Source organism: Actinomycetota bacterium (assembly GCA_014360655.1).
Classification (GTDB): domain Bacteria; phylum Actinomycetota; class Geothermincolia; order Geothermincolales; family RBG-13-55-18; genus JACIXC01.
In genome coordinates this window covers 288,358-346,028 of the sequence record JACIXC010000001.1, presented here as the reverse complement: position 1 = coordinate 346,028, position 57,671 = coordinate 288,358, and the positions used below count along the sequence as shown (strand labels likewise).

Genomic DNA, 57,671 nt, shown 5'->3' with positions numbered 1-57,671 from the left:
CTCACCGCCCCCTACGACCGCTGGAAGCAGGTGATGACCGGCGAGCTCGACGCGGTCAAGGGCATGATGCAGGGAAGGATCAAGCTCAAGGGCGACCTGCCCACCATCGTGCGCTACGTCAAGGCGGCCACCCGCCTCACGGAGCTGGTGGGCATGGTGGACACCATCTTCCTCGACGAGATGACCCCGGAAGAGATCGAGTCCTTCAAGCCCTGGGTGCAGTTCCTCAAGGAGGAATATTCCCTGTAGTCGCCGCATGCATTCCTTGCGGAAGCGATCCGCGCAGCGGGATGGGGGTGATGGGCAGAAGGCGGGCCGGGCCGGCGGGGGGGCGGGATAATCCCGGGCAGGCGCGCATCTAGCCGTGGTCGAGGGCGGGTGCACGCCGTCGCCCCCGTGCGCCCGCGGGAATGCGTTCACTCCAGGTGAACATTCGCGGCCCGGACGTCTTTACCTTAAAGCGCTGTCGGTCGAGAAAAACCTTGGTGGCATGGTATGCTGCGGAGCCTCGGGGCTCTGGGAGCAAATACCTGGCTTGTATCTGGTTACGGATGACGAGAAAGGCAGGCAACGGCATGAACCAGGTCGATCTTTGCCCCGAGTGCGGGGTCCCCAGGCACATCACCTCCGAGCACACTTGGCTCGACAACGGCGTCATCGTGCAGAGCCGGGACCGTCGTAACCGCATGGTCTTCGTGGAGAGCGAGAACCTCGACCCCCTCTTCAGGGGCATCCAGGAGTTGATCGGTGTGCCCATCGAGCATGCCCTGATCACCGCCAAGCGCCGTGCGGTACGTTCTTACCTGGAGAGCCTCATCCCCGACGTCACCAAGGAGCTGCTGCGCAAGCGGGAGATCGACTGGCGGCCGGTGAACGACGGACTGCGGCTGACGGCGATGCTTGACGGCTACGGGAAATTCGAACTGGTCGACTACCGTTTCGAGAAGGACGTGAACGATTACGTCGTGGAGACCATCTCCGAACCCTACTCGGTGCCCCTGGCCTGCGGGGACATGGCCGCCGCCTTCGAGATCCTCTTCGGCTGCGAGCTGGGCGCGGAATACAAGCAGATCTCGGAGAACCTCTACGAGCTGACTTGTTTCGTGGCCAACCATCCCCAGGAACTCAAGGGCAGGTTGCGCTTCCGCCACTTCCCGCTCCGCGACGGGGATATCGAGCTGGAGAGATGCGCGAGCTGCGGGGGCCCGCTGGCCCTTTCGCATTACCGCTGGTACCCGGAGCGCGGCATCATCGCGGGCGTCACCACGGGCAGGCGCATGATCCTCACCGGGATGGAGGTGGATGCCGTTTTCGGCGAGCTGGAGAACGAGTTGGGGGAGATCTTCCCGGAGTCGGTCATCGAGGCCCAGCGCCGTTTCGTGCGGGCCGGGTTCTACAGCATCGAGGGCATGGGAAGGCTGGACATGCGCGACCAGCTGGCCATGCGCGGCCTGGGCAACCTGCGCGAGCTGAGGTCCAACCAGAGCGGCCTCTATTTCCGCATAGAGAACGCCTTCCTCCACCTCATGCTGGTCGGCCTGGTGCAGGGGCTGTACGAGCTTACCTATGACGTGGACACCCACCTGGAATGGAGCTTCTCGGAGGAGGGCGAGCTGGAGATATCCGTGACGCCGGTGGGCCAGGCAGGACGGGAAACGGCCAGCGCCTGAGCTTCTCCGGCGGCGCGACCCACCGGCAGGGCAAGCACGGCACTCGCGTACCCCATGGGTTTGCAGGCCTCTTCGTATCTCGCGGGCGTAGATGGGCGGGAAGGTTGGCGAATGCTTACACACATACCCTTCTATCCAAGCGGCATTTCTGGTTTAAGGGGGGCACGGTTGCCCGCTCCGCTGGATGGCGTTACCATATGCGCATGAACGGGGAAAAACTGCCCTACGGCACTGCCTTCGCCTACCTGTTCAAGTTCAACTGGGCGGTGGGGGAGAGGATACTGCGCGCCCTCCTCCTCAACCGGCGCGCCCCGGAGGTGGGGGCCATAGAGCGTGACCTCCCCTACGTGGAGGAGGGGAGTCGCCTCCAGAAGCTGGACGTCTTCATCCCGCCTTCCGAGCCCCCTTACCCCGTCCTGGTCTACGTCCACGGGGGAGGGAACCACGTGGGCGACAAGCGCACCTACGACCGCATCTGTCGCGTCTTCGCCTCATCGGGTTACCTGGTGTTCAACGCCAACTACCGCATGGCACCGCGTTTCGGCTACCGGGAGCAGCTGCAGGACACGGCGGCGGCGGTGAACTGGGCCTACGCGCACGCGCAAGACTACGGCGGCGACCCGGGGCGGGTCTTCCTGGCGGGGGACTCAGCCGGCGCCTATCACGCGGCCATGTACGCGGCGGAGGCGCTGCACCCTGACCTGCGGCGGGCCCTGTCCATCCCCACCTGCATTCCCGCGTCATGCATCCGGGGGTTACTGCTCTTCTACGGTGTGTACGACCTGGTCACCGTGGGCGACACCGGCTTCCCCTTCGGGCGCATGCTCATCACCGGGTTCCTGGGGCGCGACCCGGGGTTGTTCCGCGAGGGGGCCGAGCTGGCTTCGCCCGTCCGCTACGTCACCCCGCAGTTCCCGCCCTGTTACCTGGCCACCAGCGAGATAGACCAGCTGCACTCCCAGACCCTCGACTTCGTGCGCGCGCTGGCGGAGAACGGCGTGGAGCATGAGCTGTTGAATCTTACCAGGAGAGAGCACCCCCTCACCTACCACGGTTTTCTCAATTTCTGGTACACGCGCGGCGCCGCGCTGGCCATGGACGGCGCCCTCCGCTTCCTCGAAAGCCACGGGTAATAAGACCTCCCCGCGTCGACAGGCGGGATCAGGCAACGGGATGTTGCCATCTCGCCGGTAGGAACGGCAAAGGCGCGGAGGAGATCGCTTCGTCGCTCCGCTCCTCGCGATGACGTTCCATCGAGGCTCCCCGCAATGGCGTTTCGGGGCAAGAATTAGATGCACATCCAGCGAGACGAGTGTTCATGCCAGATCCGCTCCGTGTTTTCATGGCGGGATACTCATGCGGCGGGAGGGTGGGGCTCCTCCAGGCAACGGTGACCACGCACCCGGTACGAAGAATGAAGGCATCGACAGGCAACGGTGTCCGACCGTGCGTATCAGGCCTCGGCGCTTTCCCGCAGGCGCAGGGCGACGAGGAAGGCTGCGACGAAGGCGAGGGCAAGGAACACCATGGCCCAGAAGAAGGACTCGCCGGGTCCACCGGTGGCTCCCTTGATCCCTTCCATGATCATGGTGATGACCACCCCGCCGGCGTTCCCCAGCAGCAGGAGCATGCTGGTTGCCGTGCCCGTGAGGGCGGCGCCGGTGGTCTCCTCGGCGAGGGCCAGGAGCACGGGGAGGGCGCTCAGGAGGAAGAAGCCCAGTACGCCCCCGACGATGAAGATCAGGGCGGTGTTTTCCAGGGCGCCCACGAGGAAAAGGGTGGGCGCCGCCGCCAGGGCAGCGAGGACTATGAAGGGCTTGCGCCGCATGATCCTGTCGGATATGGAGGGCAGGACGATGCAGCCGACCACGCCCGCCAGCACGATGACCGCGCCGATGTTCCCCGCCGTCCCCGTCCCTATGCCCTTGGGCTTGAGGATCTTCTCGATGAGCTGCATGAGGCCCACGAAGCTGCCGTTGCCGATGAAGATGATCAGGCAGAGGAGGCGGAAGTCGTGCAGGGCGAAGAGGGAACGCAGGCCCTTCAGGTTGATGGCCGCCTCCTCGCCCAGCGCCTCCTTCTCCGTGCGCTTGGGAGGCCTGGGGGGACGAGCCCTTCCCAGGAGGGCGAAGAGCACCAGTCCGGCAAGGGAGATAAGGCTGTAGATAAGCACCACCCAGCGGAGCGAGCTTATTTCGTTTTCGCCCAGGGCCTTGAGCAGGGGGGGCGTGGCGGCCAGGGCGACGATCATCCCCAGGAAGAGGGAGAGGGAAGCCAGCCCGTTGGCCAGCGCGGATTCGTCGGTGGGGAACCAGGTGCTCACCATCTTGGTGATGCTGTTGAGCACGAAGGGCTGGCCCAGCGAGATGCCGATCATGCCCACGAGCACCAGGGCGTAGTTGTCCGCGAAGAGGCGCAGGAAGGAGAAGGCCGTGGTAAGCAGGGCCCCGATGAGCACGGCGAAGCGGAAGCCCTTGCGGTCGATGATGAAGCCGGCGGGGATGGAAACGGGTATGTATACGAGGGGGAACATGGTCGCCAGCAGGACCACCCTGAACTCGCTGACTCCCATGAGCTCCTGGGTCTGCGAGGTTATGGGGGCGTAGTTCAGCCACATCAACTGGGTGACGGCGGCCACGAGCATGAAGGAGGCCAGGACCACCCAGCGGAAACCGTAAACCGCGTGTTCTTCTTCCCGCTCCATCTCACCCTCCTCGAGGACGCACCACGGGCCTTCATGTTTCGACAGACTTTCCGGGGGCGGAGAAAGCCACCCTTCCCTCACCATAATCTTCCTACAATACTTCAAAGGACCGCGCCCCGTTTCCTTCCGGAACCCGTGTGGATGGAAAGCCCATACCTCCGGGGACAGGAGCGCACAAGAAAAGACACGAGAAAATGCATAAGAAAAGGCAGAAGAAAAGGCAGAAGAGAAGGCAGAAGAAAAGGCAGAAGAAAAGATGCATCCCCGGAAAGCCCGCGCTCCGGGGCGCCGCACCGCTCAGCCGCGTTTTCCTCTTTGCGGGAGAAAGACGGGAGGAAAGAAGAGGAGAAAGACGCGGAGAAAGATACAGAGAAAGACGCGGAGAAAGATACAGAGAAAGATGCGAAGAAGAGCCCCGTGGAAGATGCCGGGTATGATCACGGGGCGCCCCTTGATATCCATTTGGATATTATGACAGGAAACGCCTCCCGCAATATAATCATGGTGGTTCTTGGCCGAACGCAGCCGATTCGAGGGAGGGTCGAGATGACGGGGAAGAACTCACGATTCCGCCTTTCACGCTTTAAAAGAAGAATGGTGAGCGACAAGGTCCCTTATTATCCGCCTCCCGGGAAAAGGCTTAGGAAAACCAGGATGGCTTTGCTCGCCATCCTCTCCCTGCTCCTGGTTTCCATGGCCAGCTGCGGTGTCTATTCCTGGCGTTTCACCAGCGCCGTGCGGGAGCTGGTCCCGGGGGAGATCACGGTGGGTGATCTCGCGGATGGAGAATACGAGGGCGAATACCGCGTGTTCCACGTCTACGCCAGGGTGCGGGTGTGGGTGGCGGAAGGGAAGATCGTGGAGATAGAGCTGGTAAACGCGGAGAAGATGCAGCGGGCCGATGCGGCCCGGGTGCAGGAAACCATGGCACGCGTGGTGGAGGAGCAGTCCCTGCAGGTGGACCTGGTCAGCGGTGCTTCCGCCAGCCAGAAAGCGGCCCTCAAGGCGGTGGAGAAGGCCCTTTCCTCGACCCCGTGATACTCCATAACGGCGGACGGCCCGACGTCTCCCCGCTGGGGGCGGGCATAGGGGACCGCACGTTTCCCCGGGACTCGGGCCCTGGTCGGCCTGATACCATGGCAGTTATTTCCAGGTAGAAAGACGGCGCAGACCCGCGGAGTATGCCTGGTGTACGGCCGCCGCCCGTATTACAATCTTATCGACGGGAGGGATGCCGGCAAAGAGGAAGGAGTGATGGGGGATGCATAGGGGGGGTACCTCTTACGGCGGGAGGCTGCGCGGCTTTACGGCCCCCGCGGTTCGCGCGCTCACGGTTCTTTTCGTCGCCCTGGCTACCATGTACGGCTGTCTTTCCGGTCCCGGAACGGGAGCTACGGCGGAGGCGGCCTTCCACCCCGAGGGTTCCCTGCCCGAGGTGGCCAAGAGGATAAACCAGCTAATCTACCCCACCTTCGGCTGCCCGGCCATACTGCCCCGTGGAGAGGAACTGGTCATAGAGTGGGACTGGCGCAAGAGCGTGGCCGCGAACCCCCGGCCGGAGCTCGCGCAGGTCGACCGCCCGCAGGACTGGGAGGTATGGATCACCACCTCCGTGGCCGCCAACGTGCGGAATTACGACGGTTCCGTCCCCGGGGAGGCCGAGAACCCGCCCGAGGCGTGGTACCGCTATGGCGGCCCCTCCTACGGGACCTACGAGAGACCGGTGCACAGGACGGTAAACACCCGCCGCCTGCCGGTGAAGGGGGTGAGCCGCGGCCCCAGCCGGCGCTGGCCGGAGATCTTCGGCCAGGCCGCCTTCGAGGTGGACCACATCGAGGTCGCGTTGCCCGTGAACGTCCCCCTGGACCTCTACGACGTGCACGTGCGCTGCGTCTCGGACCGCGTGGGCCCCGGGTTCCTCGTGGAGGACGCGCAGCCCCACGCCCTGCAGGTAATCGAATCCTTCGGCGACGATTTGAAGATCGTGCACATCACGGACACCCACGTCTACGGGCCGGAGATCAAGAACGGCCTGAACCTCGACTACAACTCCTTCGAGCTGCGGGAGCCCCGTCCCGGCACCCCGCCGCGCATCGACCTCGGCTTCCTGGGATACCCCGGTTTCCCCATGGACCTGGACGGGGACGGCAAGCGCAACGAGGGCGCCATCTACCTGCAGGAGGAGCTGCAGGCCATCAACCTCATGGATCCCGACTTCGTGGTCTTCACCGGCGATTCCGTGTTCGCGCAGAAGAACTTCAACACCTACCCCAAGGATACCCTGCTGTGGGGCGACGTGAACGGAGACCCCGGCACGGAATACCGCTTCGAGTACACCTGGTGGTACGACGAGCTCCTGGCCTTGAACGTGCCCGTATTCTGCGTGCCCGGCAACCACGACAGCTACTGCTGGGACGGGCACGAGGCGGCCCACGACGACGGCCAGGAGATATGGCAGGACCTCTTCGGCCCCCTCTACTATTCCTGGGATTACGGGGACATGACCTTCCTTGCGGTGAACAGCATGGACTGGGATAAAATGGATGCGGACGGCCCCGAGCCATTCACCCCGCAGGACATGAACCCCCTGCTGTGGGCGGTGGCCGTGAACCTCTACCCGGAAATGGCCCAGGACTACGATGACCGCAACGGGTTCCTGGTGGACCTGCACAGGATACTCCTGCCCTTGAGGATCATCACCCCCCACAAGTGGCACGGTCAGGTGCGGGGCGGCGGCGACCCCTGGGACTGGCAGGCGTGGCCCTGGGGTCCCGACCCGGGGGAGGACGGGTTCGACGGGCAACTGGCCTGGATCGAAGGCGAGCTGGCGCGTGCCGAGGCGGAGGGAAAGCGCCTCAAGGGCGTTTTCCTGCACCACGACCCCCTGCGCCCGGCCGGTGCGCCGCCGGAAACCTGGGACAACACCAAGGAGTTCGGCCTCCTCGAATTGTCCGCGGGACAGGGGGAAGGTTCGCAGGCGCTCATGTACCTGCTGCGCAGGCACGAGGTCGCCTTCGTGGCTTCCGGCCACACCCACAGCGACGCCATCAACGCGGTGGACTGGGAGCCCTACGGGGACGGCCCCGGGCGGGTGGTGTCCATAAACACCACGGGCGCCGAGCCGCCCGTCGACGGCAAGTCCCTCCTCATGGACAAGACCTCCGAGAACTACGGCGGTTACCGCCTCATCACCATCCGGGACGGGGAGCTCCGGGAATGGGGTTTCGCGGGAGCCGGCGGCGATGCCGAACGCAGGTGGTCCATCCCCGGCTGGGAGGGCCTGCGGGTGGGGGCGGGGGCCGTGAACGGTTACGACGTCTACCGCACCAACCGCCCCGTGCTGCAGTGGATGGAGCAGGAGGACTCATCCAATCCCGCCTACCGGCGCCCGCACATCGTCAACGGTGAAGGCGCCTTCGACCGGCCGCTCCCCCTGGACGGCACCGGGCCCGGGGGAACCGGGCCTTACGACGACGTGACGTGCAAGGTGAAGAACACCCTCGCCCAACCGGGGGCGGTCCTGGACCTCTCCGGTTGCCGCATCGAGTTCCCCATGCGCCGGCTCTCCGGCGGCGGGTATTACGCCGCGCAGAACGGCACCATCCTGGAGCAGTACGATACCGATTCCGGCCTGCGCATGGTGGTGGTGAAGGCGGACGTCCCAGGCGGGAGCGTGCTCCCGGTGCGGGTCTACGCCGCGGGCAGCGACGGCGCGAAACCGGTCGTCGACGAGGCCTCCGTCAACGGCGGCGCGTCCACCGTGCCTTCCCTGGACGTGACGCTTACCCTGCGCGCCCACGACGAGGGGGCCGGGCTCATGGACCTGCGCGTCTCCAACCGCCGCGACTTCGCCGGCGCGGAGTGGATCCCCTGCCGGGACGGGAAGACCGTCACCCTTCCCTGGAGGCTTGCCGGGGGTTTGCCGGGGAAGAGGCGGGTCTACGTGCAGTTCCGCGACGCCGCCATGCCGGGCAACGTGCGCACCGTGAGCCTGACGGTGCGCTACCTCCCTTCCGGATGACGGACTGCCCGGGCGAGGGAGGCGACCCGGGCGTCGGGGCAAGGCGTCGGGGCAAGGATATGCGGGCCGCAGCGGTGAGGAGGTAAAGGCGTGAATCCGCTGGAAAGGATCATGAATCCGCGGTCGATAGCGTTTTACGGCGCCTCCAACAACCCACTTAAGATGGGAACCATGCAGCTTGCCAACCTACTGGAAAGCGGTTACCGTGGCGAGGTCTACCCCATGCATCCCAGCGAGGAACGGGTGATGGGCTTACAGGCCTTTCGGGACCTGGAGGAGATCGGCAGGGAGGTGGACCTGGCGCAGCTGGTCCTGCCCACGAAGGTGGTGCCGGGAGTACTGGAAGAATGTGGGAGGTACGGCATCCGTCACGCCATCATCATTTCCGGCGGGTTCGCGGAGACCCTCGCCGAGGATGGCAGGCGTCTCGAGCGGGAGATCAGGGAGATAGCGGCGAGGTACGGCATCCGCTTCCTGGGGCCCAACTGCGTGGGTGTGCAGAACGCCCTTTTCCGGCTCAACACCACCACCATCCCGGATCCTCCCTTCGGGGGAGGCTTCGCCGTCGCCTCGCAGTCGGGCGCCTACACCTCCATGCTCAACCCTTACCTCCGTTCCCAGGGGATTAGGATATGCCAGACCGTCAGCGTGGGGAACGAGGCGGACATCGATATCGTCGATTGCCTGGAATACTTCGCGGAATGCGACGAGGTGCGGGCCGTCGGCCTTTACGTGGAGGCCGTGAGAAGGCCCCGTGATTTCATCTCCGCGGCCAGGAGAACGGCGGCGCGCAAGCCCGTCCTGGCCGTTTACGTGGGGGGTAACGAGGCCGGCTCGCGTTCGTCCCTCTCCCACACCGGCGCGGTCACCGGTCCCGACGGGCTCTACGACGGCCTCTTCCGGCAGGCGGGAGTCATGCGCGTGGAGGACATGGACACGATGATCGACTGCCTCTGGGCGCTCTCGACGCAACCGCTACCCCCGGGAAACCGCATGGCGGTGATCACAAACTCGGGAGGCCCGGGCACCTCCCTCGCCTATAACCTGGAGAAGGCCGGCTTGCGGGTACCCCTCTTCTCTGAGCGCCTGCAGGAGCGTCTGCGGGAACTCGCGGGCACCATGAGCGCTGTCGCCAATCCCGTGGATATCACCTTCACCACCAATATCTACCTTTACAAGGACCTGCTGGAGGCCGTCTTCGCGTCCGGCGAGGTCGACGGCGCCTTCATCTACGGGATATTCGGGGCGGCGGACATGGGCGTGAGTATCAAGAAACGGATGCCGGAGCTGGCCCCCATGGAGAGCGCCTGGGACGAGAAATTCCTGGCCTTCCTGCCCCACCTGGCGAGGGTGCCGCACGAGCACGGCAAGCCGCTCCTGGCGATGTCGTACCTGGGCACGGGAAGCGCGACCGTCCGCACCCTGGTCGAAAACGACCTGCCCGTCTTCACCTCGGCTTCGCGAGCGGTCAGGGCCATGAAGGGCCTCCTGCACTACCGGGAGCTGAAAGAGCGCCTCGCGGATGCGGAGGAAAGGGTGTCGCGGGCCGCGGCGAGCCCGGGGCCGCGTTGACGCGCGCCGGCCGCGCGCACACGACGGTGGAGCGCTCGTGTGAGCAGGGGTGCCGCGTCTGTTATAATCAGCGCATGGACAAGGAGAAGGCGGGACCGATCGGCAGGCGTGAGCGCAAGAAGAAACAGACGCGCGACGCCCTGGAGTCCACCGCACTCAAGCTCTTCAAGAAAAAGGGCTACGATAAGACCACCATAAAGGAGATCACGGAGACCGTGGACGTTTCCCTGCGCACCTTCTTCCGCTACTTCGATTCCAAGGAGGCCGTGCTCTTCGGAGACTGGCGCGATCAACTCAACCTGGTCAGGGAGCTCATCCTCTCCCGTCCGCAGGGAGAGCCGGTGCTGGCCACCCTTTACGCCACCGCTCGGCTCCTGGCGGAACTGGACCGGGACAGCGAGGAGCGCATCATGCTCATACGCAGGTTGGCCAGGGATTCGCGCCGCCTCGGCGATTACGAGCGCAACGTGATCTACCCCGGTTTCGAGGACACGGTCTGCCAGGCGCTGGCCCAGAGGATGAACGTCGATCCCGCATCCGACCCCCGCCCCCGCCTCATCGCCGCCATCGCGGTCGCGGCGTGGACGACGGCGCGCAGGATCTGGATGGAGAGCGAGGGCAAGAGGTCCGTGTTCAGCCTGCTGCAGGAGGTCTTCGACCTCATTGAGCCCGGCGGGGAATTTCTCGGGGACCTGGGCCGGGAACTCGAGGCCTGAGCGCGTTCCCAGCCCGGGTCTTTCACCCCTTCCCTCCAGCGGCTGGGGGACTCCACGGCCGCAACGGGCGGAAGCCGCCGGCCCCGCCACGAGCGGTTAAGGCCTTGCGATGGTCCCCTGCGCTACCCCTCTCGCGGGCGGGATGGGTTTCGCGCGGTAGCTGTGGTAGGATTGAAAGGAAGTGTTGCTTGTTCAGCGGCATTGAAGGGGAAAACGGACCGGGAGGGTGATGATGCTCAGGGGAGGCTGGCCACGCGAGGGCGTCATAGACGAGTGGTTCGAGGGAGCCCTGGAAACCGCCTACGCACGCAGGTACCCTAACCTCTACGCCATCTTCAAGGAGGGTCTGGCGAGGTTTCCCGACGAGGAGATCTTCGTCTTCCCGACCCTGGGGCAGAGGTACACGCGGCGCCGACTGGACGAAGCGGTGAGGAAGGTCGCCGCGTCTCTCGTGGACGATTGCGGCGTGAAGAAGGGCGACCGTGTGGCCATGATCCTCCTCAACAACCCGGAGTTCTGCATAAGCTACCTGGCCATCGCCGCCGTGGGCGCCATCTCCGTGGTCATCAACGCGCGCCTGGAAACGGAGGAGCTGGCCTTCCAGCTGCGGGATTCGGGCTCCCGGGTGGTCATCGTGGAGAACGACCTCTACGAGAGGGTGCAACCCCTGCGCGGCAAGCTGGAGAACCTCGAGGTCTTCGTGACCACCGGCGACGAGGGCATGGACGGTACCGTGCCCTTCACCAGCCTCATGGCCAGGGAGGCGCCCCCCCACATCGGCGTGGAGGTGGGCGAAAAGGACACCTGCAGCATATGTTACACCTCAGGGACCACGGGTCGCCCCAAGGGGAGCGTCATCACCCACCGCAACGTGGCCACCAACGCCCAGGCCCTCCTGAGCTGCATGCCCTACCTCATCCCCGAGAAGTACACCATGGAAGACATATACCAGATCAAGCAGATGATCTCCGTGCCCCTCTTCCACGTCACCGCCCTGCACACTCTCTTCAACCTCTGCCTGCTGGGCGCCGGCGCGGTGGTGCTTCCCGTCTTCCAGGCGGACCAGGTCATCGAGAGCATGGTCGAGGAACGGGTGAACTTCTTCGTGGGCGTGACCGCCATGTTCTGGCTGCTGCGCATGCAACCCAATTACCATAAACTGGTAGAGGCGGGGAACATCGAGGTGATGTTCCAGGGCGGTTCCCCCATGCCCCCCGAGCTGGGGGAGCTGATGCTCAAGGATTTCCCGCACGCCAAGATAGGGAACGGCTTCGGGATGACCGAGACCACCAGCATCGGGGCGGGCTCACTCCTGCCGCCGGAGGAGGTCATAAGGAGGGGTTCCTCCATCGGGTGGCCGACCCCGCCCACGCTCTTCAAGGTGGTGGACGACCGCCTGCGGGAGGTGCCGGTGGGGGAACCGGGGGAGCTCCTCATCAGCGGCGCGGGCGTGTGCCGCGGTTACTGGAACCTGCCCGACAAGACCAGCGAGAGCTTCGTCATCGACGCCGAGGGACGCAGGTGGCACCGCTCGGGGGACGTGGTGGTGAAGGACGAGGAGGGTTTCTACACCATCGTGGACCGCAAGAAGGACATGATCCTGCGCGGGGGGGAGAACGTCTACTCCGTTGAGGTGGAGAACCTCATCCTCATGAACCCCAAGGTCCTGCAGGTGGCGGTGGTGGGCGTCCCCGACCAGGTGCTGGGGGAGAAGATCAAGGCCGTGGTCTTTCCCATGCCCGGGCACTCCATAACCCCGGAAGAGGTGGTGGAGTACTGCCGGGGAAAGATAGCCGACTACAAGGTGCCCGACTTCGTGGTCGTCTCCGATATGCCCCTGCCCATGAACCCCGGGGGCAAGATCATGAAGGAACGCCTGCGCGACCTGTGAGGGGCCGCCGCCGCGGAGCCCTCCGCATCGCGGAGCCCTCCGCATCGCGGGATGGGCGTATCACCGGACGGGACAGGTAAAGGGCCGGCCCCCCCGAGCGCGATGTACCCGCTGCGGTGTACGAGAGTCCATGCGGGGATATGGGCCGAAAAGGAGGGGGGCCGGCCCGGGTTCCTTGCCCTACGGCATGATGTTGGCCAGGGAAAGGGCGAAGGACATGTCGCCGTCCATCTTGATCTTCCCCTGCATGAAGGCCGTGGGGCCGCTCATCTCGCCGGTGGCCATCTTGGCGAAGTCCTCCGCTGAGGCAGAGATGGTCACGCTGGGGGAATCCGCGCCGTTGAACTTCACGCTCACCGGCAGGGTCCAGTCACCGGGCATGGCCAGCTCCAGGCGCAGCAGGCCCTTGGAAGTGCTCGCCGCGTCGTACTGCTTGCGGCCGGTGAACGAGGTGACCATGTCCACCAGGGGACGGATGACGTCTTCGGGGATGACCACGTCGAGCATGGGATCCGCGATGCCCCCAGGCGACACGGTTATCTCCCGGGCGTCCTTGACGGCGAACCCGTAAACCAGGGTCTTCTCGCCCTTGATGGTCAACTGCACGGTGAAGTTGGTCCCCTCCATGTTCGGCAGGGGCTTTTCCTCCAGCCGCTTGGAGATGAGCGAAGGAATGTAGGATTCGAGATATTCCTGCAGGCCGACGACGTTTTCCGCCACCTGCAATCCCCCCTTTCGTCTTTCCCTGGACGGGCGCTTCCCCCGCGGTCAAGTCTCCGCGACCCCTTATCCTCCGCGGCGTTTCACGCCGTCCGCCGGGGCGCGGCGAACCAGGGGTCGTTCTGCCTGTCCAACCTCTCGCCACTTGCCTCGCAATACGCAAGGTTCTTCTCCTCCAGGCGCCGCAGCGCCCGCAGGACTTCCCTGCGGCCCAGGCCGAGGGATTCCGCCAGTTCGCCCGCGTCCGCTCCGGGGCATTCCTCGAGATAGGTCAGGATGCTCTCGGCGTGCTTCTTTATCTCGCGGACCTTCTGGCTCCCCTTCTCGGTAAGGCCTATCCTCTCGAGGGCCCTCACCTCCTTCCTCCCCGCCAGGAAGGCGTCGAGGTCCTCCTGGCAGATGATGTATTTCTTCCCGACGCGAGCCGCCTTCAACTCCCCCTTGCGTATGTAATGCCTGACCGTCTGTATGTTCACGCCCAGGTTTTTCGCGACCTGGTAAGTGCTCAGGTAGTTGCGCATCGTACCCTCCAGGGAATAAATACGTTGTATCACGTTATGTAACATATACCTGATGTATATGTCAAGACCTTTTAAGCTTGTTTCAGATTTCCCTGCCGGGTATGGGGACTTGCCATGAACAAAGGGCATCTTGGGCGCGTACCCCGCGGGGGCACAGGCAGGGGGAACCCGGGAGGGGTGCTATCAAGGCGCGGGATGGAGTCAGGTATTGACCAGGCGCAGGGCGCGCATGGCCCGTTGCATGGAGGGGAATACCGCCACCCCGCCCGCGAGCAGCCGGTCGCGCAGCCTGCGCGCGAGTTCCTCCAGGGCGAGGTCGCGGTGGCCTATGGCGCGTGAGTAAAGCACGAGCACCACGGGCTTCCCCGTCTCCCGGCGCACCCTGACCAGCGAGTCCGTGGCGGCCAGTGCGCCTTCCTCTCCCACCAGGCCGTAGCCGAAGTTCAGGGCCAGGTCGAAGACGAGGATGTCCGTGTCCGGGTCACGGGCGGCCTCCCGCATGGCGGCCTCGAAGACGGAGGGATGGGTGAGCGGGGTCCCGATGTCCAGGGGGTTTCCCACCGCGGTACCGGGGTAGTCCAGGATGGGGCGCAGGCGCGACGCGGTCTCCTCCCCCATGGGGGGCACCGTCAGCCCCTCCGCCTCCGCGAGGTCGCCTGCATAGGCCCCCAGGCCCCCGCCTCCCCCGCTCAGCAGGAGGCGCCTTCCCGGCCTGCGCCCCATGTGCTTGAGGGCCAGGAGCACGTCGCATATCTCGTCGACGCCGCAGGCCTCGATGACCCCGCACTGGCGGAGGACGCCTTCCCAGATGGCCGAGGAGCCGGCCAGGGAACCGGTGTGGGAGGCGGCGGCGCGACGGGAGGAATCCGCCTTGCCCACCTTCCATATGACCACCGTCTTGCGGGAGGCGGCCTCCCTGAGGGCCTCGAGGAAGACCCTTCCATCCCGCACCCCCTCCAGGTAAGCGGCGATGGTGCTCGTGCAGGGGTCCGCGGAGAAATAGCGCAACAGGTGCGACTCGTCGAGGTCCGCGCCGTTCCCGTAGCTCACGATGGCGCTGAAATGTATCCCCAGGTCCCCGCAGGTGCGCCCCACGTGCACGGAGAAACCACCGCTCTGGGAGATGAAGGCCACGTCGCCCACCCTGTCGCTGAAGTCGTGGCCGGGAAGCAGGGTCAGGCGGTTGCGCGGGTTGTAGATGCCGAAGCAGTTGGGCCCGACGATGCGGAAACCGCCGCGGCGGGCCAGCGAGATGGCCTCCCTCTCCAGGGCCTCTCCCTTTTCGCCGGCCTCCCGGAACCCGGAGGCCAGCATCACCACGCCCTTGACGCGGAGGCGCGCGCATTCCTCGAGGATGTCCATGGAACGGTGGGCGGGGATGGCCAGGTACACTAGGTCCGGGACCTCGGGGAGGGAGGCGAGGTCCGCGTAGCAGGGAAGGCCCATGATCTCACTTTCACCTGGGTTGACGAGGTACACGGGGCCGGAGAAACCGTAGGTGAGCTGGGCGGCGGTGAAGAGCGAGCCGAACTTCATGGGTTTGCCCGAGGCGCCCACGATGGCCAGCGAGCGTGCGTTGATGACGGCGTCTATTTCCTCGAATTCCGTGGGCAATGCGACCACGTCCTCGCTTCCTGTGGGTCAGGCCCACTCCCTGCGGATTACCTCCATGGCTATCCTGTTGCCGGGGCCGTCCCCCCTGGCGACGTTCACGCTCACCTTCTCACCAACGGCCTCCGCGATCTCCGCCACGTCCCGGTGCGTGAACCCCGGGCAGAGCATCACGGCGTGGATGTCCTCCTCCTCGACCAGACGCCTGCACTCCGCGACCGCCTGCTCCTGGCCGCTGACCACGACCACCAGGAGCTTGTACTTCGGCGTCTCCACCACGGCCCTGTGGGTCGCGGGATCGGCGTCCGGCGCGTGGGCTATGAAGGCCGCCCTGAAAGCCATCCTCGTCACCTCCCCGTGGGCTGCGTTCCCGTATCCGCGTACCGGGTCCCCGGTTTCTTGATCTCCTTACCGGGGCGGATTTCCTGGGTTCCTTGCCGGGACCCCGATTTCCCCGGTTTCCTTAGATATTATCACCCCCTTCGGCCGGCGGCATCCAGGATTCCCTGCCGGCCGCTGACCCGGACCTCCAGCCGGCGATTGCATCCCCTGGCTCCAGGGAGGATACCCCCGGTCGCCCTGTCATACGGGTCCGGACGAGGGCGCCTTGGGGGGCCGGAAGCCGCGAAAGGTCGCCGCGTGGGTGCTATAATCCGGCCATGGGCAAAAAAGCGCTTGAGCTGGTGGAGATGACCGGGGAGGAGATCGATTCCCTGGACCGGGAGCGCACCGTCTTCGTGATGGTCCTCAGCCCCATCGAGGTGCACGGGCCCCACCTGCCCCTGGGGACCGACGTGATGATAGCCAGGGAGGTGAGGGACCGCGCCCTGGACAGGCTCGCCGGGACCCACCCCGGGCTGCGTTTCGTGGTGCTCCCCCCCTTCTTCATGGGCAGCGACACCATCCCGGGCTCGCTGGAGGTGGACAGCCGGGCGGTGAACCTTCTGCTCCGCGGGGTTGCCTCCTTTCTCGCGGACCGCGGGTTCCACTACCTCCTGGTGGTGGACAACCACGGGGGACCGCGCCACCAGATCGCCACCGCGAAGGCGGTGCGGCGCCTTTACCGGGAGAGGGGCTTCCACGTCGTCGCCCCCTTCCTCTCCTTTTACCGGCGCATGGTGGAGCTGGACCCCGCCCTGCTCTCCCGGCTCGGGAGGGGCCAGGGTTCCTGCGGGGACGCCCAGGATTGCCACGCGGGGCTCAACGAGACCTCGCTCGCGCTGCGGGCCATGCCGGAGAGGGTGCGCCCCGCCTGGAAGGAACTGGAACGCACCTCCATCAACCCCCGGCGCTGGCCCCACCTGGCGCTCGGCTCGCTGGGGAAGCTGCTGGGGCTGCTGGGGGCGAGGGAACTGGGCGGGGACCTGGCTTACGTGGGGCTCATGCTCTCCTGGGTCACGGAAAAGCACCCGCCCAACTACATCGGCGAGCCCCGCGCCGCCGACCCGGAGGCCGGCGAGCGCATGCTCGCCGCCTTCACGGACGAGGTGGTGGAGCGCATGGAGGCGGCCCTCAAGGGAGAGCCCCCTTACCACACCCCCCTGGGCTGGACGCTGCGCCTGATAGAGCCCAGCCGCTGAAGCCCGCGCATGCCCCTTCTTGCATGGGCGCCTCATGCGCCGGACGGAGCGCTTGACGGAGCCCTGCTGAGGTAGATACCCCCGTTCCCGCGACGCGGTCTCCCGGTGGGACGCCATGCGACGAAGGATCGTTTTGTTACGTGTTGTTACCTCGACGTACCTCGACGAGATCTCCCCATGCAACACCACTGGTTAAAAGGACACCTCGTCCTCTCGACGCGGTCTCCCGGTGGGACGCGGGCGATTGGGCCGGTACGCCACCGGGACGGGAGGAGCGGGTACCGAAGCAGGGGAGAGAAGCGGGCGCCGGGGCCGAGGCGTCGGGCTACCTGCCCGCGGCCAGTTCATGGAAGGCCGCGGAAAGCCCTTCCAGCTCGTTGCGCGAGAGGTCGCCGGTCACCGTGATCTCCAGGCTCCCTGTCGCCAGGCGCATCTCCTGGAAACCGAGGGCGGCGGTGTAGTAGGCCTTCGCCTCCGGACCCCCCAGGATCTCCTGCTGCGTGAGGTAAGCGCCCGAGAGGGCTCCCAGTCCGGTGGTGTAGGCGGCGAAGCCCTCCACCACGGGCACCTCCCGCACCTCGCACTGGCGGCTGCCGCTGCGGTAAACCAGGTAAAGCTCCCGGAAACCCTGGGGGAAGGCCACGGACCGCTCGGAGGGGAAGAGGTCGGAGGCGGTGGGGTCCCTCACGTACGCCCCCGCCAGCGCGAACCCCTCTATTTCCACCGTCAGGGGCGCGAAACCCAGCGCCGATGCCGCGTCCGCCGGGTCCAGGGGAAGGCACGCCCCGTTGCGGGTCGCTTCCCTCACGGGGAGGGAGGCATCGAAGCCGGGCGGGATGCCGGAGGGGAAGGGCTCCAGTTCCCCGTACGCGTCGATCCTGAAGTCCTGGTAAGAGAAGGAGATGCGCCTGTCCCCGGCGAGGGAGACCTCCTTGCGCAGCGGCAGGCCGCTCCCGGCGTCTATCCACAGCTCCGTTTCCGGGGAGAGTCCGGGGGGCGATTTCAGGTGAAAGGCGTCCTTGCCCCCGAGCGACGAGCGCGCGAGGACCTGCAGGCTCCCGCCCTGGAGGAGGGAGGCCAGGGAGGAGTAATAATCCGCGTTGCCGCAGAGGTTGTAGAGGGAGAGGTACGCGCCGGTGTTGCGCAGGGGAGGCACGTCCAGCAACAGCTCGGCCTGGAGGTAGGCGGCGCCGGCGTCATCGCTCTGCGTGCGCACGCGGTAGACCCGGTTGCCGGATTGCGCCGTGTATTGCAGCAGGCGCGCCTCCCCCCGGGAGACGTCGAGGAAGCGGTAGCGGTATCCGTCGGGAAAGCGCAGGAAGAACTCCTCCCGGTAGACGCTTTCCCCGTCCTCCGTGATGCAGGTGTAGTCGAGGGCGGTGAAGGTCCCGGCCTTTTCTTGCAGCAGCCCGATCACCCTGGCGGTGAGATCCTCGCCGGCGCAGCCCGCGGCGCCGTATATGGAAATTATTACCATAATAGATGGCACCACGATGGCCAGGAGCAGGCGGGATATCCCCCTCACGCGCTTTCTTCCTCCTTCGTCTTTCCCCTCCCTTACCTCGCTTCCCGCACAATTATACAATCCCTCCCGCCGGGGCTTCCCGCGTACGGAGCGGGCGGGAGGCCTCACGTCCTTTCGCCGTCAGGCGCTATCGGCACGCGCCGGGGAGCGGCGCTTGTCCGCGTTCGCCCACGCGGTCATCTGAGCGGCCACGTCCGATGGCACGTCCGTGGGGTACTTCCGCTGGCACTTCAGGTGGTACGTCCGCGGGCACGTCCGCCTACACGTCCGCTGGCACATCCGCGGGGCACGTCCGCTGGCACATCCGCGGGGCACTTCCGCGGGCACGGCGACGTGCCCGTTCCCTCGTGCATCCCAGTGGATGTTGTATAATCCGCTTAGCCCTGCCGGATGCCCCTTGCGGCGCGGCGGCGCCAGCGATGGAAAGGACGGTAGATAACGACGGAAACGGCAAACGGGAGGGACGATGGCATCCGGTGACCGAAACGGGGAAGGGGAAGCCTGGCAGGCGGCGGACATCCCCATGCGCTGGGATAGCGCCGGGGACGGCCCCGGGGTAGGGGGCGCGCCCTGGGTGGACACCCACGTGCACATCCTGCCGCCGCGGCGCATGCGCGGCCTGGTGCGCTGGGTGAAGAAGTTCACCCCCGGATTCCCGGTGAGCGAGGACATCTCCACGGAGGAGATCCTGGCCTCCCTCCGCTCCTCGGGCATCCCCCTCTTCTTCAACCTCGTCTTCCCCCTGTGGGAGGAGGAGACGGAGGACCTCAACCGCTTCAACCGCGACCTCTGCGCGGGGATCCCGGAGGCGGTGCCCTTCGGCTCCCTGCACATCGAAACGCCGGACAAGGAGGGGGAGACGCGGCGCTGCATCGAGGAATACGGCTTCGTGGGCATGAAGCTGCACCCCTACGCGCAGCGCTTTCCCGCCTTCGGCGAGGAGATGCGGCCGCTCTTCCGGGTGCTCGACGAGCACGGCAGGCCGCTCCTCGTGCACACCGGCTTCGACGCCTTCTACGGCATGTACATGGACCTGGAGGAGATGGAGCGCACCATCCGCGACCACCCGCGCATGCAGGTGGTGGCGGTGCACGCGCTCTTCCCCCGCTTCCGCCTAGCCCACCGCCTCATGGAAGAATATCCCAATTTCTGGCTGGACATGACCAACACCATCTCCTGCCTGCGCCTGCACCATCACCTGAAGTCCCAGGGGAGCTCCCTCCCGGATTCGGCCTCCAGCCTGGAGGTGGAGGAGGTGGAGAAGAACCTGCCCTGGTTCCACCGCCTGCTGGAGGACTTCTCCGACCGCATCATGTACGGCACGGACTTCCCCGTGGGGTTCGGGTACCACCCCGCCCTCCTGGAGGACCTGCGCTTCTTCGGGTTCGACGAAGGGATCGAGGAGGACCTGCTGGCGGGGGCGGCGAAGAACCTCCTCGCCCGCTGCGGTTTCGGCCACCTGGCGGAGAAGCTGCCCGCCCCGGGCGAGTGAGGCCGTCCCAGGAGCGCCGCGCCTTCCCCCCGCTGGGGCGGAAAAGCGCCTCCCGCGGACACTGCCGTGAAGCGTCGCCGCCTGTGCCCTTCCTCCCGCGATCGCGCCCCCGGCAGGGGTAGCGCGGCGTGTTCGCCTACCCGCGGTAAGTGGAAGACGTGCCGTCAGGGAGGATAGAATGTGAAGGGGTAAAAGCGTCGCGCTCGAGGAGGTGAGCCATGTCCGCCGTAAGGGATTACCTGAAAACGCAGCACCTGTTCACCATGAAGGCCTTTCTCTCGTCGGAGGAAAACCCCGGCCAGAGGGTCTGGTTCCACTTCGACGAGGAGGGCAAGGTGACCGGCCACAGCTTCGAACCCGCCGAGAAGGAATGGGACGGCTCGGGGCCTCAGCCGGTGATCACGCCCATGGGGCGCTACGAGGGCGAGGCCAGGCTCTCCGAGAACTGGGCGGAATACATCGCGATGGCGGAGGAAGAGGAGAGGAAGCAGCGCGGTTCCTGAGCGCGTGCCCCGGGTGGTGGTCCCCGAGCGGTGCGGGAGACGCCCGGGATGGAAAACTCGGACCGATGCAGGGAGCCGGGCTTTGATATGTCCTGGTCAGGCGGCAAGCGCCCCACGGGTAAGACCTTCTGCGAACGGTGCTCCCCCGGGACGGGCGAAGCATTCCCTGCTCCCGGCAGGGTCGGATCCAACCTGGGATTCAACGGGAAAGGCGCGCTCTCCCCGGGAACGTTTATCCCCGGCCGGCGCTCGAATATAATGGAATGTGGAGGGAGTAGGCCGGGTGGTCGCGGGTGCGCCGGCCGGCGCGCTCGAGGAAAGTCCGGACTCCGCAGGGCAGGGAGCTGGGTAACGCCCAGGCGGGGTGACCCGACGGAAAGTGCCACAGAAAGGGAAACCGCCCACCGCCCCCCATGGGGGCAGGGGCAAGGGTGAAAAGGTGGGGTAAGAGCCCACCAGCGGTCCCGGTGACGGGGCCGGCTTGGTAAACCCCTCCCGGAGCAAGGCCAAATAGGAGCCGATGCCGTGGCCCGCGGCGCTCGAGGCTCGGGTAGGCCGCATGAGGCCGCCGGTAACGGCGGTCCCAGATGGATGACCACCGCCCGGGGCATCCCCCCGGGTACAGAATCCGGCTTACAGGCCCACTCCCTCCCCTTTTTACCAACCCTGTCACTTGTTGCTGTCCATGGTTGTTGCTAGGATAGTGCGTGGGCTCCCGTTTAAAAGCCTGGAGAAGCGGGCATGCCTGGACAGGGACTCCGGGATTGCATAAAGAATCGGAAGCAGCCCGGGATCTTACTCAGGTCTGGCAGGCTGAACGTGTTTCAGGGTTGACGAAATAGGTTAAAATAATTAATCGATGGGCACGATATAAATATTTAGAATATAGAAAAGGAGGAAACGGAGAGCCTGAAGAATTTACCATAAGGTACACTCTCTTAGTTTTTCGACGGAGGCAGAAATGGCAAGACCGATAGAACCGACACCTACACTCAAGGGCAAGAGCATAGATCTCTTCTGTCAGAGTATCACCAAGGTGAAATACAGCCCGCAGAAAGAGCGACTCCTGAAGGAAGCGCGGGAAATTCACAGGGAGCTTAAGAAGCATCGTCAGCCCTTTCCAACTACCCTAAAGGGGCGTGATGGATGAGAATATCTCCCTGCAAGATTTGACTTCTGAACCACTATCCGAGGAGAATATCCCCTCGGATTTTGATTGTGGTGACGAAGACCTCAACGACTTTATTATCAATGACGCACTTCGCCACCAGAACGCCAATGTGGCCATGACTACTCTGGTAAAATACAAGGGGAAAACCGTAGGTTTTTATAGCTTGGCGACTGACTGCATAAGCCTCGCCAAAGAGGAAAAAGATAGAATTAAAAGAGAATATAATATCCCATACAGCGAATACCCTGCCCTTAAGATATGCAGGCTCGGCGTACAAAAAGACTTCCAAGGCAAGGGCATAGGTCGCACAATGGTCTATGACGTAATAGGTCTAGCTTTAGAGATTCAAGAATGGATCGGGTTACGCTTTATTTCGGTTGATGCCTACCAAGACAGTCGGGACTTCTACGAAAAACTTGGCTTCCTTGAAAATCACCATGAAAATGAAGCAGATCCTAGAGGCAAGACGATTAGCATGCGTTACGACCTGGAGCCCACTGTCTGGGAAAAGGGCGAATGGCCGTCATAGAAATTTTGTACAGAAATAGAGGTCACTTCCCCCACTCAAATTCAGGTCTGGTAGCTTGTGCATGCATGGCATTTACAGTAACGCAGCTCACTTCCTTGCCGGGTTATCCAGACGTGTGATTAGTGTAACCAAAAGGGCCTGTTGCCCAAGTGGCTGCTGATCTTGGAGATATCGCTAAAGCGAACCTGTGGCCCATCTCTCGGCTGGCTACGTCCTAAACTGTCTGTAAATTCTAAGCGGTCTGGACTACCATATCGGTTGTTATGCACAACCAAAGCAACCGACGAAAGGAGTCCAGACCTATGAAAAGAATATCACCGAGCGAGTTGCTGGAGAAGAAGGCAAAAAGAGCTCATAGAAGAGAACGAGGCAGAGAATCTGACAGCGAGCTGATAAGGATGGAGCGGGAAAGCTGATCTGGGAGGCGTTGGAGGCCGAGGTTTCGGAAGGGCTGAGCAGGGAGCGCTACCAGTGCTCAGGCGGGGAATCGCCCGGCTGGCGCAACGGCTACAAGCAGAGGCATATAGACTGCGCCGAGGGCAGGCTCGAGATAGACCTACCCCAGATGAGGGGGACGGGGGAGACCTTCCGCCTGGAGCTCTGGGAGGCGCTCAAGCTGCGCACCGACGTCTCGGAAAGGCTGGTGGTCGAGATGTACGCCGGCGGACTGTCCACCCGGGAGGCAGAGGACCACTTGTGCGAGATATCCCGGGGCGGGAAATCGCTTCTCTCCCGCTCTTCTGTGAGCCGCCTGACCGAGGTCCTGTGGGAGGAATACGAGGAGTTCCAGGGGCGGGACCTCTCCGGCCTCGATGTCGTCTACCTTTTCTCCGACGCCGTCTACGAATCGCTCCGGGCCCAGGCGGGCTTAAAGGAGGGAGTCTTGGTCTCCTGGGCCATCCTCTCTTGCGGCGCCAAGGTGCTCCTCTCCATGACCTTGGGCGGAAAGGAATCCTACGAGGACTGGCTCTCCCACTTCAGGGACATGGTCTCCCGGGGCCTCAAGCCCCCCTTGACCGTAACCACCGATGGCGCTCCCGGCCTCACCAAGGCGGCGGAGGCCGCATGAGCCGGAGGCGGAGAGGATACGCTGCTGGGTGTACAAGATGAGAAACGTCCTGGATAAAGTGCCTGAAAACGTCCGGCCCCTCCTCAAGCCCTGGTTGGAGGCTGTGCGGGACGCCCCAGACTACGAGGCGGGGAAAATGATGGCCCAGGTCACAGCGAAGAGGTTCTCACCCGAGTTCTCCTCCGCCATGAAGAGCTTCGCCGAGGACCTGGAGGCCTCCCTGGCCCACCTAAAGCTCCCCTCCGTGCACCGCAGGAACATCCGCGCCACCAACCTGGTGGAGCGCAGCTTTTTAGAGGAGCGCAGGAGGGCCAAGGTCATCCTGCGCTTCCGGGGAGAGAGGGAGTGCTTGAAGCTGGTCTTCGCGGTTCTCTGGCGGGAGTCGGAGCGCTGATCAGAGGGTGCGTTTTACGGATATAGAGCGCAATCTCCTTGACAAATACGTCGAGATGAATAAGGCGGTAGATGGGAGTCGCAAGAGGGCCGAAAGCGCCGGTTTCGCCGGCTCCGCCTGAGCCTCAGGCGAACGAACATCAACGGCAGAAAACAGGGAACATCATCAACAGGGCTGGGCTCCAGGTACATGGATCACCCCGCTGATGGCTTCGCGCGGCGTGGGTTGCCGGCCCTCGTATGATGATGCATGAAAGGTGTCATTCTTGATGGGTTTTTCTTATATTGGCAGGAACAACGATCGATATGGTATATGCCAGATCATGTTTACAGACGTTTTGGGACTTGACCCGTTTCCGCTGGCACATCGAGGGAATAGAGATTCGAGTTCTGAAGGTAGAAAGTCATGGCCTGGTGAATCGAAGAATCAAAGGGCAGCGGCGAGGTTCGGCACAGCGATGCGGGGAGAAGCTGCAGCTTGCGGGGATGGCGGGGAAAGGATGTAAACTTTAACCGAGGATAGAAGGCACGACCCGGGGGAGAGCGAATCAAGGAGCGAGAACGTGAGCGAGCAGACATATGCGAGGCTGAAGGAACTGCTGGACAAGATGCCGGGGGGATTCCCCGCCACCGAGAGCGGCGTGGAGATGAAGATCCTCTCCAAGCTCTTCTCTCCCGAGGAAGCGGAGCTGGCCGTTTGTTTGGAGCGGGAGCCCCGCTCACCGAAAGAGATCGCACGGCGGCACGGCATAGAGGAGGCGGAAGCGGCGGAGAGGCTCGCCTCCATGGCCTCCCGGGGGTTGATCTACAGGGAAGGGGAGGGCGGGGATGCCCGCTACCGCCTGGAGCAGTTCATCGTGGGCATATACGAGTACAACCTGGGGACCATGGACCGCGAGCTGGCGGAGATGGTCGAGGAGTACATCCCCTACGTGGGGCTGGCCATGGCAGGGGCGAAGACGCTGCAGACGCGATTCATCCCCGTGGGGTCGGCGGTGGACGCGTCCCACGCCGTCGCCGCCTATGACCGCATAAGGGACCTGGTGCGCGAGCACGAATTCTTAGGCGTCAAGCAATGCATCTGCCGCAGGCAGCAGGGATTGCTGGGACGCCGCTGCCATTACCCCCTGGAGATCTGCCTCATGTTCGGTGACTTCGCCCGCTATCACCTGGAGAACGGCTGGCCCGGCCGGAGGATCGGCGTGGATGAAGCCCTGGGGCTACTCGAACGCTCGGAGGAGCTGGGGCTGGTGCTCCTGGCGGAGAACGCCCGGGAGATCAGGTTCGTGTGCTCATGCTGTCCCTGCTGCTGCTCGGGCTTGAGGATAATGAAGGTCCTTCCCAACCCGGGGGAGATCCTGCACTCCAACTACCGCTCCCTGCTCAACGCCGATGCATGCGACGGCTGCGGGGTATGCGTGGAGCGCTGTCCCATGGATGCCATCGCGGTTGACGGCGGGGTAGCGGCCATCGACCCCCGGAGGTGCATCGGTTGCGGTGTCTGCGTGCCGACCTGCGGGCAGGGCGCCATAACCCTGGAAGAGAGGGAGGATGCCGTGGTCCCGCCCCGGGACAGGCTGGAGACCATGCGGCGCATCCTGGAGGAGCGGGGCCTGGCATAGGCGCATCCCGAAGATCTCATGAACACCGGGGACGGCGCGGTAGGGGGGGCGTTTTCCTTGTTCGGCCGTTGTCGTCTCGTTTTCAAATAGCCTCCACAGGAGCGCCCATGAGAACGCCTTCGACGATTTTCGGAGATTTTCGCCGAAATGGCGAATGGCTCCGGTTGTGAAGTGCGTTCCCTTGGATGAAGGGGCGGTCGAAAAAACAGGAATGTCTTTCCCCTCGAGGGATATGAGACGGGTTTCGCCCACCGCTTGCCCCGGCACCGTTGCGACTTTACGGAAGAACCCCGCCCTCCTCTCCGGCGCATATATCTCGACGGGGTATACCATCGCCGGTCTGGGCATGATCCTTTCCTCGCAAGGCTCCGTTGCCGGCAAAGAACCCTAATCCAGATGATAGGCCCTGCGAAGAGAGGCGGGAATAACAGCTACCCCGCGCTTGCCCACCCTTACGGCCTCCCCCCGGTTCATTCGCCACACCTCCGATCATCGGATTATCGGAAATGCTGATGAATTGCGACTTGCGGGGAAGGCGGGGAAAGGATGTAAACTTGGGTCGAAGGTTGAAGACGCGACTCCGAGGGGAGGAGACATGGAGAGCGGCGAGAGGGTCGAGAGCGGGCAGTGGGATGAGAAGACCTTGCGGAGGGCTGCCTTCTGCCGTGACAAGTGCACCCTATGCAAGCTGGGGAGGAAGAAGGGGAAGGGCATCTTCTACCAGCTGGTCAAGCTGGAGGCGGGTCTCAAGGTCTGCCCCTGGTGCCGCGCCTACGAGAAGGTGTACGGGGTACCGGCCTACCAGGAGCCGCCCGCGCAGTGATGGACCGCGCGCCGCTGACGCGTGAGGACTGGCGGAGGCTGTTGGAGGAATCCGGGCGCGTCCTCGCCCTGAACGAGGTGGACGAGGGGGACATCTACTACCACATGCCCTCCTACCACCACTACCCATCCCTCTTCGGGTGGGACAGCGGCTTCCACGCCGTGGCCATGCGCCACATCGACGCCCGCAAGGCGGCCCGGGAGCTGGAGACCCTCTTCCGCCAGGTGCGGGAGGACGGCCACCTCCCCCACGAGGTGCTGCTGCCCCACCGCACGGAGCACCCCCGCCTGCGCCACCTGCAGACCTGGCTGGTGCGCTGGGAGTTCGACCGCCGGGGGGCCTCCTACATGATCGACCCCCCCAGCTACCACTACGCCGCGCAGCTGGTGTACGAGAGCACCGGGGACCGGGGGTGGCTGAAGGGGCTGTGGCCCAACATGTGCCGGAGCCTTGACTTCCTCCTGGAGGAACGGAACGTCTTCGGCGACGGCCTGGTGACCATCTTCCACCCCTGGGAATCGGGGACGGACATGTCCCCACAGTTCTTCAGCGCCATGGGGCTGGAAAGGGGAGAGATGCGGAGCCTGCTGCGCTCCGATCTCTACCCCACCGTCCTCTTCGCCTTCAACCGCGTCCACGGGTGGGATCCCGGAAAGCTGGCCCGGGCCGACCGCTTCGTGTGCCAGGAGCTCACCGTCAACTGCCTGACCGTGCGCGCCTGCCGCAGCATGGCCGAGCTGGCGCACGAGCTGGGTGACGCGGAGAGGGAGAGGCGGTATGGGGAAAGGGCCCGGGCGATGATGGAGGCCCTGGACGAGCTGTGCTGGGACGAAACGGTGGGTTGCTACTTCCCGCGCTTCGGCTTCCGCGATCCCCGCCTGGCGAGGAGGAAGACCGCCGATTCCCTCATGCCCCTCTTCGGGGGCCTGTGCGGCGGCGAGAGGGCGGGCCGTCTCATCGAGGACCACCTCCTGAACCCAAGGGAGTTCTTCACCCCCTACCCTGTTCCCTTCAACCCCCTGGACGAGCTGGAGAGGGAGGGGAGGTGGGTGGAGAGCCGCCTCTGGGCCGGCCACTGCGTGTGGGTTAACTTCTGCTGGATGCTGGCCATCGCCCTGGATGAGTACGGGTACCGGGACGTGGCGCGGGAGATCACGCGGCGGGTGGTGAGGATGGTGCTCCGAGAGGGTTTCTGGGAGTTCTACGACTCGCGGGACGGGTCCGGCAGGCGCATCCCCGATTTCTGCTGGCCGGCCCTGGCCCTGGACATGGTGGCCCGCTTCTGGCCGGAAATAACCGGAGACAACCAGGGAGAGCGGTAAGAGCGCTCGCCCCGGGCCCCGTGGATCAGTGTCGCTTCACGCGGTGGGGAAAGGCGTCGCTGAGCATCCCCGTGCGCAGGTAATCGAGGTAAGCCCTGCGTTTCCTGGCCGCGGATATGTACATGGGGATGAGGAGCCCGGCCACGAGCAAGGTGAACCACGAGCGGAAGGCGAGGGCTATGCCCACGTTCATGATGGTGCGGGCGGCGATCCTCTGGTGGCTGATCTGGGAATATTGCCTGCGACGGGTCGTGGGTGACATGCGGAAATCACGCAGCTGGCGCAGGTTGATCAGCAGCCCCAGCAACCAGACCATGCAACCGACGGGAAAGGAGACGTAGTTGTGGATGGAAAGGGACCATCCCGCCACCAGGCTGGTGATCACGCTGAGCCAAATGGCGATGAAGTGCACGAATACTATCCAGTTTCCCTGCGACATAGCTTTTTTATACCCTCTGGTATTAAACTGGAAACAGGCCCGCGGGCGCAAGCCGGGACCTCGTTAGGGTTCGGGGCAGACTGAGCAAGCTGGGTTGCATTAAACCGGAAACAGGCCCGCGGGAACAGGAAGCACGTGGGTTGGCTGGACAGGACCTCTCGTGGGCTGCAAGGGGCGAAAAGGTCATCGTTCTGTCCCGGGCGAAGTTATACCCGGGCTTGCCGGCCTCACGTGAGGAGATTTACGCGGCGCCGCGGCGCTACGGAGGCCGGGGCAGGCGAAGATGTCGGCGCCGCTCGCTATCGGTGCCGGTAGGAGGGGAACGCGAAGAAAGGAGGTTGCGTGAGCAGGATATCCGAGGTGAAGTCGCGGGTGCAGCACCTGATGCACTTGACCGCAAGGATTCGCAGCCAGGTCGCCAGGCTCAGCGGCCCCGAGGGGAAGCAAGTCAAGGAGAAGGCTAAGGAGGGGGGCAAGCGCATCGGTATAGGGGTGGCCATCGCCATCTTCGGGGTTTCGGTGATAGCGGTGGCCGCGGTGTACATCCTGGCGGTGCTGATGCTCCTCTTGAACATCGCCCTGGACCGGCTGTGGCTCTCCTCGCTCATCGTGGTCATCGGCGCCTTTCTCTTCGGAGGCGTGGTGGTAGCAGTGGGCGTGAAGACCATAAAGAAGGGCGCCAGGGAGATGCCCGTGGTGGGATCCGAGTTCGTGGAGGAGATCAAGGGAACCACGGAGGAGATGAAGGAGACCGTCGGGGAGCTGCAGGAGATCGCCAGGCAGGAAGCCGAGGAAAAACAGAGGCAGGTCCAGGAGGTGATACGGCAAGTGAAGCCGGTCCTTCCCTACCTGGTCGGCGCCTACCTCGGGTATCGGGTGGTCAAGGGGGTGGTGAAAGCACGCCGCAGGAGGCTGCTGAAGATGGTCAAGGAGTTGGAAGAGGCGTAACGAGACCCAGGGAGAACGTGGCGGCGGGCCGGATGCGGGCCCGCCGCTTTTTTCTTGCAGACTCTTGACGCATCTCCGCGTTCGCCTCGCTCCCACGGCGCTTGCCCGGAGGGAAGGTCGCCCGCCCTGCCGGGAGGGCAGGAGAAGGTGAGGCGAGGGAAGACGAGGGGCTTACTGACTTGTCATGGGTGCGGGGTATCATTCTCTCAGGAGGTGAAAGCGCGGTGACTTACTCGCACAGCCAGCTGGAGACCTTCGAGGCCTGCCCGCTCAAGTACAGGCTGCAATACCTGGAGCGCATAAAGGCGGGCCGGCGCGGCATCGAAGCTTTCATGGGCTCCGTGGTCCATGCCACGCTGGAGAAGCTGTACAGGGACCTCCGCATGTCCCGCCTGCCGGGTCCGGAGGAGGTGGGCAGGTATTTCCTCGACCAGTGGGAGGCCGGTTTCGGTGACGACATCTTCATCGTGAGGAGCGAGTACCGGGCCGAGGATTACCGGGAAACGGGCCTGCGCTGCGTGCAGGAATACTACGCCCGTTATCACCCGTTCACCGGCGGTGTCCCCATCTGGCTCGAGAAGATGGTCAGGATTCCCCTCTACGACGCGGAGGGAAGGCAGATCGATTTCGTGGGAGTCCTGGACAGGCTGGACGGGCTGGAGGAAGGACGCTACGAGATCCATGACTATAAGACCTCCCAGACACTGCCCACCCGGGAACAGTTGGAGAAAGACCGGCAGCTCAGCCTCTACCAGCTCGCCGTGGAGAAGGCCTTCCCCGATGCCCGGGAGGTGGAGCTGGTCTGGCACTACCTGGTCTTCGGGCGCGAACTGCGCCTGAAGAGAGAGCGGCGCGACCTTGACGGGGTGGCCGCCGCAGCCGTGGAGGTGGTGCAGCGCATCGAGAGCTCCCAGGAATTTCCACCACGGGAGAGCGAGCTCTGCGAGTGGTGCGAGTTTCAGGAGTATTGCCCCAGGCGCAAGCACCTTTTCATGACCGCCTCCCTCCCCGTGCGCGAGCTGGGGATGGACAGGGGCATACAGCTCGTGGACCAGTACGCGGAGTGGCAGGCGAGAAAGAAAGAGGCGGAGGACCAGATAGAGCTGCTGCGCCGGGAGCTGCTGGAGTTCGCCGACTTCCACGGCGTGGACAACATCCGGGGCAGCTTCAAGGTCCTGAGCATAAGGCGCGAGATGAGACCGAAGCTGCCGCCTCCCGGCAGCGCGGAAAGGGAGGCCGTGGAGGAGGCGCTCAAGCGTGAGGGCGTGTGGGAAAAAGTCAGCGTCCTCAACGCGCAGAAGCTCGCTTCCCTGCTCTCCAGCGGTTCCCTCGACGAGTCGCGGAGGGCACGGCTGGAGGAGGTGATCACCTGCGAGGAGGTGCCCACCCTGCGGTTGAGGAAAATGGAGGGGCAGGCTTAGCGCACATGCTGGGCTGAATCAAACGATGTCATCGCGTGGTCGCGCGTTACAAGAAAGTCATGGCACGGTGGCGCGAAGGCGTGTTCTTTAGAATGTCATTGCGAGGAGGCGCGAAGGCGTGTTCTTCAGAATGTCATTGCGAGGAGGCGCGAAGGCGTGTTCTTCAGAATGTCATTGCGAGGAGGCGCGAAGCGCCGGCGAAGCAATCTCGTACGCATAATGGGACATGTTGCCCGGCAGCGCCTTCACGGCGGAGACGTTTTTTCCGGATGAGATCGCTTCGTCGCTCCGCTCCTCGCGATGACAGGTAAGGACGTCGCGATGACATTCAAACCCCTCCTCGCGATGACATGCTTCTTTGAGATTGCTTCGCTCCGCTCGCGATGACAGGTAAGGACGCTCGCGATGACAGGTAAGGACGCTCGCGATGACAGGTCCGAGAGCAAAAGGAGCTTTTCGGGGCGGGCAGGCGCGCCCGCAGGCGGGGTGAATATAGTCTGTGCCAGAAACGAGAGATTCTGGGCCAGAAACGAGCGGCTTCAGGCCAGGAAAGCGATGACCTCCTCCGCCACCTCCCGCGGAAACTGCCCTATGAGGCCGTGACCTCCGCCGGGGAACTCCAGCAGGCGGCTGTTCGGTATCTCCCTCGCCAGGATACGAGAATTTTCGGGCGGGACCAGGATGTCCTCCGATCCGGTGATGATAAGGGTCTCCTGCCGGATATCCTTCAGGCGCGGGAAGTCCGACCAGGTGACGATGGCGTTGAACTGGGCGAGGAAACACCGCGTGGGAATAGGCGCCCTGAGCACGGCTCGCTTCATCTCCTCCGCGGCCACCGGGTTCGCGTCGATGAAGGACTGGGGGAAGAGCAGCTTTAAGGTGGTCTCGGCCATGCGCTCGAGGTTCATGCCCTCCTCGGGGAGGAGCATCTTCAGGACTTCCTGTCCGGGCTGCACGTGTTCCCTGCCGCCGCAGGTGGTTACCAGCAGCACGAGCTTCCTGACGCGGTCGGGGTACTGGAGGGCGAGCTCTTGGGCGATCATCCCCCCCATGGACATCCCGAGCACGTGTGCAGAGGCCCAGCCCAGGTGGTCCATGAGGCCCGCCGCGTCTTCCGCCATCTGCGCGATGGAATAAGGTCCAGACGGCTTGCCCGACCTGCCGGCTCCGCGGTTGTCGAAGGTGACCACGTGAAAGCGCTGCGACAGGAGTTCCAGGAGGAGGGGGTCCCACCAGTCGGCGTTGCCGCTCAGGCCCATGATGAGCAGCAGCGGCTCGCGGGAGCGATCGCCGGGACCGTACTCGCGGTAGTATATCTCCAGTCCGTTGACCTCGACCGATCTTTCACTGTAAGCGACCGCCAAGGCGTACCTCCCTCTTCCCCGGACAGCGAAAGACCGCTGACCCTGCCTGCCCGCGCTGCCGTATGGCATGTTGATGGGGTTAGTTTAACGCCTGTGGGGAACGGCCACAATGACCCTCCCGGTCTAGCCCTCCACGCCAGCCTTCTCAGCGGATGCCTCGAGCCGTCCCGATGTCCGCGCGTAGAAATAGAGGAGGCCTGCGGCCGCAAGACAACCGCTTGTCACGTACATCGCTGCGTATCCCCAGAGGTCGGCGAGGGGGCCCAGGGCGATGCCGCCCAGGCCGATGCCGCCGTCGAAGACCGCCATGAATATCCCCAGGGCGAGGCCCCTGGAATCGGGCGGGGTGTGGTCGAGGAGTAGCGCGGAGAGGGTGGTGGGCAGGTAGGCGAACCCGACGGCGTAGATGAAGCTTCCCAGGATGAGCAGGGCCAGGTTGGCGGAAAAGGCGAGTACGATCAGCCCGGCAAGGGTCACGAAGGCGGAGAAGAGGATGAGGGGTCGGCGGGAGATGCGGTCCGCCCTCTTCCCCACGCCCAACCGGAACACGATGAGGGTGGCGGCGAAGACCGTGAAGAAGAGCTCGCCCTGCTCGATGCCGTGTTCCAGCGACGAGAGGACGATGAAGGTCTGCAGGGCGCCAAAGGTCATGGTGAATCCCAGTACCGCCGTGTATATGGCCCGCTGCAGGCTCGTGATGCGTGCGTGGCGCTCCCTGCCGGGGCCCGTTCCTTCGCCCTGCGCACCGCTCTCCCGGATTATCAGCGTGGAGAGGAAGGAGAGCACGGCGACGGATCCCGCGACGAGGTAGAGGGGCGTGAAGCCCCAGCTCTCCTTCATGGCCTCCGCGGCCAGGGGAGCCAGGGCGATGGTCACGTCGACGGATATGTAGAAGAGGGCGATGGCCTGCAGGCGGCGCCGCGGAGGAGCCAGGTCGCCCACCATGGCGTAGGCCGCGGTATGGAAGGCTGCCAGGCCCAGGCCGTTGAGGAAACGGATGATGAACAGGGGGAGGGCGGACCCGAAGGCTGCGTAGAGGAAGGTGGAGGCCCCCAGCAAGGCGGTCCCCCAGGCGAAGACGAGCTTGCGGCCATGCCGGTCCGCTGCTCGCCCCAGCATGGGGCGCAGCAGGGCGGCCACCGTGGCCATGGACATGATGGCCCCGATGAGGGCATTGCTGTAGCCCCTATCCTCCAGGAAGACGGGGAGCACGGGGATGATCATGTATATAGAAAAAAATGCCAGGAAATTGCTGACGCACACGAGCACGAAATCCCTGACCAGCAGCCTTTCGCCGTGGTCATCCCCGGCGGCAGGCGCATGCGCTTGCAACCCTCGAGCCTGGTTCATGAGAAGTTCTCCGTGATATAGACCTCGCCCTCGCCGTTGACGAAGATGCCGATCCCCTCTCGCGAGAAGGGGGTGAGGATGTTCTCGCGGTGTCCGGGGCTGTCCATCCAGCCGTCCACGGTGGAGCGTGCCAGCTTTTCGAGGTCGTTGAACGTATAGGAGAGCACCTCCCCGCTGAGCTGGTCGTAGGTGTAGGAGGCCACCACGTTGTTGAGGAAGAGGTTTTCCCCTCCCACGTAGACCTGGTCCCCCACGCGCGTCTGCAGGGTGTAGCCGTTCTTGCGGTAGCGGGCGGAGAAGTCCTCGCCCTCCGGGCTGACGTGGTCGAAGTAGTCCCGGTCCGACATGTCCTTGCTGTGGGCGTAGGCGATCTGGGCCAGCTGCTGGTCCCACTGCAGGTCGCGCAGGCCGCGCTTCTTCCTCTCCTCGTTTATGTACCTGTGGATCAGGGAGGCGAGCTGGGACGCGTTGTCCCTCACGTACCGCACGTGCTCCGCGAGCTCCAGCGCCAGGCGCGCGCTGTCCTCGGCGTTGCGTTCCTGCGTGCCGGAAACGCTGCCGCCGAGGCATCCGCCGGCTGGAAATGCCAGTAGCGATGCGGCAATGAGGAAAACGATCGTCGGGAGAAGGGTCCCGCGAAGCTTCACCTGTTCCCACCTCCGTAAAAAGATTCTACCAGATGGGAAGGAACGCGGCCGCGCGGTCACGCAGCAGGCGCGCTTCTGCGGCGGCGCGCCATCGCAACGGTCGCAGCACGTGCCATCGCAACGGTCGCAGCACGCGGCATTGCATCGCCGGGCGGTCGCCGGGGTGGAACGCGGCCGCGGGCGACGCACAGGGCGCCCGGGGCGCCCATACGCTTATAATATGAGCGTGGCACGAGAGAAGGAGACACGGGCGCGTTACTTCACGGGAGGGAGGCCGGCCGAAGGGGCGGAAGTTAAAGACGGGAGGTCCGTGTCGCGAGCGAGGGAGGGATGGATATGAGGATAGCTCTGGTGGGAGCGGGCTCCATGGGCACCGTCATCGGCGCCCTGCTCACGCGGGGAGGGGAGGACATCGTCCTGGTGGACGTGAACGAGGCCCACGTGAGAGCCATGAACGAGAAGGGGGCGCGTGTAACCGGTCACATGCAACTGACCGTGCCGGTGCGGGCCATAACCCCAGCGGAGATGCAGGGGATATACGATCTGGTCATTTACGTGGTGAAGACCACCTACGACGACGTTGCCCTCCCCGAGATCCTCCCTTACATCGGGGAGGAGAGCGCCGTCATCACCCTGCAGAACGGCGTTCCCGAAGACAGGGTCGCCGCGGTGGTGGGGAGGGAGAGGACACTGGGAGGGGCCATCGGCTGGGGGGCCACCCTCCTGGAGCCCGGGGTGTCGGAGCTGACCAGCGAGACGGAGGCCATGACCTACGATATCGGGGAGCTTGACGGCACGGTGACCGAACGGCTGCAGGCGATCAAGGCCATCCTCGAGAAGGCCGGAAAGCCGGAGATCACCACCAACCTGGCCGGTATACGCTGGACCAAGCTCATGGCCAACGTATCTTTCAGCGGCGTCGGAGCGGCCCTTAACTGCACCTATGGGGAGATCCTCGACAACGAGAAGGCCCTGGTGGCGGCGACGTCCATCATCGTGGAGACCATCAAGACGGCGCGTGCCCTGGGTATAACCATGGAGCCCATGCAGGGCGTGGATCCCGGCATCCTCCTGGACATCATCAGGGAGAGCGAGGAGAACGCGCTCAACGTCATCCGCATGGTGTGGGGCAGGCACCGCGACCTCGTCGCCAGCATGCTGCAGGACCTGCGCAAGGGCTTGCCCTGCGAGGTGGAGACGCTGAACGGGTATCTCTCGGCCAGGTCGGCGGAAGTGGGGGTTCCCACCCCGGTGAACGACAGGGTCACCGACATCATCCGCGGTATCCAGGAGGGGAGATATCCCCTGAGCTTCGAGAACCTGGACATGATCGAGGTGAGGCCCCTGCAGGAGATAATATGAGCGAACGGGTACGTGCGAAAGGATACGGGCGAACGCGGTCGGGGACCGGTGGGGCGTGAATCCTGGGTGACCCGGCGGAGGGGACCGCGTCGCTAGCGGCGGTGCCGCCTCCGCGTCCCGGAGTGAAAGTCCCGGAGTGAAAGTCCCGGAGTGAAAGTCTCGGAGTGAAAGTCTCGGAGTGAAAGGTGGAAACATGAGCGAAGAGGGCGGCCTGCGTGACCTGAGGGAGGGCATCTTCTCGCTCCTAAACAACTCACCCTTCTACCGCCACCTGGGCATGGAGGTGCTGGAGATGGGCGAGGGGCGGGCGAGGCTGCGCCTGGAGGTTAGGGAGGAGCACAAGAACCTCTACGGCATCCTGCACGGGGGTGTTCTCGCCGCCCTCCTCGACTCGACCTGTTCCATCGCCGTGGGGACGCTTCTCGGTGAGGGCGAGGCCGCGGTGACGCTGGACCAGCGCATCAACTTCATTTCCAACGTGAGCGGCGGGGTCCTTTACGGCGAGGGGAAGGCCCTGCACAAGGGGCGCTACACCGGCGTGGGCCAGGGGGAGGTGAGGGACGAGGAAGGCAACCTGGTCGCTGCGGGCATGACCACCGTTTTCGTGGTGAGGGCGGGGGAGACGCGTATCCGTGATTCGCGGGACCCCGTAGACGAGCGCATCAAGCCCGAGGGTGCGTGAGCGTTGATGCCGGGTGACCCCACGGTGCCACGCCGTGAGGGTTGGGGGCGGTGAGCAGATTCTGCAAATGCGTGAGCGTTGATGCCGGGTGACCCCACCGCGCCGCAGGCGATGGGCGGCTGTTTGGTCCCCGGGACGATGATCGGGGGCGATGAAAAGGGCGCGTTGCGCACGCGCCCTTTTTCCGCGATCCCTTTCGCCGCGGCTAGTCCCAGATGTATTTCTCCTTATCCTCGCCGGGAGTTTCCGCGGACGCGGCGGCCCCGGCTTCTTCCTCGACGGGCGCGGCCTCTTCCTTTGCCACCTCGGCCTGCTCGCTTGCCGCCTGGACCTCCCCTTCCTCCACGGTCTCCGGCTCTTCGCTCACCGCCTTGGACTCCGACGAGATATCCGCTTTCAGGGTGCATTCCTCGTACTCCCCGAGAAGCTGCCGGCTCTTTTCGAGCAGCTCGCGCATGCGCGGGATCTGCTCCATGATCTGCTCGCGTACCGAGGCGACGGAGGAGATGATGCGTTCCCTCTCGCGCTCCATCTCTTTCACGATGCGTTCACTTCTTTCCTGGGCCCTCTTTATGATGGCCGCTGCCTGGCTCCTTGCCTCCTGCAGTATGTTGCCGGCGCTCTTCTGAGCATTGGTAAGCGCCGTCTGCAGCATCTTCTGCATCTCGTCGAACTGGGAGACCTTCTGATGCATGCGGGCGATGAGATCCTCCAGCTCCTTGTTCCGGCTTTCCAGCCTTTCCAGCTCGTCCGCCACGGAGTCAAGAAAGGAATCGACCTCCTGCCTGTCGTAGCCCCCGGTGCTGACGACGCTGAATTCCTTAAGATGGATGTCCATTGGGCTGATCGCCATTACCATCTCCTCCTTCAGAAGATCCGATCCATCGCCTCTCGTGAGGCAGTCCCCTTGCCTCAAAACCTAAGTATAAATTCTGCACATAGATTTCGCCACCACATGGCCATGTCATCGATAATGAACGAATCCCACGGATCACGACATGCCCCGAAGCGGAGCCTTACGGCAGCTGGCACGTTAGAATTCTCACCTGCCATACAATATAATTCTTTCTCGGCAAAGTAAATCCTCCAGGCATATGCAACGGCACGACGGGAAGGGCGGCGGGGTGCTCGCGCCGAAAGCCGGGGCGGCAAGGAGGGGGGTCGTCAGGGTTGACACGAAGGCCGTATATAATGGATGTTTAATAAGATGTAGAGTGCCTGGACCTTCACGGCAGGAAATGGGCATCACCCGGGCGGCGAGGACCCTGTTCGCTGCGGGACACGGAAATGACGAGAGAGGGCCGGCACCTTCGCGCGTTGTCATTGGAGAGGTCTTTCGCGGGATGACAAGGGGAGATGGCAGGTGAAAATCTTCAAGCCTTCCAGGACAAAGCTGATCAAGCCCAATATCGAGAAGATGGAGGCGAAGAGGGATGTCAACGGGCTGATACAGACCCTCAAGAGCGAGGACGTCAACTTGCGCATCAACGCCGCCCTGGCGCTGGGCAAGCTGAAGAGAGCACGCGCGGTGGCGCCACTTATCGAGGCCCTGCATGATCAGGACGAGGACGTCCGCTGGGCGGCGGCGTGGGCCCTGGGCGAGATAGGAAAACCGGCCGCGAGGCCCCTTATCCAGGCGCTGAGCGACGAGGACAGCGACGTCAGGTGGAAGGCGGCATGGAGCCTGGAAAAGATAGGCAAATCGGTCGTCGATTCCCTGGTACAGGCGTTGAGGACGGAGGAAGGGGAGGCGAAGGCGAAGGCGGCCCTGGTGCTGGGGTCCATAGGCGACGTCAGGGCCGTGCGCCCGCTGGTGCAGGCCCTGAAGGAAGAGGACGACAACGTGAGATGGGCGGCGGCGTGGGCCCTGGAGAAGCTGGGCGCTGTCGCCTCGAAATACCTCATCAACTCCCTGGGATCCGAGGAAGCCTCGGTGAGGAAGGACGCGGCCATCGCCCTGGGGGTGATACGCGACAAGACGGCGGTGGAACATCTGCTGGCGGCGATGAAGGATGAGGACAAGGAGGTGCGCAGGGAGGCGGCGGCGGCCCTGATAAGCCTGCACGAGCGCAGGGCGATCCCGGCCCTCGAACGTTATATGCGGGAGGGCGAGGACGATGTGCGCAAGCTGGCCGCGGCGGTCCTGGCCAAGCTGGACTGGCAGCCGGTCAGGGATGAGGACAAGGCCACCTTCTACCTCGCCAACCGCCAATGGGAAAAACTGGCTGAGCTGGGGCCAGATTCCATGCCATCGGTTCTGAGGGCCTTGAAAAAGGAGAGCTGGGAGGCGAGGAGCAAGGTGGCATCCGTTATAAAGGCGCAAGGCGCGCTCCTGGTGGATTCCCTTGCCGACGTCCTCACCGCGGAAGACGAGGACATCCGCCGCGAGGCGTCGTTGCTCCTCAAGGAGATGGCGGACGAGAGCATCCTCGACATCCTGCTGAAAGCCCTGGACAACAGCGACTGGTTCGTGCGCCGCAGTGCGGCGCTGGCGCTGGGTGAGGTCCAGGAAGAGAGGTCGGTAGAGACCCTCATCGGGGCCCTCAAAGACGAGGACGAGGACGTGCGCAGGGCGGCGGCGTGGGCCCTGGGGAGACTTGGCGTGATAGCGGTCGAGCCATTGCTCGAGGTGCTGAGGGAAGGCGGTGTCGAGGAACGGAGGGGAGCCGCCTGGGCCCTGGGGGTCATCGGCGACGAGCGCGCCTCCGATGCCCTGGTGGAGGCCCTCAGGGACGAGGACGAGGACGTGCGGCGCGGGGCGGCATGGGCCCTTTCGGAGATCGGCGAGAGCGCCGCGGCCTCCCTCTCTGGTGTGGCGGATGAGGAAGGCGTGCGGGTGATGGTCGAGGACATATTGGGCAGGGTGGAGACCGGCCGCGAACCTGCGCTTGCGGAGGAGGAGAAGGAAGCGGTGGAGGTGGCCCAGGAGGAGGCCCCCTTCCTGACGCCCGCGGACCTGCTGGGGATCACGCAGGAGATGGTCGCTCCCGCGCCGGAAGTGCCGGAGGAGGAAGAGGCGGGGGCGCTGGCCGCCTCGGAGGTGCTGGGAAAACTCGGTTGGAAGCCCCATGAAGAGGAGGATAAAGCGGGCCATTACATCGCCAAGCGGGAGTGGGATAAGGTAACGGAGCTGGGTGAATCCGCGGTCGATGCGCTGATCCAGGCATTGGAGGACGAGGACGAGGACGTGCGGGGAAGGGCGGCATGGGCCCTGGGGGTCATCGGAAGCGTCTACGCCGTGAACGCGCTGGTCAAGCGCCTCGAGGATAATGTCAGGGACGTGAGGGTAAAGGCGGCGGGAGCCCTCAAGAAGATCGGATACCCGGCCGTCGACGACCTTATCGATGCCCTCGTGGAAGGAGGGGACGAGCTGCGCAGGGAGGCGGCGAGGGTCCTGGGTGACATAGGCGACCTGAGGGCCATACCGCCGCTGGTAAAAGCCCTGAGCGACCCGGACGAAAAGGTCAGGGGAAGGGCGGCGAACGCCCTGGAGAAGATGGGCGAGCCGGTGGTGGAGGCGCTCCAGGACACGCTGCAGAAGGGGGACGAGAACGCCCGCGCGCTGGCGGCTTCCGTCCTAACGAGGCTGGGGTGGAAGCCCTCGGAGCTCGCGGTATCCGCGGAGGAGCTGCCCGTGCCGGAGAAGGCGGTAGAGGAAAGGGCGAGGGAACTCATCAAGGAGGGGAACTGGGAGGAAGTCGCCACCATGGGCGAGGGTGCCCTGGAGCCCCTGCTCGCAGCCCTCGGAGATGGGGACGCGGAGGTGCGCAGGGGTGCGGCTTGGGCCCTGGGCGTCATCAGGAACGAGAGGGCCACGGAACCCTTGATTGAGCGCCTTGGGGACACGGACGTCTCGGTGCGGCGCGGAGCCGCCTGGGCCCTGGGGGTCATCGGTGACGCGAGGGCCGTGCTCCCGCTCACGGAGGCGCTCTCGGACGAGGACGCGGAGGTGAGGCGTAAAACGGCCTGGGCCCTCGGGGAGATCGGAGACGGAAGGGCGGTGGATTCCTTGACGGCGGCCCTGAAGGACCCCGACGAGGACGTGCGCAGGGTCGCCTTCCTGGTTCTGGAGAAGCTGGGCTGGAAACCTGTGGAGGAGGAGGAGATCAGGAGGCTCATCGCCGACCGGGAGTGGGACAGGCTGGCCGGCATGGGAGACGTGGCGGTGGAATCCCTCATCGATGCGCTGCGCACGGGAGACGGCGAGACGCGCCTCAAGGCCGCCTGGGCCCTGGGGGAGATCGCCGACGCCAGGGCGCTCGATCCCCTCTTGGATGCGCTGCTGGACGGTGACGGCAGGGTGAGGGAGAAGGCTGTCTGGGCCCTGGGCCGGCTGGGCGACGAGAAGGCGGTGGATGGATTGCTGAAGGCGAGGGAAGATGAGGACGAGGGAGTGCGTGACGCCGCCGCGAGGGCGCTCGAGGAGATAGGATGGCGTCCCGTTCCCGTGGAGCCGCTGGTCGTGGAGGAGGCCCCCTTGCCGGAGGCCGTGGAGGCCGCCGCTGTCCCCTTGGCGGAGGAAGCGGTGGAGGAACGGGAAGTTGCCGCGGTGGAGGAAGGAGCTCCCGTTGCCGCGGTGGAAGCGGAGGAAGCCCCCGTCCCCGTCGCGGAAGTGCCGGAGGCCGTGGAGGCCGCCGCTGTCCCCTTGGCGGAGGAAGCGGTGGAGGAACGGGAAGTTGCCGCGGTGGAGGAAGGAGCTCCCGTTGCCGCGGTGGAAGCGGAGGAAGCCCCCGTCCCCGTCGCGGAAGCGGAAGCGCCCGTCCCGGAGGCGGCGGTGGAGGAAGTAGCCCCCGTCCCCGTCGCGGAAGGTGCGGAGGCGGCCGAGCGCTTGATCGCGCAGAGACGCTGGCGGGAGGTGCTGGAACTCGGAGGGGGAGCGGTGCCCGCGCTGGTAGGCGCGCTAGCCGATCGCGACAGCGGCGTGCGCCGCAAGGTGGCCTGGATACTGCGCGAAATAGGCGAGGCTGCGGTGCAGCCCTTGCGCGCGGCGCTTCAACACCGCGATGAGGCCGTGCGCGTCCTCGCACGGGACATACTCAAGAAGATGGGCTGGGAGACAGGGGACGAAGAGGCGAAGGCGGAGAGCCTGCTGGCCCAGGGAAAGTGGGACGACGTCACGCGCATGGGCAAACCGGCCCTGAAGCCGCTCACGCGCGCCCTGAAGGATGCGGGAGCGGACAAGAGGAGGAGGGCTGCTTCCGCGCTGGGCCTGCTGGGCGATACGGAGGCGGTGCCACCCCTCATCTCCGCGCTGGCGGACGAGGACAGGGAGGTGAGGTGGAGGGCCGCCTGGGCCCTTGGAAAGCTGGGCGACAGGCGGGCGGTGGCGGAGCTGGTAATGAGGCTGCGTGACGGGGACGCGGACGTGCGGGCGAAGGCGGCCGAGGCGCTGGACAGGCTCGCGTGGGAGCCCGCGGACGATGCGGAGAGGGCGCGCTATTTCATCGCCACGCGTCGCTGGAACAGGATCGCCGGGATCGGGGAAGCGGCGGTGGAGCCTCTCGCATCCGTGCGGGAGGACGAGGATCCCGAGGTGAGGGAGATGGCCGCGCTTCTCCTCGAGGAGATCCGGGGCGCGCAGGAGCTGGAAAGGCTCCTGAGAAGCGCCGGCGAATGAGGGTTTCAGGCGGGGAAGCCCCTACCGTTTCCATTCTCCAGGGGGTGGAGATCACGGAGGCGTTCCGCACTGCACGGGCATGCCCGGCTCCGATTCCGCACCATGGCATGTCGGGCTGACGCGAGGGGTCGTTGCCTTGCGGGGACAAGGGGGTGCCGCGCCGCGCTGACCCGGGGAAGGATTAAACGAACGCGGGCAAAATAATTATATGATAATGATGAATAACGATGACCAGGTCGGGTGAGGCGTTAGGGCGACCCTGCGCGCGCAAGGAGGTCCTCCCGGGAAAACGCCGCAGCACGCGGGTTGCCGGTATGTGAGGGGAGATGTGAGATGGAGCTGCGGGATGCGGTGGACCTGTACCGCGAGGTGCTTAGGCGCTACTCTTCGGGTTTCTCCCTGGAGGAAGTGCTGGGAGCCATCGCGGAAGCGGTGGGGGGAGAGCGCGCGGTGCTTTTCTCGCGCAAACAGGCCTCCTCCTTCCTGGAGCCCAGGCTGGCCTGGAACCTGGACGCGGGTGCCAGGGAGGCGATCAGGGGGAGGCTGCTGCCCGTGGAATGGGTCTCGCGCCAGGCCGCGCGGCGCTTCATCGCCGTGGACAGGAAGGGGCTCGCCGAGCTCGGCCTGGAGGAGATCACCGTCACGCCGGTCGAGCACGTTCTCCTCTTCCCCATCCGCAGCCACGCTTACCTTACGGCGGTGCTCCTGGTCGCCCTCGCCCCCCATGCCCCCCTCCCCGACCCCCAGTCTTTCAAGGCGGCGGCGGTCAGCGTCGTGCTGGAACGCATGGTGGAGCTCTTCGCCCTGGAGGACCGGCTGGGGGAGATCGCCGGGGCCAAGGAAGGCCCGGAAGTTGAGCTGGGGATACTTTCCGATTACGTGATAGGGAGGACGGACTGCGTGCGGGCCGCCTCCCTCAGCCTCGATCTCCTCATCAAGCTTTTCAACGTGGACGGGGGGACCGTCCACCGCCTGCGCGGTCCGGAGGAGGAGAAGATGGCCGTGCTCATCGCCTCCCGTGGATGGGGCGGCATGCCTGACCTGATCGAGCATCTCTTCGAGGAGAACCTGCCCGAGCTCCTGCAGTCGCTGCGCCGTTCGGGGGACAGGGAGCTGAGCCTGGACGCGAACCGCATCAGCGAGTTTTTCCCCGCCGTCAAGCCGTATTTCCACGCCAACCAGGTGAAGTCTTTCCTGCTCACCCCGATCTTTCGCGAGGATCAGCTGGTGGGCATCCTCACCCTCTTCGGGCGCACGTACACGGCCATGGGACCGCAGGACATGGAGCTGCTTGTCCAGGTCACGCACCGTCTGGGCGAGCTCTTCGCGGAGGAGGGAGTCTCCACCCAGCGGGAGGCGCGGAGGTCATCCGCGTGGGATCTGCCCGCCATGATAGAGGACCTGACCCGTATCGCCGAGGAAGCTGCGGACAGCGAGGGGTTCCTCTCGTCGGGGCTGCGCAAGGTATGCGTGGAACTGTCCGCGCGCATGGGTTTCGCTTACATGGGCGGGCGGGGGACGGAGGAGAGGTCGTTTCTCTGGTATGCCGACGCCGTATACGGCGGCGAGAAGCTGTTTCGCACTACGGGCGGGCTGGAAAAAGCTGCCATAGGCCTGCAGCGCATGTCGGTGGTGAAACCCGAAAGCCCCGCCATGGAGGAGATGCCCGCCTCGGAGCTGGCGACGGCCGGCGGCCTGACCCTGCTCCTGGTCCCGGCACGCGCAGGTACGAGGTTCCTTCTCTGCGGCTTTTACCTGCCCGGCGACAGCAGGTTCACCAAGTCGGAGCTGGACTCCCTTCCCTCCCTGGCGGGGTTGATGCTGCACCTTGCGGGAGGCGTGGATGAGAGGCTGCGCGCGGAGGAGTACCGCCGTTCGCTCGAGATGCTGGCGGAGCTGGAAGGAGAGCTGGCCGCGTGCGACGATCAGGGGAGGGCCCTGCGTATACTGGCACGCGGAGGGAGGGAGCTCTTCGGCTGCGACCGCGCGGTGGTCGCGGTGATAGACGGTGAGGCGCAGAGATTCGAGGGCGTGATGGACTGCGGCACGGGGGAGGAAAGCCTTGACATGACCCTCCTCACGAGGCCGGAGATGGTGGAGGCGCTACAGGGGAATTGTTCGCTGCGTAACGGCGTCCCCGCTGGGGAGAGCGGTGAAGGGGATTCGGGATGGCGCATAGCGGTACCCCTGGCGGGGAGAAAGGGCATTCTGGGCGCCATCCTCTTGGAGCGCAACGACGGCCGGGAGGCCTTCCGGGAATTCCACCTGAGGCTGGCCTGTTTCCTTGCGGGACAGGCTGTTTCCGTGCTCGAGTCCATGCAGGAAAGGGCGCGCAGCGGCGACCATCTCCAGGTGAGCAAGATACTGTTGCGCATCTCCAGGCGTCTTTCCGCGGCCGTTTCCCTCGAGGAAGCGTGCGGGGGTCTCTACAGGGAGCTCGAGAGCGTCGCCTCCGTTGACCTGTTCCTGGCATCTTTGCAGGGAAAGACGGGAGCAAGGCACGTGGGATGGATGAAGGGAGAAGCCCTGGACGAGGAGGAGTTCGCCGCCATCGTCGACCCCCAGGGAGCGCTCGCCCTTTCCCTGGCCCGTAGCGGGAAACTGGTGAGGAACAACCTGAACACCTTCCTGTGGGGGCCGGGAGAGGACAGGCTGGCACTGCGGGGGATAAGGTCCTACGTCGCGGTGCCCCTTCTCGGAGAGGGCATCAAGGGTATCCTGCTGGTAGGAAGCGTCAGGGGAGGGGCCTTCGCGGAGCGGGAGACGGAGTTGATAGAGAGGGCGGCGGGCCTGCTCGGCATGGCGGTTTCCGTTCCCCTGCGCGTGGAGGCCCTGCAGGCCCGCATCGGTCTTCTGGAGGACATGTGCCGCCGCCAGGAAGAGAACCTCAAGACCAAGACGGATCTTATCAGCATGGCCTCACACGAATTGCGCCACCCCCTCACCCTCATCATGGGCTTTTCGGAGGTGCTCCGCGAATACGGGCAGACGCTGGACGGCAGGGAGAGCCGGGAGATCATAGAGAAGCTGCGCAAGGCCGCGGACCGCCTGCGGCGCAGCGTCATCAACATGATGGAAGTCTCGCGGCTGGAGTCGGGCAAGCTGGCGGTGGACCTGGAGGAAGTGGACCTCGTGACCATGGTGGGGAGCCTGGTGGAGGAACTTCGCGCCAGGTCCTCAGATAACGTCGTGGAGGTGGACATAGCGGAGGATGCCGCCAGCGTGATTGCCGACCGCGACAAGCTGGAGATCGTCCTCTTCAATCTCATGGACAACGCGGCCAAGTATTCGCCTCCCGGTTCCAGGATCGAGGTCTTCGCCCACAGGGAAGGGAGGGAGGTCGTCCTGGGGGTGAGGGACGAGGGACAGGGCATCAGCGAGGAGAACGTGAACCTCATATTTCAGCCTTTCCGCAAGGGGGAAGGAAAGGAAGGGGGCACCATAAAGGGGATGGGGCTGGGACTCTACATCGTAAACAAACTGGTGGAAGCGCACGACGGGCGCATCGAGGTGAGGAGCGAACGCGGCAAGGGTTCCGTCTTTACGGTGCATATCCCTCAGCCCGATGGGGAGAACGCGCTTCCCCTCTATGACGGCGGTGCCCTGAGGGCCTGAGCGGGCGACGGCGGCGCCGGAGCAGGGAAACGCCGTGTTTCCGGCGTGGCCAGCTGTTTTATATCACGCGGAGGGGCGGCTCGCCTTTGCGGAAGATTTATCACGCGGTTATCCCTTAGAATAGAGATACACCCTTGCGGACCGGAGGGGGAGGCCGAGCTTGAGGATAGCGTACACCAGCGATCTCCACGTGGATATCTCGCAGCGGAACTGGGAGCTCGTTCCCTACCTCGCCGAAGTACTCAAGATCGTGGACCCCGACGTCTTCGTCATCGCGGGGGACGTGAGTCCCGAACTGGGAGACCTGGAGTACGCCCTCGATTGCTTCGCTTCGCTGCGCTGCCCGAAGCTCTTCGTCCCCGGCAACCAGGATATCTGGGTCCTTTCAGAGGAGATGCAGAACCTGGGGCACGACTCCTACGAGAAATACTACTTCTACCTGCCCGAGGTCTGTCGCCGCAACGACTTCGTCCCCCTCTGGATGGAGCCCCAGGTGTACAGGGGAGTCGGTTTCGCGGGCAGCATAGGATGGTACGATCACACCCACGGCACGGGGACCGCGGCGGTCGCCTTTCCCAGAGATTACCATTACCTGCTCGACAGCATCTGGAATGACATGCGCTGGGCCTGCTGGACGGACATCTCGACCATGGTGGCGGAGGGAGGGGCTCCCGTCAAGAGGGTGGATTTCGAGGTGGCGCGCGAGTTCAACTACCGCCTTGACCAGGATATAGAGGGCCTCAGCCGCGAAGCCGCGGTGCGGGAGGTGGTGGTGATCACGCATTACCCGCCCTTCGACGAGCTCTCCGTGGAGGGCATCCCCTTCCCGGGATCGCGGGAGACCGGCGGCGTGCTGTCCTCCCACGACAAGGTGACCGTTTCCATATCGGGACACATCCACGATCGCAGGGACATCGTGGTGAGGAACATACGGGCGGTGCGCTGCCCCGTCGGCTACCTGAGGAGGGAACACCAGAAATACCAGGAAGTGGTGAAGAACTGCCTGGAGGTCATCCACCTCATAGACGGCGAGGACCTGCTCCCCAGGGAACGGGCGTGAGAGTCGCCCGGGCGACACCCGAGGTCGCACCCCATCCATTGCCTCAGGCAACACCCCGCGCCTGGCCCCGCGTGTTGACCCGGGGCGTCATGACCCCGATGACGGTATGGTGCAGATGAAGCGCAGGATTCGCTCCCCCACGTTCCTCAACTGGTGCAGCTCTTCGCTCTCGACGAAGATCGCCGTCCCCGGCTCCACCCGCACGGAACCCCCTTCCGATACCAGCTCGCCCTCGCCCGAGAGGATGTAGATCTCGTGTTCCCAGGGATGGCGGTGCAGAGGGGAGTAGCCCGCGGGGGAGACCTCGAAGACCCGCATGTAGTAATGGGGAGCGCCGTCCTCCCGCGATATGAGCCACCTTATGGTGACGCCCGCGCTCTCGCCGCCGGGATCCTCGGCGGGAACCTCGCTGTAATGGACGACTTTCATGCGTCACATTATATATGCGCACCGCGGGGGAAGGAAGGCGCGTAGGTCGGGCCGGGGCACCCCGGCGGCCGCCCCTCGCGTTTCCGCCTTTCCTTGGTCGGCATGGAAGCATTGGGGTATTATGTTTCCAGGCGGGCGGCGGTGCCCGGGGAAAGGAAGGCGGCATCCCGGGATTGCGCGGGATATCGGGAGGCGGTCTTGAAGGAGAAAAGGCGTCGTTCGGGCGGGCGGCGGTGCTCAGGGAAGGGAAGGCGGCATGAACTTCTATGACTGGGTGGTGAGCCAGAGCGGCAGGCTTGCGGCTCCCCTGGTGGGATACCCCGGGGTGAGGCTGGCGGGAAAGTCGGTACGCGGCGCGGTAAACGATGCCGAGGTGCAGCTGGAGGCATTGCGCGCCCTGCGGGAACGCCTGCGGCCCGACATAACCTTCACGCTCCTGGACCCGACCGTGGAGGCGGAGGCGCTCGGCCTGGATGTGGAGTTCTTCGAGAGAAGGCCGCCCAACCTCGCGCAGCAGGAACTGCCGCGCCTTGAAAGGTTCATGGAGCTGGACCCGCCGGACCCGGAGAGGACGGCGCGCATGCCGCTCTTTCTCAGGGTGGCGGAGGAGCTGCGGGCTGACGGGACGGGCCTGTGCGGGGCTTTCGTCACCGGCCCGCTGACCCTTCTCTCCCAGCTCGCGGGGACGACGGATATGCTCGCGGAGATGGGAAAGGGAAGCGACATGAAGGACGCCCTTGCCTTCGCAACCTCCGTGGTGGGGGAGTACGCCGCCGCCCTTGCCTCGCGGGCGCACGTGGTCATGGTGGTGGACCCGGTGGCGGAAGCCCTCGATACCAGGGTTTTCCGCACCGTTTACCGCCCTTATCTCAGCGCCCTTTTCGGCATCATAAGGTCGGGGGGAGCGTGCGGGATGCTGCACATATGCGGCGACGTGACGCACCTCCTGGATGAGATTGGCAGCTGCGGCGGAGACGGCGTGCTCCTGGATGCGCGCATGGACATCGCCCAGGCGGCGGAACGCCTTCCCAGGAGCGTCGTCGTGCTGGGCAACCTGGACCCCAAGAGGGTTGTTCACCGCGGGACCGCCGAGGACGTGCGCTGGGAGACGCGGCGGCTGCTCAGGAACACCAAGGCGATAAGGAACTACGTCTTCTCCACCGGATGCGATGTGCCCCCGGAAGCGCCGCTGAAGAACCTGGAGGCGATGATGGAGGAAGTGCGCTCCTGGAAGCGCATCCCCTAGGTGGATACGCGGAAGCGGATTGGTGTCGCGCCGACCCGGCGGGCCAAAGGGCAAGCTGGGGAGGGCTGACGGCGGGAGGCGGAGGGCGAACTCGACCGGCCCACTGGCTCAGTGCCACGAGGCTTCCCTGGGAGCCTTACCGGCAGATCGCTTTTGGACGTGGATATGATGTGCTCGCGTAACGGGAGGCTTTGCCGCCGGGCGAAAGCCGTGATCCTCGCGGTGGTCCTGCTCACGGCGTGCGGCGCGGTCGGCTCGGGGGACGCCGCACGCGCGCAGGAGCCCGGTCCGTCGCCCGGTTTCCCCGTCCTCCTGACGAACGGCGCCATCTATCCCTGGGACCATGACGCGGGCCGCATCCCCCCCGCTTTCCGGGTCGACGGGTACCGGTCGTCCGGTCTCTATCTCGTGCAGTGCGCGGGGAGCATCGAGGGATCGTGGCTGGAGGCGGTGCGGGAAGCGGGGGGGAAGGTCTGCGGCTACATCCCCTACAACGCCTTGCTGGTGGCCGTGGACAACCGGCAACGCGCAGGGGTGGAGGGCCTGCCATTCGTTTCCTGGACGGGAATATACCAGCCCTATTTCAAGGTGTCCCCGTCCCTGCAATTGCAGCTCTCGCAGGGACGCGAGGCGACGGTGGCGGCCCTTCTCTACGACGGTTCGTTGCTGGAGGAGACGGCGCGGGCGCTGCGCGACATGGGCGTGGAGGTCCTGGAGGGGGAGAAGGACGCGTGGTGCGGCATCCTGGTCATGCGCGTGGCGCCGCACATGCTTGACGAGGTGGCCGCCCTGCGCGCCGTGGAGTGGCTGGAGTTGTACACCGGCGGTACCCTGGCCGGGAACGCGGTCGCCTCGCCGCGGGGCGCGTCGGCGGGCGATCTCCATCCCGATCACGCCGCTGCCGTCTCCACTCGGCCGGAGAAGGTCGCCCTCGCCGATAGCGGCCTGGCGAGCGCGGGCGCGGACGGCCTGCCGCAGACGCTCAGGAGCAGGGTGACCGGCGTCTACTCCTTCCGGGGAGACGAGGGAGAGGACGTGAGCGGGCACGGAACGGCGTTGGCGGGAGTTCTGCTCGCGGGCGACTCGCTGTCCTCGGAAGGCGACACGGCGCGCCCGAACCCCGTCGAGCTCGCCGTCTATGCCACCGGATACGGGATCGGCCCCCTGCCGCAGCCGGCCTCCATGACCGCGCTGCTGGAGAGGGCATACCTGGAGGGGGCGAGGTCGCTCCTCGACGGCAGCGTGCCTGAGGGCAGGGAATCCCTTTGTGCCTACGGGATCTACGGCTTTCAGAGGGATGCATTTGCCTGGGACCATGCGGACATGACTATAGTGGAGCCGGCGGGGAACGAGGGCACCGATGCTGACGGGGACGGGGTGGTGGACAGGGGGAGCCTGCTGGGGGGAGCGGCGGCCAAGAACGTGCTTGCGGTGGGGGGCTGCGAGGGTGCGGGCCGCGCCGGGAGCTACCGCGTCCCCACCTACGGCGAGTTGGAAGGCGCCTTTGCGGGGCGCTTCCCCGCCTCTCCCCTGAAGGAAGACAGGGCGGAAGGATCGACCCCGGGGATGGCCGCTTTCAGTTCGCGGGGTCCCACCACGGACGGCAGGATAAAGCCGGACCTGGTCGCCGCCGCGACGGGAGTGGTCACCTTCGCCGCGGCGGGAACCGCGGGTCGTCCCGCTGCGTTTCCCGTCGGCGACCGCACGTGCGTGGTCTACGGCACCGGCGTGGCTGCCGCGCTGGTGGCGGGAAGGGTGGCCTCCTTGAGGTCCGAGCTCACGGCGGCGAGGGGCGTGCCCCCGTCCGCCGCCCTCGTGAAGGCCTTCCTGGTGAACGGTGCGCTGGACCTGTATCCCGGCCAGTACGGCGAGGCGGGCTTGGAGGTGCCGCGCGCGCCCAACCCGGTGGAGGGATGGGGGAAGTGCGACTTCACTGCGCCCACGGACCGGGAAACCTGGTTAAGGGTCATCGACGACGGCGAGGGGATGCGCAGCGGAGAGTCGCGCGTTTTCCGCGTTGAGGTAAAAACTGGAAGCCAACTCAGGGTGACCCTGGCCTGGTCGGATTACCCCTCCCTTCCCCAGGCCAGGCTTCACCTGGTGAACGACCTCGACCTCAGGGTCATCGATCCCGAGGGAGGGTTCTCTTACCCGAACGGAAGGACCTCCCGCGATCCCCTGAACAACGTGGAGAGGGTGGTCCTGGACGTGTCCGGGAAACCGGGAACCTACACGCTGGAGATAGCCGCCGCGAACGTCCCCATGGCCCCACAACCGTACGCCCTGGTGGTCCAGCTCTTCTGAGGTCTTTCACGGGGAAAGGAGCCGACGTGGCGAAAGACGACGCTTACCGGAGATTGCGCGAGTTCCTGGACCGCATGCCCCTGGGATTTCCTTCCACCCCCTCCGGGGTGGAGATACGCATCCTGAAAGCGCTTTTCACGGAGGAGGAGGCGGAGCTGGCCACGTTGCTCACGCCCTTTCCGGAGGATGCGGAGGCCATCGCCGCGCGCGCCGGGCTCGACGCCGCGTACCTGGATAAGAGGCTGGAGGAGATGTCGCGCAAGGGGCTGCTGTTCCGCTCGCGCAGGGAAGGCCGTGCCTATTACAACACCGCCCCCTTCATGATCGGCCTCTACGAGTACTCGGTGGGAAAGATGGACGGGGAGCTGGCCGCACTCTACCGCGAGTATTACGAGTCGGCCTACATGGAGGAGATGGGCGCCAGCGGCGTCCCCGGCTTCAAGGTGCTCCCCCTCGGGGAAAGGGTGGTGGCCGACCTCACGGTGTACCCGTTCCTGGACCTGCTGGACCAGGTGCGGTCCGCGCGGGCTATCTCGGTGGCGGAATGCATCTGCCGCAAGGAGGCGGCGCTTACCGGGAAGGGCTGCGGTTTTCCCATGGAGACCTGCCTCAGCTTCGGGACGGCCGCGGAGTACTACATCGAGAACGGCATCGGGCGGGAGATAGACGCCGCGGAGGCCATAGATATCCTGAGGCGGGCGGACGAGGCCGGGCTGGTCCATGCGGGCGCCAACACCAGGCACCTTTCCAACATCTGCAACTGCTGCCCCTGCTGCTGCGCCTCCATGAAGGGCATCACCAGGAGGGGCATGGACAAGCGCCTCTTCCTTAACGCCCTCTTCGAGGCGGTGGTCGACGTGGAGGAATGCACCGGCTGCGGGTCGTGCGTGGAGCGTTGCCCGGTGGGGGCGGTGCGGGTAAAGGAGGTGGCGGTGGTCGACCGGGAGAGGTGCCTCGGGTGCGGACTCTGCGCGGGAAGCTGTCCGGGCGAGGCGATCTCCGTGGTGTTGCGGGAGGACCGGGAAGAGCCCTTCGCGCGCATGGTGGACATGGGCCTGGCCATCCTCAAGGGCAAGGCGGAACGCAGGGGTGAACGGCAGGGGCAGGGAGGGGCGTGACGGCGGGAGCATAGCCCTTGTGGCCGCGCCCCTCGGCCACGTGGGCGCGACGCCGGGGGTGACGCGTTACGCCTTATGATAAAATCTTTTCATAAAGAGCTTTTGCGGGAAGGGAGCCTGCGACGCCCTGCGACGCCCGTTTCATGGGCGCGCTCGCGAAAGGTCTTGACCCTTTCCGGCGGGGGTACCGGCTGTCGGCGGGCCGGCATGATGCGGCCACAGGAAAAAGGAGGTGCGCGCATGGGATACCGGATCGTACAGGGATTTCCTTCCACTTCCAACAACGATTACCAGCTCAACGTGCCCACCATCCTGAGGCACGCGGCGAGGTCCTACGGCGAGGTGGAGGTGGCCTCGCGCAACCTGGACGGAAGCGTCTTCCGCTACGACTACCGGGAATGCTACCGGCGGGTGTGCCGCCTTGCCAAGGCGTTGCAAGGCCTGGGCATAGGCCCCGGCGACAGGGTGGGGGTCCTGGAGTTCAACACCTACCGCTTTGCGGAGCTGTTCTATGCCATCTCCGGCCTGGGAGCGGTGCTCCTGCAGATAAACCCACGCGTGTCCATGGAGGACCGGGCCTACGTCATCAATCACAGCGAGGCCAAGCTCGTATGTACCTCCGACCTTCTCGTGCCGCTCATCGAGCCCATCGCGCCGGAGCTCAAGACGGTGGAGGGCTACATGCTCATCACCGACCGCCCCAGGGATTCCTTCCAGACGCAGCTCAGCCCGCTGTACGCGTACGAGGAGCTGCTGCAGGGAGCGGACGCGGAGATGGACTGGCCCATGGTGGACGAGAAGGCTGCCTGCTCCGCTTGCTATACCACCGGGACCACCGGCAAGCCCAAGGGCGTCTACCTGTCCCACCGCGCCCTCTACCTCCACACGCTGGCCGTGGCCATCAACCTGAACCTGAGCCGGAACGACGTTATGATGCAGATAACCCCCATGTTCCACGTGTTGGGCTGGGGAGCCTTCATCACCGGGCCCCTGGTGGGGGCGAAGCTGGTCTTCCCCGGGATGTATACCCTGGAGATGGCCAACGTGCTGGTCGACATGCTCCTGTCCGAGGGGGTCACGGTGACCTGTGGGGCGCCGGCCATCTTCATGCCCATGCTGGAGTACATCCGCACCATGGACCCCAAGCCGGATCTCAAGGGATGCCGCATGGTCTCCGGGGCCAGCGAGCCGCCCCTGGCCATGATGAAGGAGTACTGGGAGCTGGGGAAGGCGGACGTCATCCACGCCTACGGCGCCACGGAGACCACCCCCCTGGTTTCCATAAACTTCCTCAAGCCCACCCTGGAAGGCCTTTCCGAGGAAGAGAAGTGGGACATGAAGAGGAGGCAGGGCATCCCCGTGGTGGGCATCGACGTGAAGCTCGTGGACGAGGAGGGGAAGGAGCTGCCCTGCGACGGGCAATCCGTCGGCGAGCTGCTCATCAGGGGCCCCTGGGTGACCGCTTCGTACTATAATGACCCGCGCAGCGCCGAGTCCTTCACCGAGGACGGGTACTGGAAGAGCGGCGACGCGGCCACCATCGACCCTGATTGCTACATAAAGATAGTGGACCGCTTCAAGGACCTCGTGAAGAGCGGGGGCGAATGGATATCCACCGTTGACCTGGAGAACGCCATCGTGGCCCACCCGGCCGTGCTGGAGGCGGGGGTCATAGGCATTCCCCACCCGGAGTGGGAGGAGAGGCCCCTGGCCCTGGTGGTCCTCCGGGAGGAGTACAAGGGAAAGGTCTCCAAGGAGGACATCCTGGGATTCATAGCCCCCAAGTTCGCCAAGTGGCAGCTTCCGGACGATGTCCTGTTCGTGGACGAGATCCCCAAGACCTCCGTGGGGAAGATCGCCAAGAGGCTGGCGCGCGAGGAGTTCAAGGACCACTACAAGGGCGGCGCGTAGAAGAAGGGATGCGCAACCGCCACAGGCGGCAGGCATGCTCGCCCTGCTGAAAAACGCCCATTGAAAGGGTGGTGCGCCCGGAAGGACTCGAACCTTCAGCCTTGGGATTAAGAGTCCCCTGCTCTGCCAAATTGAGCTACGGGCGCACGCGATATATTATGAGAGCCGCCGCCCCAAAAGGCAAGACGGAATAACGCAGCGACGGCCGAGGTTCCCATGGGGAGGCAGGTGGGCGCGGTCGCGGGCGGCGCGACGCGGAAGCGCGGAAAGAACTACCGCCCCCGAAGGGGCGGTAAAGACAAAAGCACGTTCCTGCCTCGGATATGCTGCTTTCCTACTTCTTGCCGGAAACCGCCTTCTTCAAAGCCGCGCCGGGCTTGAAGGACACCACCTTGGTGGCCTTGATCTTGATGGCCTCTCCCGTCCTGGGATTGACTCCCTTGCGCGCCGCGCGCTTCTTCACTTCCCAGGTGCCGAAGCCGACCAAGGTCACCTTGTCGCCCTTCTTCAGGGCGCCGGTGATCATCTTGATCATGCTGTCCACGGCCACCGCGGAGTCCTTCTTGCTCATCTTGGTGTCCTTGGCCACGGCATCGATGAGCTCCGCCTTGTTCATGTTTCACCTCCTTCTGACAACGGCATTTTACATACAATTATTCTCTTCAGGAGAAATTTTCCCTTTACAGCAGAAAAATAAACCGGTGGGCGGGAAATTCCGCTTCATCACTACGTTGCTCGCCACCGCCGTCGCGCCCCGCAGGGAGAGCGTTATGGGACAGGTGGCGGGATGCGAGGTGGGGACCGACCCGTCGACGCCGCAAGACCCCTTCCCGGTGGGCGGGAAATTCCGCTTCATCACTACGTTGCTCGCCACCGCCGTCGCGCCCCGCAGGGAGAGCGTTATGGGACAGGTGGCGGGATGCGAGGTGGGGACCGACCCGTCGACGCCGCAAGACCCCTTCCCGCCGCGGTCACGCTCTTGCCGCCCCGCGCAAGGGCGCGCCGACAGGGGATTATTCCTGGCTCGCCTCGCCGATGGCCTCGAGTGCCGCCTCGATTGCCATCAGCACCCTCTCCCGCCCCTCCCTTTCGCGGGTGGCGAGCAGCGGCTCCACGGCCCTCTTGCTGCCGATCCTCCCCAGGGCTTTTACGGCCTCCAGGACGTCGCTTTCCACGTCGCTTTGCAGCAGGGGAAGGAGGCAGTCGATGGCGCGCAGGGCGTGCATCTCTCCGAGGGCGCGGGCGGCGACCGCCCTGACTCCCGCCGACTCGTCGGCGAGCATCTCGCTCACGGGGACCCAAAGGGTCGGCTCGCCCATGCCGCCGAGTGATTCCACCGCACGCAGCCTCACGATGCTCGCCGAATCCCCCAGGGCCTCGATGAGATAGGGGATGGCGCGCCGGTCCCCCAGCTTACCCAGCGCCCTTACCGCGCTGTAGCGGAGGGAAAGGCTGTGGCTGCGCGTGGTCCTGCAGAGATCCGGAACCACGTGGACGTCCCCGATGTCCGCCAGCGCGTCCACGATGAACTGGCCCACGCCCGGGGTTTCCTTTTCCAGGCGGTCCAGGAGATGGCGGACGGCGCGCCGGTCGCCGATGAGGCCCAGGGAGCGGGCGGCCCCCTTGCGCACGTCCGGGTTATCGTGCGTGAGGGCCTCCACGAGGAAGGGGAAGGACTTTTCGCCCTGCGCGGCCAGGAGGTCGGAAGCGGTCAGCCGCATGTAGGGTTGCGGGTGGCCCATGGCCTCCACCAGCCCCCGCAGGTCGCCCTTGGCTGCCAATTTATGTAAAGATTCGCGGTCTTTCATAACCCCTATATTCTAACATCTTCGCCTACTGCCCGACACCCAGCCTGCGGGCCAGTGGATAGGGCAGTCCCGCCGCGATGATCTTCTCCTGCGTGGCCGTGAAATCGTAGTCGAGAAAGCGGAACTCGATGAACATCTCGTCGAGGTCCAGGAGGGCGAAGGTGGCCGCGGGCGTTCCGCCCCGGTACTGCCCGCAGCTTCCCACGTTGAACATGTAATGCGCACCCGGCTTGATGGAGAAGCGGTCACCGTCGCGCACCGCGCTCTCCTCCACCCGCCTGCTCTCGGGGTCGAAGGCATAGGCCGCGCAGATGTGGGTATGCCCGATGCAGCAGAGGAGATTGCCGGGGGCCGGATACTCCATGATCAGCGACTTGAAGGCGTAGGCGGCCTCGAAGGAGTCGAAGATGTACTCGTCGGGATGGGAAGGCGACCCGTGGAAGAGGAGGAAGGAGCCGTTCACCTGCAGCGTGTCGGGGAGGGACACCAGCCATTCCCGGTGACTCTCCGGCAGGGCTTCGTAGGTGAATCGAAGCGCTTCCAGGGCCAGGGGGTTCATGTTGGGGGGGAGGCCTGACTCCAGGTCCGCGAGGCCCCGCTCGTGGTTGCCGCGGATGCAGCGCACGCCCCGCTCCCGTACCGTTTCCACGCAGGGAACGGGGTCCGCGCTGTACCCGATGATGTCGCCGCAGCACAGAAGGGCGTCCACGCCGAGCCGGTCCGCTTCCTGGAGCACTGCCTGCAGCCCCTCCAGGTTGGAGTGGATGTCGGAGAAGACCGCGTACCTCAAACCCGCCCCCTTCCTTTCCGAGTAAGATTATATACTCGGGGCCCGGCGCCGGTTAACGGCTGTTTGCCCGCGGGGGAGATGGGGGATTGTGGCCCACCGCATAACGAGCGCCCGGCGCCGGTTAACGGATGCTTATACTCGGGGCCCGGCGCCGGTTAACGGCTGTTTGCCCGCGGGGGAGATGGGGGATGCTACCCGCCGTCAGCGACACAGCGGGTCGCCGCGGCTTTTCGCCGGGTGGACTGACATGACCCCGTGAAGTTATCATCTACCTGAGGAAAGGAGCGAAGATGAAAAGGTCGTTGTTGTTGCTGGTCCTGGCTTTTCTCCTTGCGGCGGCGCTCGGTTGCGGAGGGAGATCGGAGGGGGAAACAGGCCAGGTCGATGCTCTCGCGCTCTTGATGCGATCCAGCGAGGCCATGTCCGCCCTTTCGGGATACCGCATGAGCGGCACCATGGAGATAGGGATGGGAGGAACGGAAGCGGGCGGGGGCTCCCTGCGCATGCAGGTCGCCGGCGAGGTGGACAACACGGGGGAAATCCCCGCCCAGCACATCACCGTGGAGATGGGGACGATGACCAGCGAGGCCTACATCGTCGGTGGTTACTATTACCAGGACGTGCCGGGACAGGGGTGGATAAAGATGGACGTGGCCCAATACCGCACGCAGAACATGGGTATGGGCATGGTCGACCCCCAGCAGTGGAAGTCCATCGCCGAAGCGGCGGAGGACATCACGGTGGAGGAGGAAGCGGGAGGGGTGGCGGTCATCTCGCTGAAGCTGGGGGAAGATTTCTTCCGCCTCTCCTTCCAGCAGTACCAGGAGTCCCTCTCCGATGAGGAGAGGGAGCGGATGCGGGAGTGGCTCGACCTCATGCAGGGGGGCATGGAGGGCTTCAGCGCCGAGATCCGGATGTGGATCGGGGAGGAGGACCACCTCGTGCGGCGCATGCAGATAGATTACCGGATGGAGAACCCGCAGGTGGGATCCCTCACGGGAACGATGAACGTGGAACTGTCGGATTACGGGGCCGAGATCCGCGTCACGCTGCCGGAGGGGGCCGGGAACGCGAGCGAGTTCTCGCCCTCCTCCATGAACTAAGCGAGCGCGGCGGGGGCCGCGAAGCCCCCGTGAACGGCGGCTTCGGAGCGTCATGGGGACCGGTCATGGACTGAACGAGGCACGCACGCGAGAAGGGCATTGTCCGCCCCTTATAGGCAGGGAGGTAACGCATGTCTGATTACGCGGAGGGAAAGAGCCGCTGGTGGGGGTGGGGCGACCTCGACCAGAGGTTCGACGTGGAGAACAGGGAGAACATCATGCCCTTCATGCGGGAGAACCTGGGCATGAGCCTGGACCGCGACCGCTTCACCGATCCGAGCCTCGACGAGATCGAACTCCCGGCGCCGCGGTTGGGGGACGCCGTCCTTGCTTCACTCAGGGATCTGTGTGGCCCCGAAAACGTCTCCGTGGACAAGTTCCAGCGCGTCAGCCATTCCATGGGCAAGAGCTACCGCGACCTCCTGCGCTTCCGCCAGCGCCGCATCGAGAGGCCCGTGGACGTCGTCGTGTGGCCGCGGGAGGAAAGGGAAATACTGGAAATATTCCGCCTCGCCGAGGAAAGGAACCTGGCGGTGATACCCTTCGGCGGCGGATCGAGCGTGACGGGCGGAGTGGAGCCCATGGGCAAGAAAGAGGGCTTCATCAGCCTGGACATGGCGCGCATGAATCGCGTGCTGAGGGTGGACGCCACCTCCCACACGGCGCTCATCCAGGCGGGCGCCCTGGGGCCGGAGCTGGAGGAGCAGCTCAACGGCCACGGCTTCACCCTGGGCCATTTCCCCGAGAGCTTCGACCATTCCTCGCTGGGGGGCTGGCTGGCCACGCGCGCCTCGGGGCGCCAGTCCACCGGCTACGGCGATATAGAGGACATGGTGCTGGCGCTGCGCATGGTCACCCCGCGGGGGGTGGTGGACACGCGCAAGGTGCCCTCCAGCGCCGCCGGACCCTCCATCCTGCAGCTGTGCGTGGGCTCCGAGGGATGCATGGGGGTGATAACCGAGGCGTTGATGAGGATCCGCCCCGTGCCCCGGGTGTTGGACT

The 57,671-nt window shown here is 64.9% G+C and carries 46 protein-coding genes, 1 tRNA gene and 1 other RNA gene (2 of these 48 only partly in view); 32 read left to right on the top strand and 16 right to left on the bottom strand.

Going from position 1 to position 57,671, the window contains the following annotated elements; translation table 11 throughout:
- From H5T73_01390 to H5T73_01380, 3 genes are all read left to right on the top strand, one after another.
- A protein-coding gene (locus H5T73_01390; GenBank protein MBC7246417.1) for an SCP2 sterol-binding domain-containing protein crosses the window boundary here: on the top strand, positions 1 to 249 show its final stretch. It extends 315 nt beyond the left edge of the window; the window shows 249 of its 564 coding nt (coding positions 316-564); its start codon lies off the left edge, out of view; its stop codon occupies positions 247 to 249.
- A 302-nt stretch (positions 250 to 551) separates the two neighbouring features.
- Positions 552 to 1,670, top strand: a complete 1,119-nt coding sequence (locus tag H5T73_01385; protein MBC7246416.1) for a hypothetical protein — start codon at positions 552 to 554, stop codon at positions 1,668 to 1,670.
- Between the two features lie 203 nt (positions 1,671 to 1,873).
- Positions 1,874 to 2,803, top strand: a complete 930-nt coding sequence (locus tag H5T73_01380) for an alpha/beta hydrolase fold domain-containing protein (protein ID MBC7246415.1) — start codon at positions 1,874 to 1,876, stop codon at positions 2,801 to 2,803.
- A 320-nt stretch (positions 2,804 to 3,123) separates the two neighbouring features.
- On the opposite strand, the gene H5T73_01375 is transcribed toward H5T73_01380, so the two are convergent.
- Positions 3,124 to 4,374 (bottom strand): MFS transporter, encoded by a 1,251-nt coding sequence (locus tag H5T73_01375; GenBank protein ID MBC7246414.1) that lies wholly within the window; start codon positions 4,372 to 4,374, stop codon positions 3,124 to 3,126.
- Positions 4,375 to 4,568: 194 nt separating this feature from the next.
- Here H5T73_01375 and H5T73_01370 point away from each other — a divergent pair, with 194 nt between their 5' ends.
- From H5T73_01370 to H5T73_01345, 6 genes are all read left to right on the top strand, one after another.
- Positions 4,569 to 4,811, top strand: coding sequence for a hypothetical protein (locus H5T73_01370; GenBank protein ID MBC7246413.1), 243 nt, complete (start codon positions 4,569 to 4,571; stop codon positions 4,809 to 4,811).
- 217 nt (positions 4,812 to 5,028) lie between these two features.
- The gene (locus H5T73_01365; GenBank protein ID MBC7246412.1) at positions 5,029 to 5,412 is read left to right on the top strand and encodes an FMN-binding protein; all 384 of its coding nucleotides are present in this window, start codon (positions 5,029 to 5,031) and stop codon (positions 5,410 to 5,412) included.
- Positions 5,413 to 5,635: 223 nt separating this feature from the next.
- Positions 5,636 to 8,395, top strand: a complete 2,760-nt coding sequence (locus H5T73_01360; protein MBC7246411.1) for a metallophosphoesterase — start codon at positions 5,636 to 5,638, stop codon at positions 8,393 to 8,395.
- 111 nt (positions 8,396 to 8,506) lie between these two features.
- Entirely contained in the window at positions 8,507 to 9,967 is a 1,461-nt protein-coding gene (locus H5T73_01355; GenBank protein ID MBC7246410.1) for a CoA-binding protein, read from the top strand.
- A 74-nt stretch (positions 9,968 to 10,041) separates the two neighbouring features.
- Positions 10,042 to 10,683 carry a TetR family transcriptional regulator gene (locus tag H5T73_01350; protein ID MBC7246409.1) on the top strand — a complete coding sequence of 214 codons (642 nt, stop codon included), beginning with the start codon at positions 10,042 to 10,044 and terminating at the stop codon, positions 10,681 to 10,683.
- 229 nt (positions 10,684 to 10,912) lie between these two features.
- Positions 10,913 to 12,574: an acyl--CoA ligase gene (locus H5T73_01345; protein ID MBC7246408.1), complete on the top strand. Its 1,662-nt coding sequence runs from the start codon at positions 10,913 to 10,915 to the stop codon at positions 12,572 to 12,574.
- Positions 12,575 to 12,754: 180 nt separating this feature from the next.
- Here H5T73_01345 and H5T73_01340 read toward each other — a convergent pair whose 3' ends face one another.
- The 4 genes from H5T73_01340 to H5T73_01325 form a co-directional block, all read right to left on the bottom strand.
- Positions 12,755 to 13,300, bottom strand: coding sequence for an SCP2 sterol-binding domain-containing protein (locus H5T73_01340; GenBank protein MBC7246407.1), 546 nt, complete (start codon positions 13,298 to 13,300; stop codon positions 12,755 to 12,757).
- A 77-nt stretch (positions 13,301 to 13,377) separates the two neighbouring features.
- Positions 13,378 to 13,815, bottom strand: a complete 438-nt coding sequence (locus H5T73_01335) for a helix-turn-helix domain-containing protein (protein ID MBC7246406.1) — start codon at positions 13,813 to 13,815, stop codon at positions 13,378 to 13,380.
- A 201-nt stretch (positions 13,816 to 14,016) separates the two neighbouring features.
- Complete coding sequence (locus tag H5T73_01330) at positions 14,017 to 15,429, bottom strand: CoA-binding protein (protein MBC7246405.1); 1,413 nt, start codon at positions 15,427 to 15,429, stop codon at positions 14,017 to 14,019.
- Between the two features lie 27 nt (positions 15,430 to 15,456).
- Positions 15,457 to 15,768 (bottom strand): hypothetical protein, encoded by a 312-nt coding sequence (locus H5T73_01325; GenBank protein MBC7246404.1) that lies wholly within the window; start codon positions 15,766 to 15,768, stop codon positions 15,457 to 15,459.
- 317 nt (positions 15,769 to 16,085) lie between these two features.
- Here H5T73_01325 and H5T73_01320 point away from each other — a divergent pair, with 317 nt between their 5' ends.
- Positions 16,086 to 17,006 carry a creatininase family protein gene (locus H5T73_01320; protein ID MBC7246403.1) on the top strand — a complete coding sequence of 307 codons (921 nt, stop codon included), beginning with the start codon at positions 16,086 to 16,088 and terminating at the stop codon, positions 17,004 to 17,006.
- A gap of 325 nt (positions 17,007 to 17,331) precedes the next feature.
- Here H5T73_01320 and H5T73_01315 read toward each other — a convergent pair whose 3' ends face one another.
- Positions 17,332 to 18,531, bottom strand: coding sequence for a hypothetical protein (locus H5T73_01315; GenBank protein MBC7246402.1), 1,200 nt, complete (start codon positions 18,529 to 18,531; stop codon positions 17,332 to 17,334).
- 466 nt (positions 18,532 to 18,997) lie between these two features.
- Between H5T73_01315 and H5T73_01310 the strand changes: the two genes are divergently transcribed.
- The 9 genes from H5T73_01310 to H5T73_01270 all read left to right on the top strand — a co-directional run bounded on the left by H5T73_01310 (position 18,998) and on the right by H5T73_01270 (position 27,455).
- Entirely contained in the window at positions 18,998 to 20,023 is a 1,026-nt protein-coding gene (locus H5T73_01310; protein ID MBC7246401.1) for an amidohydrolase, read from the top strand.
- 218 nt (positions 20,024 to 20,241) lie between these two features.
- Positions 20,242 to 20,526, top strand: a complete 285-nt coding sequence (locus H5T73_01305; GenBank protein ID MBC7246400.1) for a hypothetical protein — start codon at positions 20,242 to 20,244, stop codon at positions 20,524 to 20,526.
- A gap of 271 nt (positions 20,527 to 20,797) precedes the next feature.
- Positions 20,798 to 21,178: RNase P RNA component class A (gene rnpB, locus H5T73_01300), an RNA gene on the top strand.
- A 490-nt stretch (positions 21,179 to 21,668) separates the two neighbouring features.
- On the top strand, positions 21,669 to 22,226 hold the full coding sequence (locus H5T73_01295; GenBank protein ID MBC7246399.1) for a GNAT family N-acetyltransferase: 558 nt from the start codon (positions 21,669 to 21,671) through the stop codon (positions 22,224 to 22,226).
- 427 nt (positions 22,227 to 22,653) lie between these two features.
- Entirely contained in the window at positions 22,654 to 23,295 is a 642-nt protein-coding gene (locus tag H5T73_01290) for a transposase (GenBank protein MBC7246398.1), read from the top strand.
- Positions 23,296 to 23,323: 28 nt separating this feature from the next.
- The gene (locus tag H5T73_01285; GenBank protein ID MBC7246397.1) at positions 23,324 to 23,689 is read left to right on the top strand and encodes a transposase; all 366 of its coding nucleotides are present in this window, start codon (positions 23,324 to 23,326) and stop codon (positions 23,687 to 23,689) included.
- Positions 23,690 to 24,251: 562 nt separating this feature from the next.
- Positions 24,252 to 25,310, top strand: a complete 1,059-nt coding sequence (locus tag H5T73_01280; protein MBC7246396.1) for a 4Fe-4S binding protein — start codon at positions 24,252 to 24,254, stop codon at positions 25,308 to 25,310.
- A 595-nt stretch (positions 25,311 to 25,905) separates the two neighbouring features.
- A complete protein-coding gene (locus H5T73_01275; protein ID MBC7246395.1) occupies positions 25,906 to 26,133 on the top strand; it encodes a hypothetical protein in 228 nt (75 codons plus the stop codon).
- Positions 26,133 to 27,455: a hypothetical protein gene (locus H5T73_01270; GenBank protein MBC7246394.1), complete on the top strand. Its 1,323-nt coding sequence runs from the start codon at positions 26,133 to 26,135 to the stop codon at positions 27,453 to 27,455. The genes H5T73_01275 and H5T73_01270 overlap by 1 nt, the downstream gene beginning before the upstream one ends.
- A 25-nt stretch (positions 27,456 to 27,480) precedes the next feature.
- On the opposite strand, the gene H5T73_01265 is transcribed toward H5T73_01270, so the two are convergent.
- Positions 27,481 to 27,894, bottom strand: a complete 414-nt coding sequence (locus tag H5T73_01265; GenBank protein ID MBC7246393.1) for a hypothetical protein — start codon at positions 27,892 to 27,894, stop codon at positions 27,481 to 27,483.
- Between the two features lie 342 nt (positions 27,895 to 28,236).
- Here H5T73_01265 and H5T73_01260 point away from each other — a divergent pair, with 342 nt between their 5' ends.
- The gene (locus H5T73_01260) at positions 28,237 to 28,842 is read left to right on the top strand and encodes a phage holin family protein (GenBank protein ID MBC7246392.1); all 606 of its coding nucleotides are present in this window, start codon (positions 28,237 to 28,239) and stop codon (positions 28,840 to 28,842) included.
- A 224-nt stretch (positions 28,843 to 29,066) separates the two neighbouring features.
- Complete coding sequence (locus H5T73_01255; protein MBC7246391.1) at positions 29,067 to 30,263, top strand: PD-(D/E)XK nuclease family protein; 1,197 nt, start codon at positions 29,067 to 29,069, stop codon at positions 30,261 to 30,263.
- Positions 30,264 to 30,802: 539 nt separating this feature from the next.
- Here the strand turns inward: H5T73_01255 and H5T73_01250 are convergent.
- The 3 genes from H5T73_01250 to H5T73_01240 form a co-directional block, all read right to left on the bottom strand.
- Positions 30,803 to 31,627, bottom strand: coding sequence for an alpha/beta fold hydrolase (locus H5T73_01250; protein MBC7246390.1), 825 nt, complete (start codon positions 31,625 to 31,627; stop codon positions 30,803 to 30,805).
- A gap of 123 nt (positions 31,628 to 31,750) precedes the next feature.
- Positions 31,751 to 32,977 carry an MFS transporter gene (locus H5T73_01245; protein MBC7246389.1) on the bottom strand — a complete coding sequence of 409 codons (1,227 nt, stop codon included), beginning with the start codon at positions 32,975 to 32,977 and terminating at the stop codon, positions 31,751 to 31,753.
- Entirely contained in the window at positions 32,974 to 33,624 is a 651-nt protein-coding gene (locus tag H5T73_01240) for a CAP domain-containing protein (GenBank protein ID MBC7246388.1), read from the bottom strand. Before H5T73_01240 ends, H5T73_01245 begins: the two co-directional genes overlap by 4 nt.
- A 336-nt stretch (positions 33,625 to 33,960) precedes the next feature.
- On the opposite strand from H5T73_01240, the gene H5T73_01235 reads away from it, so the two are divergent.
- A complete protein-coding gene (locus H5T73_01235) occupies positions 33,961 to 34,986 on the top strand; it encodes a ketopantoate reductase family protein (GenBank protein ID MBC7246387.1) in 1,026 nt (341 codons plus the stop codon).
- A gap of 193 nt (positions 34,987 to 35,179) precedes the next feature.
- Entirely contained in the window at positions 35,180 to 35,668 is a 489-nt protein-coding gene (locus H5T73_01230; protein MBC7246386.1) for a PaaI family thioesterase, read from the top strand.
- Between the two features lie 205 nt (positions 35,669 to 35,873).
- On the opposite strand, the gene H5T73_01225 is transcribed toward H5T73_01230, so the two are convergent.
- Positions 35,874 to 36,521, bottom strand: a complete 648-nt coding sequence (locus H5T73_01225; GenBank protein MBC7246385.1) for a DivIVA domain-containing protein — start codon at positions 36,519 to 36,521, stop codon at positions 35,874 to 35,876.
- 510 nt (positions 36,522 to 37,031) lie between these two features.
- Between H5T73_01225 and H5T73_01220 the strand changes: the two genes are divergently transcribed.
- The 3 genes from H5T73_01220 to H5T73_01210 all read left to right on the top strand — a co-directional run bounded on the left by H5T73_01220 (position 37,032) and on the right by H5T73_01210 (position 45,960).
- Complete coding sequence (locus H5T73_01220; protein MBC7246384.1) at positions 37,032 to 41,285, top strand: HEAT repeat domain-containing protein; 4,254 nt, start codon at positions 37,032 to 37,034, stop codon at positions 41,283 to 41,285.
- 333 nt (positions 41,286 to 41,618) lie between these two features.
- Positions 41,619 to 44,900 (top strand): GAF domain-containing protein, encoded by a 3,282-nt coding sequence (locus H5T73_01215; GenBank protein ID MBC7246383.1) that lies wholly within the window; start codon positions 41,619 to 41,621, stop codon positions 44,898 to 44,900.
- 160 nt (positions 44,901 to 45,060) lie between these two features.
- Complete coding sequence (locus tag H5T73_01210; protein MBC7246382.1) at positions 45,061 to 45,960, top strand: metallophosphoesterase; 900 nt, start codon at positions 45,061 to 45,063, stop codon at positions 45,958 to 45,960.
- An 87-nt stretch (positions 45,961 to 46,047) separates the two neighbouring features.
- On the opposite strand, the gene H5T73_01205 is transcribed toward H5T73_01210, so the two are convergent.
- Positions 46,048 to 46,389: a cupin domain-containing protein gene (locus H5T73_01205; GenBank protein MBC7246381.1), complete on the bottom strand. Its 342-nt coding sequence runs from the start codon at positions 46,387 to 46,389 to the stop codon at positions 46,048 to 46,050.
- A gap of 256 nt (positions 46,390 to 46,645) precedes the next feature.
- Here H5T73_01205 and H5T73_01200 point away from each other — a divergent pair, with 256 nt between their 5' ends.
- The 4 genes from H5T73_01200 to H5T73_01185 all read left to right on the top strand — a co-directional run bounded on the left by H5T73_01200 (position 46,646) and on the right by H5T73_01185 (position 52,968).
- The gene (locus H5T73_01200; protein MBC7246380.1) at positions 46,646 to 47,635 is read left to right on the top strand and encodes a uroporphyrinogen decarboxylase family protein; all 990 of its coding nucleotides are present in this window, start codon (positions 46,646 to 46,648) and stop codon (positions 47,633 to 47,635) included.
- A 153-nt stretch (positions 47,636 to 47,788) separates the two neighbouring features.
- Positions 47,789 to 49,939, top strand: a complete 2,151-nt coding sequence (locus tag H5T73_01195) for a S8 family serine peptidase (protein MBC7246379.1) — start codon at positions 47,789 to 47,791, stop codon at positions 49,937 to 49,939.
- A gap of 26 nt (positions 49,940 to 49,965) precedes the next feature.
- Positions 49,966 to 51,057: a 4Fe-4S binding protein gene (locus H5T73_01190; protein MBC7246378.1), complete on the top strand. Its 1,092-nt coding sequence runs from the start codon at positions 49,966 to 49,968 to the stop codon at positions 51,055 to 51,057.
- Between the two features lie 240 nt (positions 51,058 to 51,297).
- The gene (locus tag H5T73_01185; protein MBC7246377.1) at positions 51,298 to 52,968 is read left to right on the top strand and encodes a long-chain fatty acid--CoA ligase; all 1,671 of its coding nucleotides are present in this window, start codon (positions 51,298 to 51,300) and stop codon (positions 52,966 to 52,968) included.
- 69 nt (positions 52,969 to 53,037) lie between these two features.
- Here the strand turns inward: H5T73_01185 and H5T73_01180 are convergent.
- From H5T73_01180 to H5T73_01165, 4 genes are all read right to left on the bottom strand, one after another.
- Positions 53,038 to 53,114 (bottom strand) — tRNA-Lys (locus H5T73_01180).
- Positions 53,115 to 53,302: 188 nt separating this feature from the next.
- The gene (locus tag H5T73_01175) at positions 53,303 to 53,584 is read right to left on the bottom strand and encodes an HU family DNA-binding protein (GenBank protein MBC7246376.1); all 282 of its coding nucleotides are present in this window, start codon (positions 53,582 to 53,584) and stop codon (positions 53,303 to 53,305) included.
- Between the two features lie 397 nt (positions 53,585 to 53,981).
- Positions 53,982 to 54,749: a HEAT repeat domain-containing protein gene (locus tag H5T73_01170; protein MBC7246375.1), complete on the bottom strand. Its 768-nt coding sequence runs from the start codon at positions 54,747 to 54,749 to the stop codon at positions 53,982 to 53,984.
- Positions 54,750 to 54,801: 52 nt separating this feature from the next.
- Positions 54,802 to 55,566: a metallophosphoesterase family protein gene (locus H5T73_01165; protein ID MBC7246374.1), complete on the bottom strand. Its 765-nt coding sequence runs from the start codon at positions 55,564 to 55,566 to the stop codon at positions 54,802 to 54,804.
- Between the two features lie 290 nt (positions 55,567 to 55,856).
- On the opposite strand from H5T73_01165, the gene H5T73_01160 reads away from it, so the two are divergent.
- Together H5T73_01160 and H5T73_01155 are read left to right on the top strand one after the other, a co-directional pair.
- Complete coding sequence (locus H5T73_01160) at positions 55,857 to 56,669, top strand: hypothetical protein (protein MBC7246373.1); 813 nt, start codon at positions 55,857 to 55,859, stop codon at positions 56,667 to 56,669.
- Between the two features lie 131 nt (positions 56,670 to 56,800).
- Positions 56,801 to 57,671, top strand: the 5' portion of a protein-coding gene (locus H5T73_01155; GenBank protein MBC7246372.1) for an FAD-binding oxidoreductase. Its footprint extends 803 nt past the window's final position; the window shows 871 of its 1,674 coding nt (coding positions 1-871); its start codon is at positions 56,801 to 56,803; its stop codon lies off the right edge, out of view.

Bases quoted from the DNA above. Each gene is read 5' to 3' on its own strand.
- H5T73_01385 (MBC7246416.1), top strand. From the start codon at position 552: ATGACGAGAAAGGCAGGCAACGGCATGAACCAGGTCGATCTTTGCCCC.
- H5T73_01380 (MBC7246415.1), top strand. From the start codon at position 1,874: ATGAACGGGGAAAAACTGCCCTACGGCACTGCCTTCGCCTACCTGTTC.
- H5T73_01375 (MBC7246414.1), bottom strand. From the start codon at position 4,374: ATGGAGCGGGAAGAAGAACACGCGGTTTACGGTTTCCGCTGGGTGGTC.
- H5T73_01370 (MBC7246413.1), top strand. From the start codon at position 4,569: ATGCATAAGAAAAGGCAGAAGAAAAGGCAGAAGAGAAGGCAGAAGAAA.
- H5T73_01365 (MBC7246412.1), top strand. From the start codon at position 5,029: ATGGCTTTGCTCGCCATCCTCTCCCTGCTCCTGGTTTCCATGGCCAGC.
- H5T73_01360 (MBC7246411.1), top strand. From the start codon at position 5,636: ATGCATAGGGGGGGTACCTCTTACGGCGGGAGGCTGCGCGGCTTTACG.
- H5T73_01355 (MBC7246410.1), top strand. From the start codon at position 8,507: ATGAATCCGCGGTCGATAGCGTTTTACGGCGCCTCCAACAACCCACTT.
- H5T73_01350 (MBC7246409.1), top strand. From the start codon at position 10,042: ATGGACAAGGAGAAGGCGGGACCGATCGGCAGGCGTGAGCGCAAGAAG.
- H5T73_01345 (MBC7246408.1), top strand. From the start codon at position 10,913: ATGATGCTCAGGGGAGGCTGGCCACGCGAGGGCGTCATAGACGAGTGG.
- H5T73_01335 (MBC7246406.1), bottom strand. From the start codon at position 13,815: ATGCGCAACTACCTGAGCACTTACCAGGTCGCGAAAAACCTGGGCGTG.
- H5T73_01325 (MBC7246404.1), bottom strand. From the start codon at position 15,768: ATGGCTTTCAGGGCGGCCTTCATAGCCCACGCGCCGGACGCCGATCCC.
- H5T73_01320 (MBC7246403.1), top strand. From the start codon at position 16,086: ATGGGCAAAAAAGCGCTTGAGCTGGTGGAGATGACCGGGGAGGAGATC.
- H5T73_01310 (MBC7246401.1), top strand. From the start codon at position 18,998: ATGGCATCCGGTGACCGAAACGGGGAAGGGGAAGCCTGGCAGGCGGCG.
- H5T73_01305 (MBC7246400.1), top strand. From the start codon at position 20,242: ATGTCCGCCGTAAGGGATTACCTGAAAACGCAGCACCTGTTCACCATG.
- H5T73_01295 (MBC7246399.1), top strand. From the start codon at position 21,669: ATGGATGAGAATATCTCCCTGCAAGATTTGACTTCTGAACCACTATCC.
- H5T73_01275 (MBC7246395.1), top strand. From the start codon at position 25,906: ATGGAGAGCGGCGAGAGGGTCGAGAGCGGGCAGTGGGATGAGAAGACC.
- H5T73_01270 (MBC7246394.1), top strand. From the start codon at position 26,133: ATGGACCGCGCGCCGCTGACGCGTGAGGACTGGCGGAGGCTGTTGGAG.
- H5T73_01265 (MBC7246393.1), bottom strand. From the start codon at position 27,894: ATGTCGCAGGGAAACTGGATAGTATTCGTGCACTTCATCGCCATTTGG.
- H5T73_01245 (MBC7246389.1), bottom strand. From the start codon at position 32,977: ATGAACCAGGCTCGAGGGTTGCAAGCGCATGCGCCTGCCGCCGGGGAT.
- H5T73_01235 (MBC7246387.1), top strand. From the start codon at position 33,961: ATGAGGATAGCTCTGGTGGGAGCGGGCTCCATGGGCACCGTCATCGGC.
- H5T73_01230 (MBC7246386.1), top strand. From the start codon at position 35,180: ATGAGCGAAGAGGGCGGCCTGCGTGACCTGAGGGAGGGCATCTTCTCG.
- H5T73_01225 (MBC7246385.1), bottom strand. From the start codon at position 36,521: ATGGCGATCAGCCCAATGGACATCCATCTTAAGGAATTCAGCGTCGTC.
- H5T73_01215 (MBC7246383.1), top strand. From the start codon at position 41,619: ATGGAGCTGCGGGATGCGGTGGACCTGTACCGCGAGGTGCTTAGGCGC.
- H5T73_01205 (MBC7246381.1), bottom strand. From the start codon at position 46,389: ATGAAAGTCGTCCATTACAGCGAGGTTCCCGCCGAGGATCCCGGCGGC.
- H5T73_01200 (MBC7246380.1), top strand. From the start codon at position 46,646: ATGAACTTCTATGACTGGGTGGTGAGCCAGAGCGGCAGGCTTGCGGCT.
- H5T73_01185 (MBC7246377.1), top strand. From the start codon at position 51,298: ATGGGATACCGGATCGTACAGGGATTTCCTTCCACTTCCAACAACGAT.
- H5T73_01175 (MBC7246376.1), bottom strand. From the start codon at position 53,584: ATGAACAAGGCGGAGCTCATCGATGCCGTGGCCAAGGACACCAAGATG.
- H5T73_01160 (MBC7246373.1), top strand. From the start codon at position 55,857: ATGAAAAGGTCGTTGTTGTTGCTGGTCCTGGCTTTTCTCCTTGCGGCG.